Here is a 56286-nt window from a genome sequence, read left to right as displayed (position 1 = left end):
GGCGTTGCGCAGGCGCCGATCAAGCCCGGCCACACCGCGCGCATCTTCACGGGCGCGCCGATGCCGCCGGGGGCCGAGACCGTCTTCATGCAGGAAGATATCCGTATCGATGTATCAGGAAAGATCGTGCTGCCGCCCGGGCTGAAGTCGGGTGCCAATGTCCGGCCGGCAGGGGAGGACATCCCCATTGGCCATGTCGCGCTGCGGGCAGGCCAGCGACTGCGGCCGCAGCATGTTGCCCTTGCCGCCGCGTTTGGCCTTGTCAGGCTTGATGTCGTCAGGCGCATTCGCGTCGCCGTATTCTCGACCGGCAACGAGTTGGCCTCGCCCGGGGAGCCGCGTGCGGCCTCGCAGCTATTCGACTCCAACCGCTTCATGCTGATGGCGATGCTGCGCCGCCTTGGCTGCGAGGTCTCCGATCTCGGCATTCTCCGCGACGAGCGTGCTTCGCTTGCCGGCGGATTGAAGCAGGTTGCGGGCCACCATGATCTGATCCTCACCACCGGCGGCGTCTCGACCGGCGAGGAGGACCACGTCAAGGCGGCGGTCGAGAGCGTCGGCTCACTCGTGCTGTGGCGGATGGCGATCAAGCCCGGCCGGCCTGTGGCGATGGGCATCATCGGCGGCACGCCGCTGATCGGGCTGCCCGGCAACCCCGTCGCAAGTTTCGTCACATTCGTCCACGTGGTGCGGCCGACCGTGCTCGCGCTCGCCGGCAGTCTGCCGGAGCCGCTATTGCCGATCCCGCTACGTGCGGCGTTCACCTACAGGAAGAAGCTGGGCCGCCGCGAATATGTTCGCGCCTCCTTGCGCCGCGCCCAGGATGGTGCGCTTGAGGCGGTCAAGTTCCCGCGCGAAGGGGCGGGCCTGCTGTCGTCATTGGTGGAGACCGATGGCCTCATTGAACTCGGCGAAAACATCACCCGCGTCGAACCCGGCGACAGCGTAGGTTTCCTGTCCTACGCCGATCTGCTCTGAGGTCCTCGCGTTGACGCAGTCGATCCCTCCCGCCATGTTGCGCCGATGACCAGAACGACACTTGATCTCACCGGGCTCAAATGCCCGTTGCCAGCCCTAAAGACGCGCAAGGCGCTGAAACCATTGCAGCCGGGCGATCAGCTCGAAGTCCACTGCACCGATCCCTTGTCGGTGATTGACATTCCGAACCTGATCCGCGAGACGGGCGACACGGTGGAGATCACCGAGCGCAATGAGGCGCGCATCGTGTTCTTGATAGAAAAGACGAATGGCTCGATAGCAAGTGCCAATGGTGCGCTGCGTTCTTAGGCGCGTTACCGCGCCGATACCGACCTTTTATCTATCGACATCGATCACGGCTTCTGCCCCAATTGACTTTGTCCGCGCGGGCGCGGAGGTTGAGTCTCGTCCGCGATGCGCGGAGCAGCGGGCCACGCACGAAGCCTGCAAACCGTATCGGGCATAGGGCCCCGGTCGAGGGGTTAACTTTTCAGACACGCGTGACGATCCTGGCGCGCGTCGGGTGATTGTGCGGAGCAGCAGGGACAACAGCTGCGCCGCAATGGGCTGAGGAACAGGATCGTAGCGGCAGTCTCGCTCAGAAGGGCGGCTGCAGGGGAGGTACGCATGACGACAATCGAGAGCGCTGGGAGGATTTCAGGCGCTGGCGCGGGAATTCTCGATCGCGAGCGAACGATCGCGACCGCGGGCTTCAATCGCTGGCTGGTGCCGCCGGCAGCGCTGTGCATCCATCTGTGCATCGGCATGGCCTATGGCTTCTCGGTGTTTTGGTTGCCGCTCTCGCGCGCGATCGGATTGACTGCGCCCAAGGCCTGCCCGGACATGTCGCTGTGGTCGGAGCTGTTCACCACCACCTGCGACTGGAAGGTCGCCAGTCTGGGCTGGATGTTCACGCTGTTCTTCGTCCTGCTTGGCGTCTCCGCCGCAATCTGGGGCGGTTGGCTTGAGCGGGCCGGTCCGCGCAAGGCCGGCTTCGTTGCCGCGCTTTGCTGGGGCGGCGGGCTCCTGGTCGGCGCGCTCGGCATCTACGTCCATCAACTCTGGATCATGTGGCTCGGGGCCGGCGTTATCGGCGGCGTCGGACTTGGCCTCGGCTACATCTCGCCGGTGTCGACGCTGATCAAGTGGTTCCCCGATCGCCGCGGCATGGCGACTGGCATGGCCATTATGGGCTTTGGCGGTGGTGCGATGATCGGCGCGCCGTTCGCCAATCTGCTGATCAACTACTTCAAATCGTCGACCGACGTCGGTGTGTGGCAGACCTTCGTCGTCATGGGCATCGTCTATTTCATCTTCATGACCATCGGTGCCTTCGCTTATCGCGTGACGCCGGCTGGCTGGCAGCCCGAGGGCTGGACGCCGCCGAGCGAAAAGAAGTCGATGATCACCGAGCATCACGTCCACCTCGACAACGCGCACAAGACGCCGCAGTTCTGGCTGATCTGGTGGGTGCTGTGCTTGAACGTGTCGGCCGGTATCGGCGTGATCGGCATGGCTTCGCCGATGCTTCAGGAAATCTTCGCCGGCAAGCTGATCGGGCATCCCGAACTCACCTTCAGCCAGCTCTCGGCCGATCAGAAGACCGTCATCGCCGGCATCGCGGCGGGCTTCGCCGGCCTGCTGTCGCTGTTCAACATTGGCGGTCGTTTCGTCTGGGCGTCGCTGTCGGACTATATCGGCCGCAAGAACACTTACTATACGTTCTTCATCCTCGGCATCGTGCTCTACGCACTGGCGCCGACCTTCGCGGCGATGGGCTCGAAGCTGCTCTTCGTGCTCGGCTTCGGCATCATCCTCTCGATGTATGGCGGCGGCTTCGCCACCGTGCCGGCCTATCTCGCCGACATGTTCGGAACGCAATTCGTTGGCGCCATCCATGGCCGGCTGCTGACGGCATGGTCGACCGCGGGCATCATCGGTCCCGTCGTGGTCAACTACCTCCGCGAGTTCCAGCTCGCGGCGGGCGTGCCGCGTGATCAGTTGTACAACACGACGATGTACATTCTCTGTGCGATGCTGATCGCGGGCATCATCTGCAACTACCTCGTCAAGCCGGTCAATTCGAGGTGGTATATGAGCGAGGCGGAGCTCGCGAAGTTGCACGCGGCAAAGGCCGGCGCAGGTGCGGTCCAGACCGGCTCGTTCGGAATCGGCACCGGCGGCCTCGACGTCAAGGCCGCGCTGTTCTGGCTCTTCGTCGGCATCCCGCTGGCATGGGGCGTGTACAAGACGCTCGAGAGCGCGGTGAAGATCCTCTGATCGCAACCCACGACCGCGGGAGGCTGACGCCAGCCGCCCGCGGTGCTCACCTGACAAGCAATCGAGAATGGGACCTAGGGGGATTCTTATGCTTCGCACCCGTATCTGCCTTGCCGCCATGCTGCTGGCAGCAAGCTTTCATACCGCGTCGGCGCAGACTGCAGCGACACCGGCGCCTGCCGCGGCGACGACCGACGCAAAGCCGCCGGGCAAGATCAAGCTCACCATGCAGAAACTGAAAGAGATGAAGGCCAAGTGGTCGGCCAACAAGCCGAAGCTGAAGGCGTGCCGCTCCGAGGTGAAGGCCAAAGGACTGATCGGCGACGATCGCTGGTTCTACATCCAGGACTGCATGGAGAAGACCTGACGAGGTTCCGCGATCGACTTGCTTAGGGGGGCGTGGCAGGGCGGCTGCCCGCCCCCTAAATGATTATAGAGTCGTTCTAAATTTACTTGGCGTCTGGTATACCAGAGGCTAGAGTCGCCTGGAATGAGGCCTGATCTGCCGGGGTGCCGACGATGCGGTTCCCGATTGTCGGGCCTGGTAATAACGGCGGATCGCGATGGTTATCCAGCCTGAGATCATCGCGCTTTTGAGGAGAACGCGACGTTTCCATGAGCAGCAACGACGACGTTCACAAGGTCAGGGAATTCGAGCATCCGGGCGAAGGGCGCCGGCGCGCCAAGGCTACGCCCAAGGGCAGGCAGGTCGATCCGACCGCCTCGCATGAGATCGAGCAATTGCTCGGCGATCGCCCGCGGCGGCGCGATCTCCTGATTGAATATCTGCACCTGATCCAGGACACATTTCGCCAGATCTCGGCTGCGCATCTTGCAGCCCTTGCCGACGAGATGAAGCTCGCTTTCGCCGAAGTGTTCGAGACCGCGACCTTCTACGCGCATTTCGACGTCGTGAAGGAAGGCGAGCCTGACGTCGCTCCGCTGACGATCCGCGTCTGCGATTCGCTGACCTGCGCGATGCTCGGCGGAGAGAAGCTGCTTGAGGATTTGCAGAGCGCATCTGGCCCCGGCATTCGCGTCGTGCGCGCGCCCTGCGTCGGCCGCTGCGACACCGCGCCTGCCGCCGAAGTCGGGCACAATTTCGTGGATCATGCCACCGTTGCCAATGTAATGGCTGCGGCGAAGTCCGGCGACACGCATGCGCATCTGCCAAAGTATGTCGACTACGATGCCTATGTCGCGGGCGGCGGCTACAAGCTCCTCGGCCGCGTGCGCTCGGGCGAGATGTCGACGGACGATCTTCTGAAGGCGCTCGATGATGCCTCGCTGCGCGGCCTCGGCGGCGCCGGTTTCCCGACAGGGCGCAAATGGCGCGCCGTGTTGGGAGAGCCCGGACCGCGGCTGATGGCGATCAACGGCGACGAGGGCGAGCCCGGGACGTTCAAGGATCGCTATTATCTCGAAACCGATCCGCACCGCTTCATCGAGGGCATGCTGATCGGCGCGCATGTGGTGCAGGCCTCCGACGTTTACATTTATCTGCGCGACGAATATCCGGCCTCGCGCGAGATTCTTGAACGAGAAATCGCCAAGCTCCCCGCAGGCGGCCCGACGCTGCACATGCGCCGCGGTGCTGGTGCTTACATCTGCGGCGAAGAGTCTTCTCTGCTCGAGAGCATCGAGGGCAAGCGCGGCCTGCCCCGGCACAAGCCGCCTTATCCGTTCCAGGTTGGTCTGTTCGGCTTGCCGACGCTGATCAACAACATCGAGACGCTGTGGTGGGTACGCGACATTGTCGAGAAGGGCGCCGACTGGTGGAAGGGTAATGGTCGCCATGAGCGCCATGGCCTGCGCAGCTTCTCGGTCTCCGGCCGCGTCAAGAACCCGGGCATGAAGCTTGCACCCGCGGGCATCACCGTGCGCGAGCTGATCGACGAATATTGCGGCGGCATGGCCGACGGCCATCAGTTCTATGCGTATCTGCCGGGCGGCGCGTCCGGCGGCATCCTGCCGGCGTCGATGGACGACATCCCGCTCGATTTCGGCACGCTGGAGAAATACGGCTGTTTCATTGGCTCGGCCGCGATCGTGATCCTGTCGCAGAAGGACAGCGTGCGCGCAGCGGCACTCAACCTGATGAAGTTCTTTGAGGACGAGAGCTGCGGCCAGTGCACGCCGTGCCGGGTCGGAACCCAGAAGGCAGCGCAGCTGATGCAGAAGCCGGTCTGGAACCGCGCATTGCTGGAAGAATTGAGCCAGGCGATGCGCGATGCCTCGATCTGCGGGCTCGGACAGGCGGCATCGAATCCGCTGTCCTCCGTGATCAAATATTTCCCTGACGAGTTCAAGGAAGCGGCCGAATGACGAAGATTACGTTCGAGCTCGACGGCAAGCAGGTCGAGGCCAAGCCCGGCGAGACGATCTGGCAGGTTGCCAAACGGCAGGGCCGCGAGATTCCGCATCTCTGTTATTCGCCCGCGCCCGACTATCGCCCCGACGGCAATTGCCGCGTCTGCATGGTCGAGATCGAGGGCGAGCGCGTGCTCGCCGCGTCCTGCAAACGCACGCCGTCGGTCGGCATGAAGGTGAAGACGGAATCTTCGCGCGCGACTGCCGCGCAGAAAATGGTGATGGAGCTCTTGGTCGCCGACCAGCCGGCGCGCGAGACCTCGCACGATCCGGATTCCAAATTCTGGCACTGGGCCGAGACGACCGGCGTCACCGAGAGCCGCTTCCCTGCCGCCGAGCGTTGGGAGACCGATGCCAGCCATCCGGCGATGCGCGTCAATCTCGATGCCTGCATCCAGTGTGGCCTCTGCGTGCGCGCTTGCCGCGAGGTCCAGGTCAACGATGTCATCGGCATGGCTTATCGTAATCACGATTCCAAAATCGTGTTCGATTTCGACGATCCCATGGGCGAGTCGACCTGCGTTGCCTGCGGTGAATGCGTGCAGGCCTGCCCGACCGGCGCCTTGATGCCGGCTGTGATGCTCGACGACAAGCAGACCCGCGTGACCTACGCTGACAAGAAGGTGGATTCGCTCTGCCCGTTCTGCGGCGTCGGCTGCCAGGTCACCTATGAGGTCAAGGACGAGAAGGTGATCTACGCCGAGGGCCGCGATGGTCCGGCCAATCACAATCGTCTCTGCGTCAAGGGCCGCTTTGGGTTCGACTACATCCACCATCCGCATCGCCTGACCAAGCCGCTGGTGCGGCTGCCGAATGCGAAGAAGGATTCCAACGATCAGGTCGATCCTGCCAATCCGTTCACGCATTTCCGTGAAGCGAGCTGGGACGAGGCGCTCGACATCGCCGCCAAGGGTCTCCTCAAGATCCGCGATGAGAAGGGCGTGAAGGCGCTCGCCGGTTTCGGTTCGGCCAAGGGTTCGAACGAAGAGGCCTATCTTTTCCAGAAGCTGGTCCGCACCGGCTTCGGGTCAAACAATGTCGACCACTGCACGCGCCTTTGCCACGCCTCGTCGGTCGCCGCGCTGTTCGAAGGCCTGAGCTCGGGCGCGGTGTCGGCGCCGTTCTCCGCGGCGATGGACGCGGAAGTGATCTGGGTGATCGGCGCCAATCCGACGGTCAACCACCCGGTCGCGGCCACCTTCATCAAGAACGCGGTCAAGCAGAACGGCGCAAAGCTGTTCGTGATGGATCCGCGCCGGCAGTCGCTGTCGCGTCACGCCACCAAGCACCTGCAGTTCAAGCCCGGCTCCGACGTCGCCATGCTGAACGCGATGATCAATACGATCATCACCGAAGGCCTGACCGACGATCAGTACATCGCCGGCTACACCGAGGGGTTCGAGGACCTCAAGGAGAAGATCAAGGAGTTCACGCCGGAGAAGATGGAGCCGATCTGCGGCATCCCGGCGCAGACGCTGCGCGAGGTCGCGCGCACCTACGCGCGCGCGAAATCCTCGATCATCTTCTGGGGCATGGGCATCAGCCAGCACGTCCACGGCACCGACAATGCGCGCTGCCTCATTGCGCTGGCGCTGATCACCGGCCAGGTCGGCCGCCCGGGCACCGGCCTGCATCCGCTGCGCGGCCAGAACAACGTGCAGGGCGCCTCCGACGCCGGCCTGATCCCGATGTTCCTGCCGGACTACCAGCCGGTCGGTCGCGACGATCTGCGCGGCAGCTTCGAAAAGCTCTGGCAGCAGGATCTCGATCCCGTGCGCGGCCTGACCGTGGTCGAGATCATGAATGCGATCCACGCCGGCGAGATCAAGGGCATGTATATCGAGGGCGAGAACCCCGCGATGTCCGATCCTGATCTGCAGCATGCGCGCCAGGCGCTCGCGATGCTCGACCATCTCGTGGTGCAGGATCTCTTCGTCACCGAGACCGCGTTCCACGCGGACGTCATCCTGCCGGCCTCGGCCTTTGCCGAGAAGGACGGCTCCTTCACCAACACCGATCGCCGCGTGCAGCTCGCGCGCCAGGTGATCAAGCCGCCCGGCGATGCACGGCAGGATCTCTGGATCATCCAGGAGATCGGCAAGCGCATGGGCCTGCCGTGGAATTATTCCGGTCCGGGCGAGGTCTACACCGAGATGGCGGAGCTGATGCCGTCGCTCAAGAACATCAGCTGGGAGCGGCTGGTGCGCGAAGGCGCCGTCACCTATCCGGCCGATGATCCCAACAAGCCCGGCAACGAGATCATCTTCACCACGGGCTTCCCGACCGCGAGCGGCCGCGGCAAGATCGTGCCGGCCAAGGTCATTCCGCCGGATGAACTGCCGGACGACGAATATCCGATGGTGCTTTCGACCGGCCGCGTGCTGGAGCACTGGCACACCGGCTCAATGACCCGCCGCGCCCAGGTGCTCGACCAGATCGAACCCGAGGCGGTCGCGTTCATGTCGCCAAAGGACATGCGCAAGAAGAAGCTCGTGCCCGGCGACTTCATCCGTCTGGAGACCCGCCGCGGCGCGGTCGAGGTCAAGGTGCGGTCGGACCGCGACGTGCCTGAAAACATGGTGTTCATGCCGTTCTGCTACGCCGAAGCGGCTGCGAACCTTTTGACCAACCCGGCACTCGATCCATTCGGCAAGATCCCGGAGTTCAAGTTCTGCGCGGCGAGGGCCGAACGGGCGGAGATGCGGGACGCGGCGGAGTAGGAAGGCCTCGCGGTTGCTGCCGCAGGGTTGCCACACAACGCGCTGTCATGCCCCGCGAAGGCGGGGCATCCAGTACGCCGCGGCCCATCGATTCAGCCACACCGCCTCGGCGTACTGGATCGCCCGGTCAAGCCGGGCGATGACAGTGAGGGTGTGGTGCGAGCCTACCCCATAATGCTACATGTGTTCCCATGTCCAAAGTCACCCCGGCCACCCGCGCGCTCACAGCCGCCGGTGTCGCTTTCACCGTCCACGCCTACGACTACGACTACGACTACGATCCTGACGCCGAGAGCATTGGCCTGCAGGCGGCCGCCGCGCTCGGTGAAGACCCGGCACGCGTGCTGAAGACGCTGATGGCGCTGGTGGACGGCAAGCCGGTCTGCGTCATCGTCCCGTCCGACCAGGAAGTCTCGATGAAGAAGCTCGCCGCGGCCGCTGGCGGCAGATCGGCGCAGATGATGAAGCCGCCGGAGGCCGAGCGCGTCACTGGCTACAAGGTCGGCGGCATCAGCCCGTTCGGGCAGCGCAAGCAGGTCGGCACGGTGCTCGAGCAGAGCGCGCTCGCACATGACCTCGTCTATCTCAATGGCGGTCAACGCGGGCTGCAAGTGCGGATGAAGCCGACCGATGTGCGGGATGTCGTGAAGGCAGTCGTGGCCGACGTGCTCGCCTGAGGTGATCGCCACACCAGCGCGACTCGCAAGGCTGGTTTACGCGCCGTCGCTGGCTGCCGGACCTTGCGGCGGCTAATGCTTGCCCAAACACATGAGCGACGCGTGACGTCGGGGAGGGCGCCTGAATGACTGACGCAATCGGATTTATCGGTCTCGGTGTCATGGGCGAGCCCATCTGCCGGAATTTGCTGCGCAAGAGCGGGCGCAAGCTGCTGGCCTTCGACCTCGCCGTGGAGCCGCTGGCGCGGATCGCGGCTGACGGGGCGGTCGCGGCAAATTCCGTGGCCGACGTCGTCGGTGGCAGCGATGTCACCTTCCTCTGCCTGCCCAGTGCCAAGCATGTGTTGTCGGCCTTCGAGGGCGGCATTCTGCCGGCCGTCCGGCGCGGCCAGATCGTTGTCGATCTCGGAACGTCCGAGGTCGGGATGACGCGTGAATTTGCCCGCCAACTCGCAGAAAAGGGAGCGCTCTGGATCGACGCACCGATCGCCCGCACGCGTCAGGCCGCGCAGGACGGCACGCTCAGCGTGATGGTCGGCGCCACGTCCGCGCAGTTTTCGCAAGTCGAGCCGCTGATCCGGCATTTCGCCACCGATGTCACCCTGTGCGGCGGCACCGGCGCCGGCCAGATCACAAAAATCCTCAACAACATGGTGCTGTTCGAGACCGTGAATGCGCTGGCGGAGGCCGTCGCGGTCGCAAAGCGTAGCGGTGTCGAACCAAAATTGTTGCTGGAAACGTTGTCGAAAGGCTCGGCCGACAGCTTTGCGCTGCGTAACCATGGCATGAAAGCCATTGTTCCGAACGAGTATCCCCTGCGCGCGTTCTCGACCGAATATGCGATGAAGGATCTGACCTACGCGCTTGAACTCGGCAGACAGACCGGCGTCAACATGCGCGGGGCCGCGCTGATCCGTACGATCTTCGAGGAGGCGATCGAGGGCGGGATGGGCGATGCTTACTTCCCCGTCATCGCAAGGCTGCTTGAACCCGGAAAATAACCGGCGCTATTGCTTCTGCAGCAGCTTAAGTCGGCAGCGCAGCGCCTCGCGGATGTGGCCGCGGGCGAGCTGTTCGGCCTTGTCGCCGTCGCGCGCTGCGATGGCCTCGATGATGGCGAGGTGCTCGCTGTGGCTGGTCGAGGGCCGCCCCGTCACGATGAAGGTGGTCGGGCCGAGCAGGGCGATCCAGTCCTGCAATTCGCGGGAGGCGTTGTCGAGATAGCGGTTGCGAGCGGCGCGGCAGATCGCCTCGTGGAAGGCGCGGTTAAGCCTTGCCATTTCGCCGGCGTCGGTCTCGGAGGCTTCGACAAAGGCCTGCTCGATATCCCGGAGCGCATCCACCTCCGGTGCAGAGGCGTGCTCGGCGGCAAGGCGCGCGGCGGCCCCCTCCATGATCTCGCGCATGGCGTAGAGCTCGAGCACCTCGGAGATGTCGAGGTTACGCACGATCAGGCCGCGCCCGCCGGCGGGCTCGACGAAGCCGCGCGCCGCAAGCCGGCCAAGCGCTTCACGCACGGGCGTACGGCTGACCTTCAGCCGTTGCGCGACTTCCTCCTCGCGCAGGCGGTCACCGGCGCGGTAGCTGCCGGCCTGGAGTGCCTCGCACAACGAGCGGAATACGGCTTCGCCCAGCGCCACACCACCGCCACGAGCGATCGATCCGCCTGTCTTTGCCGGGCGTCTGGCCATGAATCCCCGGGTCTGCGATCCGCATCCTGCCCATGCAGAGATGCTGCTTGCCTCCCATCTGTATATCTTTGTATACAAAAGTACGCAATGGCTGCCAGGATTGACCGCAGCCGTCGGCGGGCAGAATGTCTCCAACTTCGTCGCATCGGGCAGACGGCATGAGCAGCAAATACGACGTGCTGGTGATCGGCGGCGGCAACGCGGCGCTGTGCGCGGCGATCTCGGCGCGCCGCGGCGGTGCCTCGGTGCTCGTGCTCGAGGGCGCGCCAAAGTTCTATCGCGGTGGCAACACCCGCCACACCCGCAACATGCGCTGCGCCCATGACGCGGCGACCGAGATCCTGACCGGCCCCTATACCGAGGATGAGTTCTGGGAGGACCTGCTGCGCGTCACCGGCGGGCAGACCGACGAAGTGCTCGCCCGTCACATGATCCGGGAGTCCAAGGACATCCTGAACTGGATCGTGGAGCAGGGCGTACGCTGGCAGCCCTCGCTCGGCGGCACGCTGAGCCTCGGTCGCACCAACTCCTTCTTCCTCGGCGGTGGCCGCGCCATGCTGAACGCGCTGTATCTGACCGCGGAGCGGCTCGGCGTCGACGTTGAATATGACGCCGAGGTCACCGACCTCGTCATCGAAGACGGCATGTTCCTCGCCGCCCGCCTCAAGCGGCCGATCAACGGCGAGACCGCGATCCGCGCGATCTCGTTGGTCGCTGCCGCCGGCGGGTTCGAGGCCAACATTGAATGGCTGAAGCAATATTGGGGCGAGGCCGCCGACAATTTCCTGATCCGCGGCACCCCCTATAATCGTGGCTCGATCCTGAAGATGCTGCTCGACAAGGGCGTGCAGGAGGTCGGCGACCCCACCCAGTGCCACGCGGTCGCGATCGACGCCCGCGCGCCGAAATTCGATGGCGGCATCATTACGCGCCATGACTCGGTGGTGTTCGGCATCGTCGTCAACAAGCACGCGCAGCGCTTCTATGACGAGGGCGAGGACATCTGGCCGAAGCGCTACGCGATCTGGGGCCGGCTGGTCGCGGCCCAGCCCGACCAGATTGCCTACATCATCTTCGATTCGACCGTCGTGACCAGCTTCATGCCGACCCTGTTCCCGCCGATCGCCGGGCAGACGGTGGCCGAGCTTGCCCGCAAGCTCGAGCTCGATCCGGCCGCGCTGGAAAAGACCGTCACCGAATTCAACGCGGCGGTGCTATCAGGCACGTTCGATCACACCATTCTGGATGACTGCCGCACCGAAGGTATCACGCCGCCCAAGACCCATTGGGCGCGTAAGATCGAGACGCCGCCCTATCTCGCCTATCCCGTGCGGCCCGGCATCACCTTCACCTATCTCGGCACGCGCGTGAACAAGGAGGCGCGGATGCTGATGGCTGATGGCAAGCCGTCCGGCAACATGTTCGCAGCCGGCGAGATCATGGCCGGCAATGTGCTCGGCAAGGGATATGCGGCCGGCATGGGCATGACCATCGGCAGCGTGTTCGGGCGGATCGCAGGACGGGAAGCGGCGAAACATGCACGGAACTAGAATCCTTGATGAAGCCGACCGTCTGATGACGGTCTGCAATTCCTGCCGTTATTGCGAGGGCCTGTGCGCGGTGTTTCCGGCCATGGAGATGCGACGCGCCTTCTCCGACGGCGACCTCAACTATCTCGCCAACCTCTGCCATTCCTGCGGCGCCTGCTATGTCGACTGCCAGTTCTCGCCGCCGCACGAGTTCAACGTCAACGTCCCAAAGACGCTGGCGGTCGCGCGCGCGGAGTCCTACGCCACCTATGCCTGGCCACAGGCCCTGTCCGGTGCATTCGCCCGTAACGGCCTCGTCATCGCCATCATCGCTGCGCTCAGCATGGCGGCCTTCATTCTTGGCTTCGTGGCCCTGAATGATGCTAGGGGGCTGTTCGGGGTGCACACCGGTCCCGGCGCGTTCTACAAGCTGATGCCGCACAACGCGATGGCCGCCTTGTTTGGCGCTGCGTTCCTTTATGCCATCCTCGCGCTGGTCATGAGCGTGCGCGCGTTCTGGCGCGACATCGGCCCGCCGATTGACGGCCGCGCCGATGGCGGCTCGATCTTTCAGGCGATCCGTGATGCCGGCGAGCTGCGCTATCTCCACGGGGGCGGCGTCGGCTGCTACAACGAGGATGACAAGCCGACCGACCGGCGCAAGCTCTACCATCACCTGACGTTCTACGGCTTCCTGCTGTGCTTTGCCGCAACTTCGGTGGCGACGCTCTATCACTATCTGCTCGGCCGCGAGGCGCCGTATCCGTGGTGGGACCTGCCGGTCGTGCTCGGTACGCTCGGCGGCATCGGCCTCATCGTTGGCTCGATCGGCCTGTTCGTGGCCAAGATGCGGCGCGATCCGGCGCTGCTCGACGAGAACAGCTACGGCATGGATGTCGGCTTCATCGCCATGCTGTTGCTGACCGGGTTCACCGGCATTCTGCTTCTGATCCTGCGCGAGACTGCGGCCATGGGGCCGCTGCTGGCGCTGCATCTCGGCGCGGTGTTCGCACTGTTCATCACCATGCCCTATGGCAAGTTCGTGCACGGCATCTACCGCTTCGTGGCGCTGGTGCGCTATGCGCAGGAACGGCGGACCGCGGCCTAGCCTTCACGCCAGGCTGAATCGGCCGTCCTGAAGAAATGCAATGGTCTGCGCGATCGCAACGCCGTGACGCGGCAGTCCGGTATGGGAAGCGTTCACGACGATATGGTCGGCCATGCCGGCCAGCATCGCGCTTTGCACCGACACGCGTCCGTCATTCGGTTTCGGCAGGACGAAGAGGCCGGCGACGGGATCAATGAAACGGTTTCCTGCGATGACGCCGACGGGATAGTCCACAACGGGCAGGACGTTAGACCGGTTCGCTGTCGTGAGCTCAAGCCCGGCCGGCCCGTAGAATGCGCGGTAAAGCCGAGACCCGCTCAGGAGATCGGCGACCTCGCTGCCGCCGTTCGGCGTGCCCAGCATCACGACGCCGCCAAGCCGGTTCGGCCGGTGTTTCGCGAGATAGGCGCGCGTCACGAGACCGCCCATCGAATGCGCGACGAAGTGGAGCGGAGCCTCGCGTTCGGCAAAGCGGGCGATTGCCGGGTGGATATCGTCAGCGAGCGCTGCGATTGGCTTCCCGCGGCTCGCATAGTCGATGTTGAGCGTAGCGAATCCGGCTGCCTGGAGTGACCGCTCAAGCCTCCTCAGCGATGAGGAGCCGCGCGCGATGCCATGAAGCAGAACCACTCCAGGACATCGCGCGCTGCGCATTTCAGGCGCCCCGCGCATCTCTCTTACGCCACCTCCCGCTCCGGCGCGGACGCCTGCTCGCGGGCCATCGTCGTTGCCGTGACGTAGTCGGTCTTGCCGGTGCCAAGCAACGGCACTTTGTCGACCACCATGATCGTCGCGGGCACGGTCAGCTCGGAGGCGCCGACTGCCTTGGCCTGGGCCTGCATGGCGCTGCGCTCGGCATTCTTCTCCGTGGTCAGCAAGACGATGCGCTCGCCCTTGCGCTGGTCGGGGATCGACACGGCGACCGAAGCGGCCTGCGGCCACAGCGTGGTCGCGATGCTCTCGACCGCCGACAGCGAGACCATTTCGCCGGCGATCTTGGCAAAGCGCTTGGCGCGGCCCTTGATGGTGATGAAGCCGGCAGCATCGATCGCCACGATATCGCCGGTGTCGTGCCAGCCCTCGGGCAGCACTTCGAGCACACCAGGGTTTTCAGCCCTGAGGTAACCGAGCATCACGTTCGGTCCGCGCACCGACAGGCGGCCGCCTTCCTCAATGCCGGGAACCGGATCGAGGCGGCTTTCCATCAGTGGCGAGAGACGGCCGACAGTGCCGGGACGGTTGGCCATCGGCGTGTTCATCGCCAGCACCGGCGCCGTCTCGGTGACGCCATAGCCTTCGAGGATGCGGATGCCGTAGCGCTCCATGAACACCTGGCGCGTGCGGTCCTTGACCGCCTCGGCGCCGGCGATCACCAAGCGCAGGGTGCGGAAGTCGTAGGCATGCGCAGAGCGCGCATAGCCGGTGAGGAAGGTGTCGGTGCCGAACAGGATGGTAGCACCGGTTTGGTAGATCAGCTCGGGCACGATGCGGTAGTGCAGCGGCGAGGGATACATGTAGATCGGAATGCCCGCGAGAACAGGCATCATCATTCCGCCCGTGAGTCCGAATGAGTGGAACACCGGCAGCACGTTGAACACCTTGTCATTGGCGTTGGCATCGACACGCGCCAGCGCCTGCGCCGCGTTGGCGAGGATGTTGCGATGGGACAGTACCACGCCCTTGGGGGTGCCTTCCGAGCCCGACGTGAAGAGCACGACGGCGGGATCGTTGGCCTGACGCGTGACGCGTGGTGCAGTGCCGGCGAGCAGTCCCTTGATCTTGTCAGCCGTGCCTATCGAGGCGCGGACGTCCTCGAGATAGACGACGCGCGCCTCGTCGGAGATCGCGGCCATCAGCCTGTCGAGCTTACCCTTCTCGATGAAGGCTTTTGAGGTCAGCACGGTCTTGACCTGCGCAGCTTTCATGGCGGCGAGGACGTTGACCGGGCCGGCCGAGAAATTCAGCATCGCCGGAACGCGACCGATGCTCTGCAGCGCCATGAAGACCACGGCGACGCCCGCGGAGTTCGGCAGCAGCACGCCGACGTTCTCGCCGGCCGTGGTGCCGGTCTCGAGCTTGCGGCTCAGGACCTGCGCGCCGAGGATCAGCTTGCGATAGGTGAGCTTGGTGCCGAGGGCGTCCTCGATGATCACCTTGCCCGTGTCGCGGTCGCGATAGGCGTGTCCGAGCGCCTCGAACAGCGAGTGATCGAGCATGGCGTTCTTGACCAGCGCGTCGATCATGACGTCCTGCAGCGCGGCGCCGGCGGCATTGCGGCGCGCCTTGCCCTTGAGCTGTTCATCGACCGGCAGCTTGACCGGTGGCAGGATCGTCACCGTCACCCGCGGGAACCAGGAGCGCTTGATCTGGCTGGAGTTGAGGTAACTGAGATGCGAGCGCTGCGCACCTTCGATGCGAACCGGCACGACCACGGCGTCGGCCTTGTCCGCGATCATCGCGGTGCCGTCATAGACCTTCATCAGCGACCCGGAGACAGTGATGCGTCCCTCCGGGAAGATCACCACCGGTTCGCCCGCGGCGACGAGCTTGATCAGGTCGCGCGCGGCCAGCGGCTTGGTCGGGTCCATGGTGTAGTGCTTGACCACGCGCAGGAACGGCTTGGCCCACCAGGCCTTGGAGATGCCGGTGTCGACCGCGAAGCTCGCATCGATCGGCAGCACGGCGTGCAGCAGCGGGCCGTCGATCAGGCTGACATGGTTCGGCGCGATCAGCATGCGGGTGCCGGGAGGCGGCAGATTTTCGAGGCCACGGATCTCGGTACGGAATAGCGCGCGGAACAGCAGTCCGCCGAAATCGCGCACGCCTTCCTTGCCCCACTTCGTCAGGACGAACCACACTGCGCCAAAGCTGGCGACGCCGAGGCCGAAGAAGATCCAGCCGACATGCACGCCGCCGGCCTGCAGCAGCGCGACGAACAGCGAGCCGACCACCATGAAGGCAGCCTGCAACACGTTGCCGGCGGCGATGATGCGGGCGCGTTCGTTCGGCGCCGACCAGGCCTGCACCGCGGCGAAGGAGGGAACGACGAACAGGCCGCCGCCGAAGGCGAAGGCGACGAAGTCGACCAGCATGCGTAGGCCCGCGAACGAGGTCGCAAAGTCGATCGCCGCGATGTCCTGGCCCTTGGTCGCCACAGCGATGGCCCAGGCGAGATCGAGGCCGGCGCAGCCCATGATGATGGCGCCGATCGGCACCAGCGCGAGGTTCGGACGAACATGGCTCAGGCTGGCCGCAAACAGAGAACCGATGGCGATGCCGATCGCGAAGATCGCAAGGCACAGCGTCACCACGCCTTCGCTACCACCGACGACGTCCTTCACCAGTGCCGGCAAGAGCGACAGCACGATGGCGCCGACCAGCCAGAACCAGGAGACGATCACGGTGCCATCCCACAGACGGTGGTCGGCATGTAGCGTCTTGAGCAGGCTGAGCGTCGAGGTCCAGGGATTGGCATCGACGGGCAGATCGGGCGCGGAGGGCGTTGTCTGCGGAATGCGGGAGGCAAAGGCCCAGGACAGCAGGGCCAGCACGACCACGGCCGATGCGACCCAGGCCATATGCGCGGAGCCTGCGACGAATTGGCCGCCGGCGACAGTGCCGAGCAGGATCGCCATGAAGGTTGCACCTTCAACCAGCGCGTTGCCGGTGGCGAGCTCACCGAGCTCCAGCTGGTCCGGCAGCATGGAGTATTTCACGGGACCAAACAGCGCGGCGATGATGCCGAACAGTGCAAGCGCGGTGAACAGCAGCGGCACCGAGTGCATGAAGAAACCCGCAGCAGCGAAGCCCGCCGCAAAGATTTCGGCGAACTTCAATCGCCTTGCGACGACCGATTTGACGTATTTGTCGGCAAGCTGGCCGCCGAGCCCGGACAGGATGAAGTAGGGGAAGATGAAGACGGCACCTGCCACCGTCACCAGGGCATCACCGTGGCCCGTTGCGGCGCTGTAAAGCAGGATGATGACGAGTGCGTTCTTGAGCACGTTGTCATTGAGCGCCGAGAAAAATTGCGCCCAGAACAGCGGCGCAAAGCGGCGTGACGACATCAATTCCCTGATCATGACGAGTCCTGTTTTGGAAAGGCAGCCTGAGGTTGTTACGTTGCGGGTCGAACGTCACGACCGGAAGGGTGTGGGGAGCGATTGCAGGCGACGACGCTTGCCGGCCTGTCGTGTCCCCTCGGTCCCTCCGATCCAGTTGGTCTCCAGCTTGTCTCGTTAGGTTCGCAAATATCCGGTCGCGACCGCAACTTCGGGCGGAAATGCCGCGATTATGGGGATATCGCCGGGGCCGATAAGAAAAAGCTGAACGGCATCTCTGACTTTCGCCGAGTCGGCCGGCAGTGTCCGGACATAGTAAGTGCTTTGTTGCGATCGGCGTTCGCATTCGAGTGGAGCCGCACGTGCATCGGCTTGTCCACTAGGTGAGGTGAGCGAGATGGCGAAAGGGATTGAGCCGGCCAAGCAGGCTGACGCGGCGGCCCTCATGGCGGGCGCGGGTGCGGCTGGTCCGCCACATCCGGAAGGTCGCGCGGCGCTCAGCGAGCACGCCGGCGATGTCGCAGGCATTTGCAATCCGATCGATCGGCGCCATCGCGAGCCGCAGGACAGCGCGACCGAAGCCGCTGACGAGGGCCGCGGCGTCATCGATGAAGGTGGAGGCAATATCAACAGCAAGGGTTTGCATTTTGCAGGTCTCCGGGCTAAATTGAACAATGTTCACGTGAGTAGCTTGAAAATGAACAATGTTCAAGAAGAATCGCTGCGGGATCGAAAAAAAAGTCGCCGGCGGCTTCAAATCCTGGAGATCGCCCGCAGCATCATCGCCTCTAAAGGATTGAGATCATTAAAGGTTCGGGATATCGCGGACGCCGCCGGCTGCTCCGTCGGCAGCGTCTATAACGAGTTCGACGACTTCGACGGGGTGATCCTGACCGTCAACAGGGAGACGGTTCAGGCGCTCACGGCGCGGCTGGGCGCGGTTCCGACCGAAGATCCGGTTCGCCAGCTCTATGGATTAGCCGAGACCTATCTCGATTTCTTCGCCGAGAACGCCAATCTGCTGCGCTCGCTGTTCGAGCATCGGATGGAGGATGACCGCCCGTATCCCGACGACATCCTTCAGATGGTGATGGACGCCTTCGCGCTGATGCATCAGCCCCTGGTGCGCGTGCTGCCTGATGCGGATGACGTGAAGATCGCGCTATTGTCGCGCACGCTGTTTTCCGCAGTCCACGGCATCATCTCGCTCGGCCTCGAAGAGCGTATGGTTGCGGTGCCGCCGCAGATGCTGCGCCAGCAGGTCACACAGTTCCTCGACGCGCATCTTCTGGGTCTCGGAGTCTTGCCGGCACGATGATTGCGACGGTCGCCGTCACGCGCGGGCGGCTTCACGTGGCCGTGCTGCGACGACGACGATGTCCGCGTTCCCGTTGTCAACCTGAACCCGGTTGCGCCCCTTCTCCTTGGCGCGATAGCAGGCGGCATCGGCCCGACGCATCGCCTCCTCGAGCGTGGTGTCGCGGTCGGTGATGCAGGCGACGCCGATGCTGCCGGTCACCGCAAAGCTGCGGTCCTCCCAGGCGAAGCTGAACAGCTCGAGCGACCGCCGCAGCCGCTCGGCGATATTGACCGCGTCGTAGGGCGGGCATTGCGGGAGGATCAGAGCGAATTCATCGCCGCCGAGCCGGGCGACCAGATCGCGCGGCCGCCGATCCTGCTGCAACAGCTGCGCGACCTGACACAGCAGCCGATCGCCGGCGAGATGGCCACTGCTGTCGTTGACGTTCTTGAACTGGTCGAGGTCGAGCAGGATCAGACTGAGCCAACCCGCCGCATTATTGTCGAGCTCGCTTTGCATGCGGGCCTCGAAGGCGCGGCGGTTGGTGATGCCCGTGAGCCAATCGTGCGACGCCTGAAAGGCCAGGCGTTCCTTCTCCGCGTGCAAGGCATCCTCGAATGCCTGTCGCTGCAGCACCAGTCGCCGGGTGTGCCAGATCATGAGCAGAATCAGTGCCGCGGCGGTGACGATGTTGACGAAGGTCAGCATCACCTTGATGGTGCGAGAGCCTTCGCCGAGAGCGGTCGAGAACCGCTCGGCATGTCCGGTAAACTGCCTGTTCAGTTCCGAAAGCCGCGACGACAGGAATTGCAGGCGATCGACATTGCGGATGGGGCCGTCCTTCAGCTCGCTCCGGATCACTTCACCGAAGATGCTAAGCTCGAGCAGCATCGGATCGGTGGCAGCCCACTCCCGGATCGCCTCCTTAAAGAAGTTGATGCCGCTGAAATAGCGGAACAGCCAGATCATGCCAGGAATATCGTCGGGATGGTTCCCGCCTTGCAGAAGTCCGATACGGGCGGTCTCGACATCTACCGGATCGCGTTCGAGGGCCCACCTTGCATACTCGTCGCCGATCGGGACAGCGATCGAGGACCGATATCGCGCGAACTGGCTGGTTTCGCCCGAATGCAGATAAAGATTGAGGAAATAGACGGCGTTCTTTTGCGAACGCGACCACATCGCCTCGCCGGCGACATAAGCGCGAACCGACGACATCACTTCCAGACTGAACCCGGCAATCGTCGCCTGGAGCACGACGACCATGACGAATGGCGAGACGAGCTTGATGACGTGAAGGAAGCTGCGTTCCTTCGCCGACGTTGCTGTTCTGCGAAACACTGCGTTCCCCAAATCGCTCAACGACCCCAGCGGAGCGTTCCGCTGACAACGCCGATTACGCGAGAACGCTGCTTGGTTCGACCCGAAAAAGTCCCAAGACCATCTCGCAGGGTGAAGGCGTTGTGAAGCCGATGTTGAAAATGCGACCGAGCCGGAACCTCGCGGCATCGGCGCGCCGATGCCGCCGAATCCGGCCTTTGCGACTCACGCGATCGAGAGGATTTGGCCGATTGCTAGACCAGCACCGGCTGGCGCACACGTCCGGCATCGCCGAACACGCGCAAATAGCGATCGATCTCGGAGGGCATCCCGGTCGCCTTCTCGGGATTGTCGGAGAGCTTGACGGCCGGACGCCCGTCGACCGACGACACCTTGCAGACCAGCGAGATCGGATCGAGATTGAAAGACCCGTCCGGCGCACAGCCGACAAAGTCGTTGGTGAGGTTGGTGCCCCAGCCGAAGGAGAGCCGCACGCGGCCGGCGAAATGGTGATAAGTCTCCTCGATCGAGCCGACGTCCATCGCGTCGGAGAAGACGAGCAGCTTGTCCTTGGGGTTGCGGCCCTTCTTCTGCCACCATGCGACGATCTCTTCGCCGGCCTGGATCGGCGGCGCACTGTCGGGGCGGAAGCCGGTCCAGTCGGCAACCCATTCCGGCGCATCACGCAGGAAGGCCTTGGTGCCGAAAGCGTCCGGTAGTGCGATCAAGAGATTGCCGCCATAGGTCTGGCGCCACTGATCGAGAATGCGATAGGGCGCCCAGCGCAATTCCTCGTCGTCCTTGGCGAGCGCGGCCGCGACCATCGGCAGCTCGTGTGCATTGGTGCCGATCGCTTCGAGATCGTTGTCCATGGCGAGCAGTACATTGGACGTTCCGATGAAGGACGGGCCCAGCCCTTCCTTCACCGCCTCCACGCACCAGCGTTGCCAGAGAAAACCGTGGCGGCGGCGGGTGCCGAAGTCGGACAGCCGCAAATTCTCCAGCTTGCGCAGCCGCTCCACCTTGGTCCACAGCTTGGCCTTGGCGCGGGCATAGAGCACATCGAGCTCGAAGCGGCCGCGGCCCTTGAATGCCGCGCGGGAACGCAACTCGTTGAGGATGGCGAGCGCCGGAATCTCCCACATCGAGGTGTGGGTCCACGGGCCGTGGAAGTGCAGCTCGTACTGGCCCTCGACCTTGCGCAGCTCGTATTCGGGAAGGCGGAATTCGGCGAGCCAGCGGATGAAGTCCGCCGAGAACATGTGGGTCTTGCCGTAGAAGGTGTTACCGGCAAGCCAGATCAGCTCCTTCTTGGAAAAGCGGATGGTGCGGGCATGATCGAGCTGGGCGCGCAGCTCGCCTTCGTCGATGGTCTCGGCTAGCCGCACATGGCGCGACCGGTTGATGACTGAGAACGTGACTTGCTGATCCGGATACGATTCCCGAATCATCTGCAGCATCAATAGCTTATAGAAATCGGTATCCAGCAGGCTGCGGATGATGGGATCCAGCCGCCAGCTGTGATTGTAGGTTCGGCTCGCAATGTCGGTCACTGTCATGACCGAATTCTAGCGTGGCCGCCCGCGCGCAACCAGTGGGTTTGGCGAGGGGCGGGCCATCGCTTAGGCAGCCGGCGGGCAACGACCAGTTCAGGCAGAAACCGTCGCCGCCATGAATTCCAGTTGTGTCCTGATCCAGCGGTGCGCCGGGTCCTTCTGATAGCGCTGATGCCAGACCATGAACATCGGCAGTTCGGCCAGCATGCGCGTGCGCGAGGCCAGCGGAATCCGCGTATGCGCGAAGCCACCCATCACGCCGGAGGCGAGCAGGCTCGGCATGCTCGCCAGCATTTGCGAGCCGCGCAGGAACGACGGCACGCCGGAGAAGCTCGGCACCGAGATGGCGATGTCGCGGTGGAAGCCGTTCGCGGCGAGCCGGCGGTCGAAGTCGAGGCGTTCATTGTCAGTGTAAACGACAGTGATGTGACGCGCGGCGAGATAGCCGTCGCGGCTGGCCGGAGCCGCGCGCGTCGTGGCATCGTAATAGCAGACGTAATGATCGCTCAGCAGCCGCTTCTGCACGATGTCGACGCCGGATGGTGGCAGCGGCGTGATCATGAGATCGCAGCGATTTTCGCGCAGCATCGCGGGCGAGGGCGATTGCGACGGGATCACGCGCAGGTTCAGGCTCTTCACCTGCGCGGCGACGTGTCCGAAGAAGCCCGGCAGCAGCAGGTCTCGCTGGAAATCATTGGCGGCGATCGTCAGGGAAAGCTGCGCGCTCGCGGGTTCGAAGGTAACGCCGCCGGCAAAGCTGCGCATCTCGTCGATCAGCGTGCGGGCCTTCGTGGCCAGTGCCTGGGCATGGGCGGTCGCGACAATGCCGCGACCGGATTTTGCGAACAGCGGATCGCCGACGATCCGCCGCAGCTTGTTCAGCCCGTGACTGACGGCGGATTGGGTCAGGCCGAGACGCGTCGCGGCTGCTGTCACCGAACCCTCCTCCAGCACCGCGAGGAACAATTCGAGGGCGTGGCCGTCGAGGGCCAAATGATCGATTTTGTTCATGAGACTCATTATAATCGATCTATTTATCTTGAGAATAGGGGGCGGCATTATCGTTCAATAAGCCGCGCACCCGGGCTCCGGGGCGCCCAAGGGAGAGACAACGCCGATGAATGTCCAGGCGCCAGCCTTGCAGGATCCCCGCCTCAACCGCCCCGAGCCGTTCACGCCGCGCGACGGCGGCTTCTTCCAGCGCGACCGTTCGATCCATCCGCCCGCCTATGCGCCCGGCTACAAATCCTCGGTGCTGCGTTCGCCGCGCCAGTCGCTGCTGTCGATCGAGAATTCGGTCTCGGAGATCACGGGGCCGGTGTTCGGCCACAACGATCTCGGGCCGCTCGATAACGATCTGATCCGCAATTACGCAAAGGACGGCGATCCCGTCGGCGAGCGCATCGTCGTCCACGGTCGCGTGCTGGACGAGACCGGTCGCGGCGTGCCGAACACGCTGGTGGAGTTCTGGCAGGCCAATGCCGGCGGTCGCTACCGGCACAAGAAGGATACCTACCTGGCGCCGATCGATCCGAACTTCGGCGGCTGCGGCCGCGCACTGACCGACGACAACGGCTACTATTATTTCCGCACGGTGAAGCCCGGGCCGTATCCTTGGCGCAACTTCGTCAACAGCTGGCGTCCCGCCCACATCCACTTCTCGGTGTTCGGCTCCGGCTTTGCGCAGCGGCTGATCACGCAGATGTACTTTGAGGGCGATCCGCTGATCCCGATCTGCCCGATCCTTACGACGATCCCGGACAAGGACGCGCTCGACCGTCTGGTCGCACCGCTCGACCTCAATGCCTCAACACCGTTCGACTCGCTCGCCTACCGCTTCGACATCGTGCTGCGCGGCCAGCGCTCCACCTATTTCGAAAATCGTCCCGAAGGGAACTGAGCAAATGCCGCAGCCGCTCAACTATCTCAAGGAAACCGCCTCGCAGACCGCCGGGCCCTACGTCCATATTGGCCTGATCCCGGCCATGGCCGGCTTCGACATCTTCGAGAATAACTTCTCCAACGTATTGGTGACGCCGAACACACAAGGCGAGCGCATCACGCTGGAAGGCAAGGTGCTCGACGGCAGCGGCTCGCCGCTGCGCGACGTGCTGCTCGAGATCTGGCAGGCCAACGCGGCCGGCCGTTACAACCATCCGGCCGACCGCTCGGCCGGCGCTCTGGACGCAGACTTCCGCGGCTGGGGCCGCGGCGGCTCCGATTTCGAGAGCGGCCTCGTGACGTTCGAGACCATCAAGCCGGGCGCCATCACCGACAAGGCCGGGCGCAAGTGCGCGCCGCATGTCAACGTCTGGATCGTCGCGCGTGGCATCAATATCGGGCTCAACACGCGACTCTATTTCTCCGACGAGGAAGCCGCCAACGCCGCCGATCCCGTGCTCAATCTGGTCGAGCCGCAGGTGCGTCGCAAGACGCTGATCGCCACGCGCGGCGAACGCGCCGGCAAGGTCGTGTATTCCTTCACGATCAATCTGCAGGGGCCGGACGAGACCGTCTTCTTCGACGTCTGATCGATCTCATCAATGCAGTGGAGCGGCCCCATCCGACGATGGGGCCGCTTCTGTCGCTGTCCGCGAAGCCGCCGCTTCGGCTCCTGAGTGCGACAAAAGTCTAGGCCACGGGCTGCTGCCGGTCGGGAACCAAACCGCCTCCCGATCTTTGCTTCGACAGGTCCCTCGCGGAGGCTTTGCCATGAGCAAGCTGCAAGAGCGCGAAACTGTCCCCGACGTCTACAATCTTTTTCTCGCGGCCGTTCTGTTCATCTCACCATGGCTGTTCAAGCTGACCAACAGCCAGGGTAAGATTGATCTCTGGGTCACCAGCGCGATCATTGTCGTGCTCTCGCTGGCTGCCATCATTGCTTACCGGGACTGGGAGGAATGGATCAACGTGCTGATGGGCGTCTGGCTCATCGCATCGCCCTGGCTGCTCGGATTCCCGCACACGCGGGCGATGCATCTGAGCATCGGCTTCGGTATCGTCATCGTGCTTCTGGCGCTGCTCGATCTCTTCCTGCATTACGAGAAGAGGCACCCTGAGGATGCGCCGGCAGATCAGGCGCACCGATAGCGCGTGGATCAACCCTCATCGCCATGGAGCTGTGCGCGAAAGGCGCGCGGGGACAGTCCGGTGGCCGCTGCATAGACCCGGCTGAAATAGGCGGGGTCTTCGAAGCCGAGGGCGTAGGCGATCGTCGAGATCGGCAGGTTGGTATAGACGAGGTTGCGCCGCGCCTCGCGGATCAACCGGTTCAGGATCAGGTGCGAAGCGGTGTCACCGGTCGCCGCGCGCGTGACGCGGTTGAGATGGGTCGGCGTGATCGCCAGCGACTTCGCATAGTCCGCAACGGTCCAGCGCTCCAGATGATGTTGTTCGAGCAAGGCCTCGAAGCGGCGAAACAGATTTGTCTCGGCATTGCCGCTGCCGCCGCTTTCGCCCGTGAGTGCGCGTGCGACGAGCCCGATCATGGCCGCCGACAGCGCGCGCAGCACATGGGCGCGGCCGAAATCGCGCGCAGCATGCTCGGCAAAGATCTGCTTCATGGTGGCGCGGATCTGCGGCGTGCCGCGCACAACGGCCGATCGCGACAGCACGCCGCGCAAACCCTCGGCGGCAAGCAGCGCCTCGTCCATGATCTCCGCTGCGATGGTCAGCACCCAACCCTGTGTTCCCGGAATGAAGCGGAAGCCGTGGACATGGCCGACCGGCACGTTGACGATCTGCATCGGCTTCAAGGGCACCACGCGACCGTCGAGCGTCGCTTCGCCGCCGCCACGCTCGATCAGCAGCACCTGGTGCAGCCGGGCATGCCGGTGCACGGCGAGGGTCCAGTCGTGCAGCACCGAGCGGGACGCAATCGTCTCGCAATGGACGACATCCGGCAAGTCGCCGGCTTCGCCGAACAGGTTGTAGACCCGGATCGCCGGGGCGGGGGCTGCGGTCTTCATGTTCGAATTGTACAAGACAATGGCGAAACCCTCCATCGGTCCGGCCTGCGAAATCTGCAAAAAAGTGCCGACGGGAGGACGCAAAAATGAATGTTCAGGTCTGCATTATCGGCGGTGGGCCGTCCGGGTTGTTGCTGTCCCAACTCCTGCACCTGAAGGGCATCGACACCATCGTGCTGGAGAAATATAGCCGCGACCACGTGCTGGCCCGCATCCGCGCCGGCGTGCTCGAGCACGGTTTCGCCAGGCTGATGCGCGAGGCGCAATGCGGCGAGCGGATGGACCGCGAGGGCGAGATCCACAACGGATTCGAGATCGCTCATGATGGCGTGCTCTCCCATATCGATCTGCACAAGCACTCCGGCGGCAATTCGGTGCTGGTCTATGGCCAGACCGAGCTGACGCGCGATCTCTACGAGGCGCGCGACCGGCTCAGTGGCAAGGTCGTGCACAATGCCGAGGACGTGACGCCGCACGATCTGACTTCGGACCAGCCATACGTGACCTATCGGTCGAACGGCGAGACCGTGCGCGTCGATTGCGACTACATCGTCGGCGCCGACGGATTTCACGGCGTCAGCCGCAAATCGATCCCGAAGGATGTGCTGCGCGAATATGAGAAGGTCTACCCGTTCGGCTGGCTGGGGGTGCTGTCACGCACCAAGCCGGTGTCGCCGGAGCTGATCTATGTGAAGCACGAACGCGGTTTCGCGCTGTGCTCGCTGCGCTCTCAGGTGCTGAGCCGCTATTACGTCCAGGTGCCGCTGACCGACAAGGTCGAGGATTGGTCGGACGACGCTTTCTGGGCGGAGCTGAAGCGTCGCCTGCCGGACCATGTCGCCGCACGATTGATCACCGGTCCCTCGATCGAGAAGAGCATCGCGCCGCTCCGCAGCTTCGTCGCCGAGCCGATGAGCTATGGCCGCCTGTTCCTCGCCGGCGACGCCGCGCACATCGTGCCACCGACCGGCGCGCGCGGGCTGAACAGCGCGGCGTCCGACATCTATTATCTCTACCACGCGATGCTCGCGCATTATCAGGGCGGTGACGATTCCGGGTTGAAAGGCTATTCCGCCAAGGCGCTGGCGCGGATCTGGAGGGCGCAGCGCTTCTCGTGGTGGATGACGATGATGCTGCATCGTTTCCCCGATCGCTCCGAGTATGAAGACCGGCTCCAGCAGACCGAGCTGGAGTACCTGTTCTCGTCCGAGACGGCACAGCGATTGCTCGCGGAGAACTATGTGGGGCTGCCGTTCTAGCTTTTTCCTTTGGGAGAAGCCACGGCAAGGTGTCCCACCTTACCCGCCAGTGCCTCCGTCGGCTCCTGCGGTCGGCTTTATCAAGTTGGCTCAGATCGCGTGCGACGCTCTCCTCCAACTGGGTGCGCCGCCGCTCCATCGTTCACCCGTGTGAAGTTCTTGTCTCGGTTGTTCACCGCTTTGAACTTGCTGCCGTCGATGGTGACGCTCGACGTGGCGAGCCGGCTCCATCGATGGATCGACCAGCCTCGGCTGTCCGCGTCGTCGTGGCAATAACACCTGATCTTGTGCTTCCAATCCGCTCGCTCCCCAAGCCGCATTAAAGTCAGTGCTCCTTTGAATCTTGGTCACGCAGAGGGCGCGTGATCTGATGACCTCCTGGACCTAGGACACTGGTCGGGTGAACATTCCGCTCAAAATCGGATTGCCTACAATTGGGATCTCGGTCGTCCGGCGTTGATATCGCGCGCCATGGAAAACTGCCCTTTCAGCGTCACGAGGAACTGCCCCCTCACGGATAGGTCAGGAGAGACCGAAGGAAGCAGAAACGCAGCACTGAAGGTTGGCCGTGGAGTGATCCACGGGCAGGTGATGAAGACGCCGCACGAGGTGGCGGAGATGTTGCGCCTGAGGGTGTGCGGGGGGTGCGAAGCGGCAGCTGGAGCTATACGCGGAGCGGTCACTTCGGCTATGAGGGTGCAGAACCGGCCCTCAATCCGCAAGGACTAAGGGACGCCATTGGCGCGCCTCTCAAGTGCCGCGCACCGTTCCAGCAGCACATCGAATTCTTCCGGATCGTCCAGCAATAACCCGTCCTTGATCATATGCTGATAGTCTTGTTCGAGGACGAGCCGTGCCGCTCCTTCAGGAACCAGTCTCAACGAGCCGTTGACGGCCTTTTGATAGTCAATGACCTCGCCGCGACTGTCCTTCGCTGCGAAGAACCATGTTTTGTGTTCGGCCACCGCTTTGGCGAGGTCACGATCAGCAAGGGCAGCGTCTGCAATCTTGGCCTGGTCCAATCTCATTAGATCGTACCAATGGCGTGCGAATCGTTCGCCCCTTAGCTTGCCTTGCGCGCAGAAGACATGGATTGCGGTCGCCTTTTCCCAGAAAGTACGTTCTGCCTTCATAGTTTTCGGCCGCGCAGTCGGAAATTCCAGTCCTGGCAGGTATTCAGCCGCATCGCAGACCACGTTGTGAACGTCACTTGGCTCACCAGTGGACCTGGCACCGAATTCTAGCATTACCTTGGGGCCGACGTATCCGCTGCCTTGCTCGACGGGATCATAGGCGACAAAGAGCTTCTCGCCCTCGACTTTTAGGATTGCACTTAGTCGATCCTCGGCCAAACGCTGCTCGATTGTTGGCAAGGCATGCTCGTTGACCCAGACCGGGAGGCGCTCGTAGACGCGTTCTGTCCAGCGTTTGCCTTGGCTGCGATTTTGCGGCACCGGGTTGCTGTCAGTTGGATTCACGAGGTCGGGGGCCAGCGCGCGAATGTCATAGGTAAGATCGACGTCTTCGGAGAAGCGTCGAATCGCGCCATAGACCTTTGAGAGCGAGGTTCCTCCCTTAAATACGAGATGCTCGCCTAATGGGGAAGTAGAGAGTGCATTCAAGCACCAGACGACCCAGACATCCTTTTCGAGCAGATGCGCGGGGCGTCCCGAGTTTGATGATGCGACGCCAAGCGCATCTTGGCGCTCGGCGTCGCTGAGCTTCAAGAATTGATCAGGCATGGAGGACCAACTCACTCACCGGCTTGGCAAGCCAGGTCGGAAGCGATCCCGCCGCTGACTTAAGTTCGCGAATTTCCTCTGAAGTCAGCTTTTGGCTTACAGAACGCAAGGCTTGCTTCGCCGCGTTTGGACCGACCCAAGCAAGCGCCCGAACGACGGTCCCTGCAGGCCGATAGGCCAAGGTGAGCTGCCACCGCGGCGCATGTCGGAACTCGACAACCTGCTTTCCCAGGCGAAACTCGCGTGAGGGACCAGAGGTCAGATACACCTGACGAACTGGCACCTGCGTTGTCAAACCGAGCTGGTTTGCAGCCGCCGCACCACTGGAGACGATGATTTCGCCACTTCGAGCCTGAGCTTCCTCCACGACTTTTTTCACCGCTGGAGCTCTCTCCCCAAAACGGCTTTCGACCGGACGCAGATAGGTACCTCGCCTGGCACGCAACAGCTTTCCTCGTCTGGCAAGACGTGACAGGGCCTGATCGACAGCGGCTCGATTTCCAAGGTGCAAAAGCGCCTTGGCTGAGATCGGAACGCCTTCGGATAGCCCGTTGGTTTCTTCCAAAATCTGAATACTGAGGCTCTTCATGCCATCCTCCTGTCAGAAACATAATATAATATCTGACACTTCGCAAGACCGGATGCAAAAGCGCTCGCCTCAAATAGGACCGATTCGTACCTATGTAGTCTGTGCAGGAACCGCCGTATTCTGGCGCTCATCTCGGGGGCAAATTTCCGCCCACTTGGACGAGGCCAGTAAGTCCTACCCCCGAGGTGACCGACTCCTGGGGAGGACAGCGCCCGTTCGTAGCGACACCTGTAGCGATACGGGGTTTACGATATGGCTAGTAAGATAGGTTGCGAATTACGCGGTTTCAGCATCCGGCGATTCATCGGGATTGACTCCGCCGTTCAGGCGTTCGATCTGGACGATATCGCTATAATACCCGTACTCAGCCTCGTCCTCCGGGGGATCTCCATCCCCCCAGCAGCCCCGAATCGCCTGCTCCGTTGCAAACGGCTTCTTTTCACTCATGAAATCCTCGTGCTCCTCTAAATGCTATCCGGCCCATTCGGCCCTCGATCCCAGCTAGAGCAGATTCTGATCAGACACGATCATAACCTGCCGCGGCGAAGAAGTTCAGGCACTCTTGGGCGGTGAAGGCGGCCAGGGCGAGGGCGATCGCGTTGTCCAAAGCCTCGATCGATCTGGCTGCGGCCTTTCGAAGGGCAGCTTTGAGCTTTGCGAATGCCATTTCGATCGGATTGAGGTCGGGCGAATAAGGCGGCAGATAGCGGAGCTGGGCGCCCGCCGCGTCGATTGCGATGCCGACCGCGGCCCGCTTGTGTGCTGCGAGATTGTCCATCACCACGATGTCGCCAGGCCTGAGTGTCGGCACGAGGACTTGCGTCACGTAGGCCTCGAACGCCGGACCATCCATGGGGCCGTCAAGGACCATCGGTGCGGTCATCCCGGTCGCTCTGAGAGCGCCGACGAAGGTCGTCGTCTTCCAATGCCCATGCGGCAGCGCTGCAACACAGCGCTGGCCGTACGGCGAACGGCCATAGCGACGGGCCATCTTGGTCGAGGCTCCCGTCTCGTCGATGAACACCAACCGATGGATGCCGATCTCAGGCTGAGATGCCTTCCACGCCGCGCGTTCAGCGGCCACGTCCGGCCGATCCTGCTCGCTGGCGTGCGACGTTTTTTTTGAACGTGATGTTGCGACGATCGAAGAATCGCCAGACCACGCTCGGGACGAAACGCTCGCCGTGGACTTTGAGGAGATGGTCTGCGATCTCGGCCAGCGTCATGTCAGGCGTAGCCTTGACCAGGGAGAGGATCTCCGCAGCGTGCCCCTCGATCCGAGCTGAACGCCGGTCTCCGCCCTGCGCTCCCGCCTCACAGGCGCCGGTGCTTCGCCACTCGCTAACCAGTTCAATCGCTGTCGATGGCGCTACGCCGAACCGGCCGGCGGCGCCCCGACAGCTCATGCCTTCATCCTCCACAGCCCGAATAATGCGAAGGCGAAGGTCCGGCGAGAGCGGTTTAGCCATGGGGGCTGGCCTCCATCACCAGCCCTCAGGGTGAATCACAATTTGCTTCCGAAGGGAATCCCTTCCGATTCCGTCAGGTTGGAAAATGCTCTAGATGCAACGCAGAGAGGCAAAAAATTAACATATTTTTTCTGCCCCTTATTCCCACCTTGCGGGAGAAGGGTGGCGCCTGGTTCGCGGCCCTACTTCCCTTCAAGCGTATTCACCGGGGTCCAGTCGGCCGGCGGCGGATGGGCCGCTAGGGTCGCCGCGCGCTTGGCAAAATACCGGCATGGCGGATCATCGCCAGCGGCGCTTTCGAACAGCTTGGCCGCTTTGGCGAAATCACGCGCACGCCAGCACGCAAGCGCCTTCGCATAAGTCGCCGTGCGTACGCCTTGCTCCTGCGTCTCCTTGCTCTTCTCGGCGAGCGGCTCGTACACCCTGATCGGCTCGTCGCGTCCCTGCACCCGGACCAGGTCCAGCTCACGCCAAGTATAGGCGCTGCGGCTCTGGTTCACGGTAGCCTCGGACGCCATGATCACGGTGCCATAATATTTGTTGGCGCCTTCGAGCCGCGAAGCCAGGTTCACCGTGTCGCTCATGACGGTGTAGTTGAAGCGCCGGCGAGAGCCGATGTTGCCGACTACGGCTTCGCCGCTGTTCAGCCCCATGCGGTGAGCAAGGCCGCGTCCCCGGAACGCGGGATGGCTGGCGTTGAGCTCCTGGAGGCGATCGCGACATCGCAGCGCGGCCGCGACAGCGTGCCGGGCATGGTCGGGATCGTCGGCCGGCGCGCCAAATATCGCGACGATGGAATCGCCGATATATTTGTCGACATAGCCGCCATGGCTTTCGATGATGTCGGTCATCGCCGACAGATAGTCGTTCATCAATGCGACCAGCTCGCCCGGCGTCATCTTCTCGGCAATCGAAGAGAAGCCTGCCAGGTCCGAGAAAAACATGGTGACGTCACGCATTTCGCCGCCGAGCGCAGGCATCTTGCCGGACGTAACCATGCTGTCGATCACCTCGGGCGCAAGGTAGAAGGCAAAGCTCTTGCGCAGGAAGCGCTCCTCACGGTCGGCGATCACGAAGCGGTAGCCGATCATCATCGCGATGGCGGTCAGGCCTGCGAGCACCGGCTCGGTCAGGGGGAGCGCAAATGCGTGGACGAAGGCGCCGACGGCGACGGCCGTGTAGGCGGCGGACAGCGCCAGCCAGGCGATCAGGGCGCGGCCCGGCGCCAGCATGCAGGCGGCGCAAGCCAGGATCGCTGCGAAGATGATCGCCAGGAGCGAGCGCTGCGCGAAGCCGAGCTCGGTGACGGCATCATGCTCGATCAGGTTTCGCACGACCGTGGCATGGACGAAGACGCCGGCGATCCCGCTGCGGGCCATTTGCTCGGCATTCGCAGGCGCTGGCAAGGCACATCGCGATCCCCGTGTTCCGTCATAATCGCGGGCCAGGCGCATCGAGGTGAGCTTGCGGTCATCGAAGGTGAGGATGCTGCCCAGCAGCACGACCTTGCCGTCGAAGGCGCGGCGGAAGAAGTCCATGTCTCCCTTCTCGACGCAGGCGCGCAAATCGGCGAAGGAATAGGCCGGAATGTCGCGGCCCATGCCGCGAAAGTTGAGCGTCATCGTATTGGGAATTGCGCTCGGAATCGCGTAGCCCGACAAATTCGTCGCGCCACTTGCCCCGGTCTCCGGCTTTGCACCCAGCGCGCGCGAGGCGAGTTCGACGGCCATGGCAGGCACTTGCTGGCCGGCGATGGAAAAGCTCAGCGGCATCCGACGGATCACGTCATCGGGGTCGGTGTAGACATTGAGGGCGCGAACATTGTTCTTCACCGCAAGCCGCTGGGCCGGGAAGGGCGACTCGGGATGGTCGTTGCTGAGGACCTCCCCGAGCACCAGCTTGCCGCTGTCGGACAGCTTGCGCAGCGCGATCAGATAGTCGCGGTCAAATCCTTTCAGGCGCGCACCGACCGGAGCGTCGCCAAAGGGAATGTCCGATTGCTCGATCGAATTCTTGAAGATCACATCGTAGCCGATGACTTTGGCGCCGCCCTCGGTGATGCTGCCGAGCACCCGGCCGACCTCACGCGTCCAGGTCTGCGTCGGGGATCCCTTGAAAGGCGGGGTGTCGTAGGTCTCCCCGTCAATGGCCACGACGACGACCGGCGATGCCGCGGGATCGCGGCTGTCGCCGACCAGCGTCCAGCGCAACGCCGTGAGAATGTCGAGTGAGAGCCCCTTCAGCGCCTGGAGCGGTGGCGAGGTGAACGCCGCGCCCGTGACGAGCGCGATCACGATCGCTGCAACGATGTCCCGCCTGCCGATCCGCCGCATCGTTGCTGTCGCTATCGGTCTATTCGAGCCTCAGCAGACGCCCGATGATCGGCGTCGGTGACGCGGTGGCGCTGGCATCGACCTGGAAAGTGTAGCGCTTGTTGCCGAGTTTCGCGAGATAGCTGCCGCCCGGCGTCAGCGACTTTCCGGCCTTCGAGAGGTCGAAGAATTTTCCGGCGACCATGATGTTGCCCTTGAGCGGCAGGCTGATCTCGGGCTCCTTGCCGTCGGTGCGTTCGATCACCAGCGTGCTGCCGCTCTTGGCCTGGATCATCGGCGCGGTGCCGTAGATGGTCGGCAGCTTCGCCGGCGCGCGATTGGCGTCCGCTCGCATGGTGCGAAACGTGGTCGCCGCGCTCTGGTTCGCCTCGCGCTCGGAGAGCTGCACGGCGTTGGCATCGCACGGCACCTTGACGCGTTGGACATTGCCGAGTTGCACCGTGCTCTGCTCGGCGCCGACCAGCACTACGCCTTCGGTGATGGTCTCGCGCAGGCAGGATTTCAGATAGCTGAGCGTGACGCCGGCCTTGGGGCCGAGCTTGATGATCTTGCCCGGCGCCACGTAGTCCATGAATTCGATGCCGTCGACCTTGCCCTGGACGTCCTCGACGATCGCGGCCGGCGTCTCGGCGACAGCAGGGGCGGCGAGGCAAAATGCGCCGAAGAGCGCGCCGATCAGGGTTCTCATGACTGTCTCTTCCAGTTCGAACGGTGTGTGCTGACCCACGTCCCGGCGCGACCCTAGCAGGGGATGGCCCCGAGCCAAGTGTGATCAGAATCACACTTGGTTGGTGCAGCCTAGCAGGAACGGGTTCAAGCCTGTGATGACAGAAAACGGCGCCGCCGCAAACCGTGACCTGTGGACGGGATATCAGACCGCCGTAGCGGCGTCGGCCGCGCGGTCCTGCGCCGGATGGCTCCCGGTCACTCCTAATACAAAGGGTGAGAGGGCGGTCTCGGATTTCTGCAACGGCAGCGTCGTCTGCCCGGTGGCAATCCCAACCACTCCATCCCAGCGCGACAGGAAAGCCTCGACACAGGCCGGGTCGAACTGCCGCCCCGAGTTCTGGACCAGATAGTCGCGCGCGACGTCCAGCGGCATTGGCTCTTTATAGGGGCGCCGCGTGGTCAGGGCGTCAAAAACGTCGGCGACCGCAACCACGCGCGCCGGGACCGGGATCTCATCTTCCTTCAGGCCGTTTGGATAGCCGGCGCCGTCCCAGCGCTCGTGATGGCCTGCGGCAATTTGTGCGCCGAGCTGGATCAACTCGCAGCTGGAGTCGGCCAGGATCTTCTCGCCGATCGTGGCATGGGTGCGGATGACCGCCATCTCCTCGTCGGTCAGCCTGCCGGGCTTGAGCAGGATGTTGTCGGGAATCGCGACCTTGCCGACGTCGTGCAGGGGAGCCGCGAGATAGATGTCCCGGCAGAGCCGGGCCGGGAGGCCCAGCTGCTCGGCGATGATGCGGCTGTAGCGGGCGACCCGCAGCGCGTGCTCGCCGGTATCGTTGTCGCGATACTCGACTGCGAGCGCGAGCCGCAGGATGATCTCTTCCTCGCGCTCGCCGAGCTTGCGCGTTGCGGCCGCGACTTCGCTCGCCAGATGTGCAGCGCGATCGTTGAGCTTGCGTACGGCTGCACCAAGCTGAATCAAATTCCGCAGACGCACGGTCATCTCGACGCTTTGCGGTGCCTTCGGCAGGAAATCGGTTGCACCCGCCTGCAGCGCTTCCATCTTGACGTCGTCGGTCTGCCGCGACGTAATCATCGCGATCGGGATGTCGGCGCAGCCCGGCAGCGTGCGAAGCGCGCGGATGAAGCTGATGCCGTCCATGTGCGGCATCTCGTAGTCGACCAGCACGAGATCGAATGCGCGTTCGCGCGCGCAAGCCAGCGCTTCGACGGGATCGAGGAAGGTTGTGGCCTCGACGAGGCCTTCCGCTTCGATATGACGTTTCAGAAAATTGAGGACAGAGCGGCTGTCATCAACCAGAAGCGCTTGGGTCAGCATCGGCGGCCGGACTCGTTCGCATGGCGAAGCACGGCCTCAACGAATAGCCCCCGCGATTTAACGTGAAGCAAACATACGAGCTGCCTCGCCCCTGCGCGCAACGCATGAAATTTGTGCGGTGATGCACGCTTGCATGCATACGCGAGATTCTCCGGATTGTGACCCGTAGTTGTACGGGTCACTCTGTTAGGGGTTTGCATACTCTCCGACGCAGATATTCACCATGCGGGATTCGCGCCATGCGTGCAGTGAATCCTGAGGAAATTGGGGGACGAATGTCGTCTGATGCGACCGAGTCGAAGTGGTCCCTGCGGCTGCCCGCCGATTGCAGCATTGCTGCCATCCGCAGCGTTTATGACTTGATCCGCGAAGCGTTCGGTCGGCAGGACCGGCTCGAGATCGACTGCTCCAGCGTCGACAAGGCTGACGTGACCTCGATCCAGCTTCTGCTGTCGGCCGCCAAGACCGGCGATGCTCAAGGCCGCCCGGTGGTCCTGACTTCCTTTTCCCAATCTCTGCGCAACACCCTTCGCCGCGCCGGCTTCGCCAGTGAAGCGATGATCGATCAGCACTTCCCGCAAAAGAAAGATGGCGTCTAATGGCCACGATTCTCACGGTCGACGACTCTCCCAGCATCCGGCAGATGATCAAGGTCGTGCTCGAGCCGGCGGGTCACAACGTGATCGAGGCCGGTGACGGCGCGCAAGGCCTCGCCAAGGCACAGGCCGGCAAGCTCGACCTCGTCATCACCGACCTCAACATGCCCGTCATGAACGGGCTGGAGCTGATCAAGGCGCTACGCAAGCTGCCGAGCGCGGTGGGCATGCCCATCGTGTTCCTGACCACCGAATCCAATGACACGGTGAAGCAGGAGGCCAAGAGCGCCGGCGCGACGGGATGGATCACCAAGCCGTTCAAGCCTGAGCAGCTGCTCGCCGTCGTCGCAAAACTGGTGCGCGCATGAGCGCGGTGGACCCGACCGAGGTCTTCCGCCAGGAAGCCAGCGAGCTGTTCGAGGTCCTGGAAGGGGCCCTGCTCGACCTTGGCCAGCGTCCCGACGACCGCGAGCTGGTCGATTCCGCCTTCCGCGCCCTGCACACGATCAAGGGGTCGGGTGCGATGTTCGGCTTCGACAAGGTCGCTTCCTTCACCCACGAATTCGAGACCGCATTCGATCGCGTCCGCAAGGGCGAGATTAAGCCGACCCAGGAGCTGATCTCGGTCGCGCTCGCCGCGAAGGATTATATCCGCGCGCTGATCGAGGATCCGCAGTCGACCGACGACATCATCGGCGAAGCCATCCTCGACGATCTCAAGCGCTTCGTGTCGTCGGATCAGCCTGCCGCTGCGGTCGCCGAGATCGTTGAAGCGCCGCCGCTCGCGCCCGTCGAGAGCAAGCAGGCCGGCTGGCATCTCTATCTGGAATTCGAATCCCACATCCTGCGTAACGGATCGAATCCGCTCGATCTCTTGGAAGATCTCTGCAAGCTCGGTCCCTGCTTTGTGGTTCCCGTGACCGACGGCATTCCTTTCCTCGACGAGATGGAGCCGGAAGACTGCTATCTCAAATGGGACGTCAAGCTGCACGCGGCTTGCGACAAGGCTGCGATCGACGACGTCTTCATGTTCGTCTCTGACGAGATGAAGCTGACGCTCTTGCCGCTGGAGCACGTCGAAGCGCCCGCGCCAGCGCCGCTGTTCCAGCTGCTCGACGACGAGCCCGCTCCGGCCGTCGAGATGCCCGCACCGGTGGTTGAGGCTGTCGCCGCGCAGGTCGCCGTTGAGCCTGCCGCAAAGGCGGGGCCGAAACCGGTGGCAAAGCCTGAAGCGAAACTCGAATCCAAGCCGGAACCGAAGGCTGAAGCCAAGCGCGACGATCGCGGCATCGCCACGGTCCGCGTCCAGGCCGAGCGCCTCGACGAACTGATGGATCGCGTCGGCGAGCTCGTCATCGCCCAGGCGCGGCTGACCCAGCTCGCGGCCTCCGGTTCCGATCTCTCGATCAAGATGATCGCCGAGGAGATCGAGCGTCTTGCCTCGTCGCTGCGCGATACCACGATGGGCGCGCGCATGGTGCCGATCGGCTCGCTGTTCGGCCGCTTCCGCCGCCTCATCCACGATCTTTCGCGCGATCTGTCGAAGCCGGTCGAGTTCGTCACGACGGGCGAGGACACCGAGCTCGACAAGACCATGATCGAGTGCCTGGCCGATCCGCTGGTGCACCTGATCCGCAACGCCATCGACCACGGTATCGAGGACACTGCGACGCGCGCTGCCAACGGCAAGACCGAGCAGGGCCGCATCGAGCTCGCGGCCGTGCATTCCGGTGCACAGGTCCTTGTCACGGTGAAGGACAACGGCGGCGGCCTCAACACCGCGCGCATCCGCGCCAAGGCCGAAGAGCAGGGCCTGATCGCCGCCGGCGCCGTGCTCTCCGATCACGAGATCCACCAGTTCCTGTTCCATCCGGGCTTCTCGACCGCGCAGACCATCTCGGCGCTGTCAGGTCGCGGCGTCGGCATGGACGTCGTCAAGCGCACCATCGAGAACATGCGCGGCTCGATCGACCTGTCGACGCGGCCGGGCCAGGGCACCACGGTGACGCTCCGCCTGCCGCTGACGCTCGCGATCATCGAAGGCCTTTTGATCCGTGTCGGCGAAGGTCGCTACATCATTCCGCTGTCGGCGGTGGAGGAATGCATCGAGCTGACAACCGAGGACGAGCGCTCGCGCGGTCGCAACTTCCTCAATGTGCGCGGCAATCTGGTGCCCTTCCTGCGCCTGCGCGAGATCATGTCGTCGACTGGTACGCCCGATCGACACCAGAAGACGATCATCATCTCGACCGGTGAGACTCATGTCGGCCTCGTCGCCGACCAGATCATCGGCAACCACCAGACCGTCATCAAGTCGCTCTCCAAGCTGCATTCTGACGTCACCATCTTCTCCGGTGCGACCATCCTGGGTGACGGCACGGCGGCGCTGATCCTCGATGTCGCGCAGCTCGTCACGCTGGCGCAGTCGAAGGTCGAGAAGCAGCATATCAGCGAGGCGGCGTGATGACCGACGGACAGGCAGCCGAACACCAGTCAGGCGCGATGCAGGTCGTCATGATCGGCCTCGGCGAGGAGAAATTCGCGCTCGACGCCGGCCTTGTGCGCGAGATCATCGACCCCGTGCCCGTGACCAAGGTGGCCGGCGCGCGGGCTTTCGTTCCCAGCGTGATCAACGTGCGCGGCAACGTCATTCCGCTTGCGGATTTGCGCATCCGTTTTGGCATGCCCCAGCTCGACGATTCCGCTGATACGCGCATCGTCGTCATCGAGCTCGATCTCGACGGTGAGCCTGTTCTCGTCGGCGTCACCGCCGACAAGGTCTACGAAGTCACGGAGATCTCGCAGACCGACGTGCAGCAGACGCCGCGCGTCGGCATGCACTGGAAGCCTGAGTTCATTCGCTTCATTGCGAAATGGCGTGAAGAGTTCGTCATCGTTCCGAACATGGAACGCATTCTGAATTGAAAGGGTCTCGGGGCGAGACCGGGTTTAAGGGGCTGATATGAGATTTACGGTCAAGGCAAAGCTTGCCAGCGCGTTCGGCCTGGTTATCGTCCTGTCAATGGTTGCCGGCAGCGTGGCCTACAAGAAGCTCGGCGACATGATGGCGACCGCCGACAGTATGGTCCTGCGCGCCAAGCGAATGGAGAAGGCGACCGAAGTCGAGAAGAATATTCTCATTCAGCTTCGCGCGGAAAAGAACGCCATTATCGGCGACGAGAAAGAGGTCGAGATGGCCGCTGCCGACGCGGCAAAGCGTCGCGAGGTCGCCTTGAAGACCAAGGACGAAGTCTACGCGCTGGCGAGCGAGGCCGGCAAGAAGCTGCTCGACGCCTTTGCCGTGACTTACGCCAAGATGAATGCCTATCAGGAAGAGACGATCCGGATCGCTAAGACCGACAAGGCCCAGGCCGCCGAGCGCTCCACCAATGAGGGCCGCAAGATCGTGAACGAAGCGCTCGAGTCGATGGGCGCCTATGTCGAGAACACCAAGAAGCAGATGGCCGAACAGGCCGTCGATTCGAAGGAGGAGGGATATCGGGCGCAGTTGATGCTGATGACTCTTCTGGGCGTCTCGCTGTTGGTAGCGATCGGTGCCGCCTTGTGGATTTCGATCTCGATCAGCCGGTCGCTTGGCCGCGCGGTCGGCCTTGCCGGCGCCGTGGCTCAGGGGGATCTCAACCAGACGATTCCGTCGGCGAGCAACGACGAGATCGGCGATCTTGTCAGATCGCTGAACGCCATGGTCGGAAAGCTCCGGCAGATCGTCCAGGAGGCGCTCACCGCCGCCCAGAACGTCTCCGCCGGCAGCCAGGAGCTTTCCGCAAGCGCCGAGCAGCTCTCGCAGGGCGCGACCGAGCAGGCCTCGTCTGCCGAGGAGGCGTCCTCCTCGATGGAGGAGATGGCTTCGAATGTGAAGCAGAACGCCGACAACGCCAACCAGACCGAGAAGATCGCTGCGCAGTCGGCCAAGGACGCCGAGGCCAGCGGCGTTGCCGTCGGCCGAGCCGTCGAAGCGATGCAGACCATCGCCGAGAAGATCACCATCGTGCAGGAGATTGCGCGCCAGACCGATCTGCTCGCCCTCAACGCCGCGGTCGAGGCCGCGCGCGCCGGCGAGCATGGCAAGGGCTTTGCGGTGGTCGCCTCCGAAGTGCGCAAGCTTGCCGAGCGTAGCCAGGCCGCCGCGGCCGATATCGGCACGTTGTCAAGTGAGACCGTGAAGGTCGCGCAGGAAGCCGGCTCCATGCTGTCGAAGCTCGTGCCCGACATCAAGAAGACCGCCGAGCTGGTGCAGGAAATCACCGCCGCCTGCCGCGAGCAGGACGTCGGCTCCTCCCAGATCAACCAGGCGATCCAGCAGCTCGACAAGGTCGGCCAGCAGAACGCCAGCGCTTCCGAGCAGGTCTCATCCACCTCGGAAGAGCTGGCCTCGCAGGCCGAGCAGCTGCAATCGACCATCTCGTTCTTCCGCATCGAGCAGGCCGGACGTGGCGAGAGCGCCGCGGCCGCGCCGATCGACCGTGCCGTCACCCAGCTCCGCAGCAAGGCAGGGCAGATGCGGGCGGCCGAACGCGGTGCCAAGAAGCCTGTGCCCGCTCGCAAGCCGGCGCGCGCGATGAAGGTCGCCGGTGGTGGCGGTTTCGCTTTCGACATGAACGACGGCGAAGACGATCGCGACGCCGAGTTCCAGCGCTGACAACAACAACCATCTGACCCGGACTTAAGCATGGCCGCAACCTCGCAATATCTGACGCTCGGGCTCGCCGGCGAGACGTTCGGCATCAGCATCCGCAACGTGCGGGAAATCCTGGACATGCGGCCGATCTCGCGTCTGCCGCATGCGCCGAACTTCCTGCTCGGCATGATCGACGTGCGCGGCGCTGGTTATCCGATCGTCGATCTCCGGACCAAGCTCGGGCTGCCGGCCGTGGCGGCCACCGAGGCGACCCGCATCATCATCCTCGACGTGCCGATGAAAGACCGCCTCGTCGGCGTCGGCTTCGTGGCCGACTGCGTGTTCGAGGTCACCGATATCGACGAGCAGGCGATCGAGCCGATCCCCGAGGTGGGGGGCAAATGGCAGTCGGATTACGCCGCCGGCATCGGCCGCAAGGGCGAGAAATTCGTCGTGATCTTCGATCTGGCCAGGTTGATGGCCGCAGACGAGATTCCGGAAGGAAGAGCCACGCAGTTGGATGCATCCTGTGCGGCCTGAATTCGTAATTTGTAGCGCGGGATCGGGCGTAAGCAATTCAATTCAACAATTCGAAGACCGGGGCTAATCATGAGATTTACCGTCAAAGCGAAGCTTGCGAGCGCATTCGGCGTCGTCATTCTGTTGTCGATGATTGCCGGCGGCGTCGCCTATCTGAAGCTCAACGACACCGTTGGGACCACCGAACACCTGTCGGCACGGGCAGCGCGCCTCGCCAAGGTGGCGGAGTTGCAGGAAAATGCGCTGCTTCAGGTGCGCGCCGAGAAGAATGCGATCCTCGCGCCGACCGAAGCGGATCAGGACAAGTTCGTCAGTCTCATCGCCGAGGCGCGCGAGCGCGTGGCGGCGATCAAGAACGAAGCCTATGTCGGTGCGAGCGAAGAGGGCAAGAAGCTGCTCGACAAGTTCGGAGCCGCCTATGTCAGCGCCAATGCGGTGCAGGACCAGACGTTGAAACTGGCCAAGCAGGATAAGGTCAAGGCGGCCGAGAATTCGATGACCGAAGGGCTCAAGGCCATGACGCCCGCGCTCAATGCCGCGAAGGAGTATATCGACTACGTCAAGAAGATGATGGCGGCGGAGAGCGAGCAGGCCAGGGTCGAAGGCAGTCGTGCCGAGATCATGCTGATCAGCCTGATCCTCGCCTCGCTCGTGATCGGCGCGATAGCCGCGACCTGGATCGCGATCGGCATCAGCCGTGCCCTTGCCAGCGCAGTCGGACTGGCTGACGCGGTTGCCATCGGCGATCTCAGCAAGAAGATCGACGTCTCCAGCAACGACGAAATCGGCGATCTCATCGCTTCGCTGAACGCGATGACCAAGAACCTGAACGCGACCGCGGCCGTCGCCAACGAGATCGCGCAGGGCAATCTCACCGTCGAGGCGAAACCTCTGTCGGACAAAGACACCCTCGGCCTCGCGCTCGAACGTATGGTCCAAAAGCTCCGCCAGATCGTGTCGGAAGCTCTCACCGCGGCGCAGAATGTCTCCGCCGGAAGCCAGGAGCTTTCGGCCAGCGCCGAGCAGCTGTCACAAGGCGCAACCGAGCAGGCCTCGTCGGCCGAGGAAGCATCTTCCTCGATGGAGGAGATGGCATCGAACGTGAAGCAGAACGCCGACAACGCCAACCAGACCGAGAAGATTGCAGCGCAGTCGGCCAAGGACGCCGAAGCCAGCGGTGCTGCGGTCGGCCGCGCGGTCAATGCGATGCAGACCATCGCCGAAAAGATCACCATTGTGCAGGAGATCGCGCGCCAGACCGACCTGCTCGCGCTGAACGCCGCGGTCGAAGCCGCGCGCGCCGGCGAGCACGGCAAGGGCTTTGCGGTGGTCGCGTCCGAAGTCCGAAAGCTCGCCGAGCGCAGCCAGGCGGCCGCCGCCGAGATCGGCACGCTGTCGGCCGACACCGTCAAGGTCGCGCAGGAAGCAGGTTCCATGCTGTCCAAGCTCGTTCCTGACATCAAGAAGACGGCGGAGCTGGTCGAGGAAATCACCGCCGCGTGCCGTGAGCAGGACGTCGGCTCGGCGCAAATCAACCAGGCGATCCAGCAGCTCGACAAGGTCGGCCAGCAGAATGCCAGCGCCTCCGAGCAGGTGTCGTCCACCTCGGAAGAGCTGGCTTCGCAGGCCGAGCAGCTGCAGTCGACAATCGCCTATTTCCGCATCGAGCATGGCAGCAAGAGCCAGGCGCTGGCGCCGATCGATCGGGCCGTCACCCAGCTCCGCGCCAAGGCTGCGACCATGGCAGCGGTCGAGCATCCCGCCCGGAAGCCGCAGGCAAGGCCTGCGCGCGCGGTGAAGGCCGCGGGCGGCGGCGGTTTTGCCTTCGACATGCACGACGGTGAGGATGATCGGGACGCTGATTTTCAGCGCTAAGGATTTTGGGGGCGGGTCCACCCTGGAGGTGGGCCTGCCTTCTTTCGTTGTAAACGCGTAGGATTCCAGATGGCCCTGATGGCCCGATATCAATTGCATGCGGGCCTTCGAGGCCGGGGCGGGCGGCCGTGATGCCCGCCTTGCAGGATACGGCTGTGCATCTGTCGGATCGCCATTTCCGCACCATCGCCGAGTTGATCGAGGGCCAGGTCGGCATCAAGCTGCCGCAGGGCAAGCGACTGATGCTGGAGGGGCGCCTGCACAAGCGTGTGCGCGCCCTGAACTTCACCGACCTCAACGAATATGTCGAGAACCTGTTTGAAGCCGATCACTTCGACACCGAGCTCACCCATCTGATCGATGTGGTGACCACCAACAAGACCGACTTCTTTCGCGAGCCGCAGCATTTCACCTTCATGCGGGAGATCGCCATCCCTGCGCTGCTCAAGTCGCACGGCCGCAAGAATGCGAATCTGAAAGTCTGGAGCTCGGCGAGCTCGACCGGCATGGAAGCCTATACGGTCGCCATGGTGCTGGACGACATGACGCGAACCGGATCGCGGTTTCAGTATCGCATCCTGGGAACCGACATCTCGACCGCCGTGCTGCGCCTCGCCAAGACTGCGATCTACACCCGCGACGTGCTGGCGCCGGTGCCCGAACCGTTCGTGAAGCGGTATTTCCTGTCCTCACGCGACAAGTCGCGCGGCGAAGTGCGGGTGGCGCCGGAACTACGACGCATGACGCATTTCATGCGGATGAACCTGATGGATCAGTCCTATCCCGTCGACCGCGACGTCGACATGATTTTCTGCCGCAATGTGCTGATCTATTTCGACAAGCCGACGCAGCGGAAGGTCGTCGAGCAGCTTTGCAGTCATTTGCGGCCCGGCGGGTATTTGCTGGTCGGACATTCCGAGTCGATGGTCCACAGTGCTGTTCCGGGCCTGAAGCAGGTTCAGCCGACCATTTTCCAGGTTTGATCGGGAGCACTTTGCAACATGCCGAGGGAGAAAGTTCGCGTACTGATCGTGGATGATTCGGCGTCGGTGCGCCAAATCCTTCAGACGATCCTCAACGACGACCCCGATATCGAGGTGATGGCGACGGCGTCCGATCCGTTCGTGGCGGCAAAGCGCCTCCAGGACGAAATCCCCGATGTCATGATCCTCGATCTCGAGATGCCGCGCATGGACGGCATGACGTTCCTGCGCAAGATCATGGCGCAGCGTCCGATCCCCGTGATCATCTGCTCCTCGCTGACCGAGGAAGGCTCGCACGTGATCTTCGAGGCGTTCGAGGCCGGCGCCGTCGATATCGTGCCTAAGCCGAAGATCGACACGCGTCAGGCGTTGCTCGAGTGTTCGACGCGCTTGCGGGAGTCGGTGAAGTCGGCGGCGCGTGCGCGCGTGCGGCCGCGCACGGAGCGGCGGGTGATCGAGAAGAAGCTCACGGCTGACGCCATCATCCCTCCGCCGGTGCAGGGCAAGGTTCGGCCGACGACCGAACGCATCGTCTGCATCGGTGCCTCGACGGGCGGAACCGAAGCGCTCAACGACGTGCTTGAGATGTTGCCGGCGAACTGTCCTCCGATTCTTGTCGTCCAGCACATGCCGGCGGGCTTCACTGCCGCGTTCGCCAAGCGCCTCGACAGCATCTGCCAGATCCGCGTCAAGGAGGCGGAGGATCGCGAGCCGGTCTTGCCTGGCTGCGCCTATATTGCTCCGGGCGCCCGCCACATGCTGCTCCAGCGCATCGGCCTGCGCTACCAGGTCGCGATCAAGGACGGGCCGCCGGTGTCGCGGCATCGCCCCTCGGTCGACGTGTTGTTTCGCTCGGCGGCCCAGCATGCCGGCGCCAACGCGCTCGGCGTCATCATGACCGGCATGGGTGACGACGGCGCGCGCGGCATGCTGGAGATGCGCAAGCTCGGCGCCTCGACACGGGCGCAGGATGAAGAAAGCTGCGTGGTGTTCGGCATGCCCAAGGAAGCCATCGCTCACGGCGGTGTCGAGAAAGTGGTCTCACTGAACCATATCCCGCGCGAGATCATGCAGTGGTATCAGGCCGGACACCCAGCGGTGGCGGGTTGATCGCGATGACTGCCATTGCGGCCAGCAATTTGACGGATGCGATTGCCGCGGTCGAAGGCGTCTCGTCGCGTATCGAGGACGTCTTTGCGCGCGTCGGTCACGACCTCGGTCGCGGCCACATCATTTTCAAGGAGCTGAATCAGGGGCTCGCGTCTCTCTCCGGAGAGCTATCCGGCGCCGAGATCGAAGGCGCCGCGACCGCGTTGCGGGAGATCGCGGCGCGATTGAGCGAGCTGTCGCGGGCGCTGCCCGCCGAGAGCGCGCTGCTCGCGATGATCGGCAAGAGCACGACGGAGGCGTCCGCCCTGCTGAAGCCGCTGTTCAAGCATATCCAGATGATCACCATCATCGCACGCAGCGCACGGATCGAGGCGGCATCGCTCGATGGCGATCGCGAGGGCTTTCTGGCCTTCACGCAGGAGGCTTACGATCTGGGCAAGGCCGTGCAGGGTTCGATCGAGGGCTGCGCGCGGGACCAGCAGCGCTTGTCGGAGGCCGTCATCACCGCATCCGGCCGGCAGAAGGAGTTCGAGAAAAGCTACGGTGACCAGCTGGTGGCGGAGAGCGCCGAGCTCGGCGCAGCCTATTCCGGCCTGCGCGACCAGCGCAGCAAGAGTAGCCATCTCGCCGATCTCGCCAGCGGCAGCACGCGGAAGATCGCCGAAGCCGTCGGCAGCGCGATCATATCCTTGCAGGCCGGCGACAGCACGCGGCAGCGCCTCGAACACGTCTGTCACGGCTTGCGCTTGTCGTCCGGCTCAGAGCCGAGCCTTGTTCCCGGGCCTGTCGCCAGCGAAGACGGCGCCCATGCGATCCGCGGGCTGCAGGCGGCTCAGCTCAGGGACGCGCAACGCGAGTTCGGCGGCGATATCAGTCAGATCGTCCGGGCGCTGTCCGCGATCCTGAATGATGCCAGTGGCGTCGTCGGTCACGGCCGCTCGCTGTTCGGCGGCGAGAACGGCTCCTCGTCGTCGTTCCTCGCCCGCATCAAGCAGACGCTGGCCCATGCCTCGACCCTGATTGCGACCTGCGAGAGTGCGGGCCGTTCGGTCGACGAGGCACTGGCGGTCGTCGAGGAGACGCTGGCGAAATTCCGTCAGGCCATCGCAGGTCTCGCCGAAGCCACGGTCGATATCACGCTGATCGGCATGAACGCGGGCCTCAAGGCAAGCCATCTCGGCAGCCGCGGCAGCGCCTTCGTGGTCATTGCCAACGAGCTCAAGGCGACCGCTGACCAGGTCTCGGCAGGCGCCGGACGCTTGCGGCCGGTCCTTGACGGCATCGAGCAGTCGGCGAACGAGCTGAAGGAGCTCCGCGTCCAGGGCGATCCCACCCAGCTCGCCAAGCTCGAGCCGCAGATCCTCCAGGCGCTGCGCGAGGTCGAAGTCGGCAACGAACGGCTCGGCAAGCTGATAACCCGCCTCGTCGACGAAGGCGCCGAGTTCGAAGGCCTGATGAATTCGGCGCAAGGCCTGATGGGCTCGCTCGGCGAGTCCTCTGCAACGCTGCCCGCTGTTGCCGCGCGCCTCGAGACGGCGAGCGCGGGCATGCATCGGCCCGAGCCGCAGGACGAGGCGCTGCTCGACGATCTCTTCGCGCGCTACACGATGGAGCGCGAGCGCGACGTTCATCGGGACTTCTTGCAAGCCCTTGGGCTGTCGTCGAGCGCGGCCACCCGCGGGGTCGACGCAGTCGAGCCTGCGGATGACGGCATAGAACTGTTTTGAGCTTGCTGTCGTTGCGGCGCAGCCCTGCGCCGGCAATTTTAGGAACTGGCTTTGCAGGGCGTTAACCGTGGCGGAACGCGTGCCATATCGGTCATTGTCGCGCCCCAGAGTTACCAGCAAATACGTCTGGATTTTACGACGGATGTTTTCATGCTGAGAGATGGCAAATACGCTGCCTGGTTCAGGACCCCGCGTGGCCAGGGCACGGGCCTAGTCGATTTGACCGAGGGACGAATCTCCGGCAGCGACAGCTTCTTCACCTATGGCGGCTGCTACCAGGTCGATCAGCAACGCTTCACGGCTGTCCTGACCGTGAAGCGCCATACCGAGGGCCCTCCGAGCGTGTTTGGTACGGACGAAGTCGAGGCCAATCTCTGGGGCGATTGCAGCGGCGCGGTAGCGACATGCTGGGGCACGGCAAGGGAGGCGCCTGACGTCAGGTTCGAGTGCACCCTGATCTACAGCCAGCAAGACGTCGTGGCCACCGACGCCAATTGCGCTGTTGTGAAACTCAATGCCGACACGTTGCCAAAGGGGCTGATGAGCAGGTCGCGACCGCGCCGTCCGATCGCACCAGGGGCATTCGGATCAGTACGCGATTAGGCAGCCTATCTCCGCGGATGCGCCTTCTGGTGCCAGGCCCAGGCGGTGCTGATCACGGTTGTCAGGTCGGAATGGCGCGGCACGAAGTCCAGCACCTTTCGCGCAGCCGAGGGATCGGCGACGAGATACGTCGGATCGCCCGCCCGGCGCGGCTTGACGGTGTGAGGCACCTCGCGTCCGGTCTCTTGCCTGATGGCGTTCAGGATCTCGCGCACCGAGAAGCCTGAGCCGGTGCCGAGGTTGAAGCTGCCGCCGGCATGTCCTGCTTCCAGCAGCTTCAGCGCTGCGACGTGAGCTGCAGCGAGGTCTGTGACGTGGATGTAGTCGCGGATTGCGGTGCCGTCGGGTGTGTCGTAATCGTCGCCGAACACGGAAAACTCGACATGGCCCTGCAACGCCATCATGGCGCGCGGAATCAGATGGGTCTCGTTGTCGCGCAATTCGCCGATGCCGCCGGCCGGATCTGCGCCGCTGGCATTGAAATAGCGTAGGCAGAATGCTCCGAAACCGTAAGCCTGGCGATAGTCGGCCAGCATGCGTTCGATCATCCATTTCGAGGCGCCGTAGGGATTGATCGGTGCACAGGGGAAATCCTCGGACAGCGTCTTGGAATCGGCATTGCCATAGACCGCGCCGGTCGAGGAGAAGACGATGCGGTGGCAGCCGGCGTTTCGCATCGCCTGCAGCAGCGACAGCGTGCCCTGGACGTTGTTGATGTAGTATTTCTGCGGGTCGCTCATGGACTCGCCGACGAGGCTCGCTGCCGCAAAATGCATCACGGCCGTCACCTTTTGGTCGGCAAAGGCGCGCGCCAGCGTCGCGCCGTCGAGCAGGTCGCCCGTCACCAGATCTCCGCCGACGAAGCTGCGATGTCCGGTTGTGAGATTGTCATAGACGACGGGCCGATAGCCGGCTGCAGTGAGGGCGCGGCAAGCATGCGAGCCAATATAGCCAGCGCCTCCCGTGACGAGGATAGTCGGTCGGTCAGTCATGTCGTTTACCCAACGCAAATGCAACGGCCCATTCAGGCTGAGGCCGCCGGCAGCAAGTCCACGCAAAGCACAAGTCGCGCCATCGTTATAACCTGTTTGACGATCCTGAAAAGCTGCAAGCCTTGGGCGTTCGCCGTCGCTCCTTTTGGGCACGCGTGCAAATCATGGTTGATTCAGCTTCAATAGACCATCGTGCAGCGAAAATGTCGCCAGATTGCACGCCGGCAGCAACCATAATTTTAGAGCTCGGGTTTAGGGTGAGGTCCATAACAAGGGACGGACAGGGACATGCCTCAAATCTGGATGACATACGACGAACTCGCGACTTTTTGTGAGTGCAGCAGCAGCGAAGCGAGGTTGCGCGCCATCCACCTGTCGCTTGACCGTCGCAGGAGCCGCGATGGGGCAACCCGCGTCAAACTGGATCTGGCGCTGACAGCCAAGTTTTTTGCCTCCGTCCGCGAGTTGGATTTTGACCTCGATAGCGCCATCGAGGCACTCCAGGCCGCCCACCGGCAGATGGCGGAACTGCTGGCGCCGAATGAGGTCAACGGCAGGCGCGGGGTGGCTTTATCGCCTCGTACTGTCCTGAAGAGGTGCTGAGATTCCCGCGATAGTTGTCTCGTATTAGCATTTCGCGTCCGGAATTTTCCGGCTACGGTCGGGTGTTTCAACCGAGTTGGGCGGGAGAGCCCGCAGGAGGGGTGTCATGAGGAAAGCCATTGGGCCTGCGTGAGAGTCTTGGGCGCGGCGCCCCTTGGGGCCGCTGATTATCACAGCTGGCAGCCGCAAGCGCATAGATAGTGAAGCTTCAGGTCGATCCGAAGGGCAGTAACGAGGTGCCTCCGAACACTTCGGCCGGGTCGGGCAAGGCAGAGGCAAGCTGCGATACCGAGACGAAGACGTTGACCTATTCGGTGACCTATAGCCTGTCAGATCCAGCACTGGGCGCTCATTTCTACGGCCACTTCGATGCCGGAAAGAACGGAGGCATCGTGCTTCCGTTCAAGACGGCGTAAAGCCCCATCCAGGGAACCGCGAACGCTAACCGAACTCAGGCAACGGATCTGTTGGCCGGAAAGTGGCACGCGAACAGTCACACGGCCGCGAAGCCCGGTGGTGAGTTGCGCGCTCAGATGATGAAATAGGAGGCGATATCCTGGCGCGTTGACGGCTTCGCCCCGCCAGATTTTCTCGACGTCAGGACGGCGGACGGGGAAGGAAAGCCAGGACCGTCTGGGCAAAGATAACCCCTACGATGCCTCCTGCTGTCTTTTGCAGAACGTCTAGCAGACCGGGATCGCGATCTAGTGTCAGTGCCTGAAGTAGCTCCAGCCCCATCGCGACGGCAACGACAAGTGCGCCCGCCGTGATGAAGCGGCCAGGCAACAAGAAAGAGAGAAGAAATCCCAGCAAGCCATAGGCACTGAAGCGCTCGATGACGACAGCCCAATATGCCTCGTGGTGCCCCATGAGCGCGGGCCGGCCCGCCAGCCGCGCCAAAGTGGCGTAAGCGATGAGGGCAAGGCAGATTGCTGAGGCTGCCATGAGGTGACTTCGGCGCATTGCGGCATCATAGCCGGTCGACCGGCGTCCGCTCCCAAAAGCAGAGAATATCGTTAAAGATTGTAGCTCGCCGATGCAGCGTTCGTGAATGGTGGATCGCGCCGGGACGTATCTGTGCAGACTGCTCGGGGGTCTGTCCGAATTCGAACCAACCGCGCCAGTCGAGCCCCCGGCGCACCTTTACCCTGAGCTTTCGCGGCATCACGCAGCGCCATAAATTCCCTGGACTCGGAAAAGGGTAGCGGCGCGGCGACGAGATATCCCTGTCCGGTCTCGACACCGGACGCGACCAGGGCGCGGATTTGTTCTTCCGTCTCGATTCCTCCGCGACCACCGTCATTCGAAAGTCCTTGGCGAGTGCGACCAGCATCTCGACGATCGTGTGGTCGATGCATCTACATTGATTGTGTCGACGAAGAGCCTGTCGATCGTGATGGTGTTGGCACCAGTCGCGACAGTCCGCTGTGGCCGAGCCCGACGTCGTCGATGACAGTGCGCAAGCCATATTTCGCGCAGCTCGGCGACGACGGCGGCCGCGCCCGAGATCTTTGAGTTCGGTCACCTCGACGATTTCTGTGTTGCAACTTTTTGACGGTACGCCGAAGCCTTTCGACGAAACCGGCGCTGGGCAGATGCTACGGAACGACATCGAGACAGAGCTCGAAAATCCTTATCTGCTTTCAACAGCGGCCCGAGGTCTGACAAGGCTGATTTCAGGATCTGCCAGGTTGCACGGGGTTCAGCGTCGATTGTAGGACCAGCCCTTGTCGATATTGGTCGGGTAGCGGGCCGCGAAAAGCGGATTCTTGAGGCAGTTGCGTGCGGGATCATAGATCCGGTCGGCGCACTCGCGGAAATTCAGGAATCTGCAATCGAAGCCAAACGAACACCAGGGAGCGCCGTTCGGGAACCCGAAACCCACAGGAATCTGCGCTGACGCCACGGAAGGCAGAGCCAGGAGCAAAGCTACGGCGAATGCGCGGCACAACATGGTGCAGTCCTCCAAATGACTACGGATCGGACGCCGAGGCCGCCGAACGATCCATCCTCGGCGAGAAACAACCGACGTTGGATCGGATAGTCTAACATCCGCGTGCGCAGAGATCGAGAGTGTCGAAGCGCACGGAATGCGTCGTTTTGCCGTGCCCCTCGTCAAGCGTTTGCAGGGGCAGGCGCCCACGAATTGTCGCGTAGTCTCGCTAGCTCTTCTTGGCGGCCTTGGATTTCAGTACCAGGCCGAGACGCAAGGCCATGCGCTTGATCGCATTGGGCGAGCGTCCGAGCTGCTTCGCTGCGTCCTCCAGCGACGTCGAAAACTTGGCCAACTCCATGAGCCGGCGGTCTTCCTTGAACGACCAGGGCTTGCGCGCCATATCCGAAACGATCCTCTCACATCGATACAACGACAAAGCCGCCAAGCGGACCCATGTCGCTCGACGGCTTTGCTTGGGTGGGGCCGGGCCTTGGGGCAAGCCCGGTGCGGACATGGATATGCGATCGGTGAGACTTCGCAACAAACAACGCGGGTTAAGCTAACTCCTCAACCTTACCGCGATGAAATAGGCGCGCAGGGCTCCGTATGATTCCGGAGTTTTCTTCAATTCTCGCCAGCCCGCCTATTCCGATCGTCTCTAGCGCCAACGGTTTCGCAGGCACGCTCTCCCGTGGCGGACGTCGTTGGCGGGTGTTGCCGACGTCCCTCTCGAAATCTCCGGCTCTTCGATCGATTTCCTGCCAGAGTTGTAAAAACCCTTGACCCGTTCAAATTTTGCTCGAGCGCTTCCTCGGAAAAATTTTCGTGATCTAATAGGCGTGATGGGTCGATTCAAAAAAAGTATTTAAGCCCGAGTTGGCTATCGCACTTGCATCGGCGGCAACGTCTCTCGCAGTGTTCGTCATGAGATCGTCGAATTCGTGCGGTTATGATTGCGCAAGCGATACGAAGAAGGAAGAAGATCGAGATGCTTCAAAAAATAGTGTCAGTCATGCCTCTTGCGAGATGAGAGAGCGGGCATTCGAAGGAGTATTCTTCGGCATTACGCACGTCGCAATGGCTGTGTGGGTCTATTTCGCCATTCTGTTGTCGGTGGAAGTTATTCTTCCAGCTCACGGGTTGATTTGAACGGTCAGGATGCAGGCGCGCTGCTGCCAAAATTCCCGTCTGTGACAACAAGATCAGCGCCAGCCATCACGATCTCGACACAACTCGAAGGTGACAATGTTCGCTCCCGAAATGAAGGCGGTGGACGCGCAGCAACAGAAAGATCTCCGGATGATATGGGTTTCAATTTCGATCTTCGCCGGCTTCTGCATTGGCTACGCGACGCACGCGTGGCAGGTGTGGAGGGAACGACGGCCGATTGATACTTCTTGGGGCTCTCAGCACGAGCCGGTTGCTAGAGGTCGCCGCGCGTTCTGAGCGGATTTCGGCCGAAAGCCGCGGCGCGAAAGTAACCATGTCGGGTAGGTTCAATTGCGCCGGACATTGTTCCCCGCGCATCGTCTGATTACATTGAGCTCGGTTGCGGGCGTGTCCTGCTGATCCGAGTTGCCCCTGGATCGCAAGCGAGGTGCAGCATGACGAGCGTCAGGAACAATAATGCGCCGCGGCGATATTTTGTCGATGCGATCGGCCGGCGCGTCCTGATCGGCCTAACGCTCGAGGAAACCTTTGAGTTCGAACGGCTCGACAGCGAGCCGGATGCCGGTCGAACCGAAGCGATATTAATCGAGCGCAGCTCTCAGCGTATTCCCAGCGAGCAACGCTGGTTGGAGCTGTACAGCAAGCATGAAAACGCATGGAAGGCCTGGATGGCAAGGAGCCGAATCGATTCGCCTTACGTTTAGTCTTCAAGGCCTCGTTTCTCCGGGCGATCTCTTCAGACAGCTTCGTCGGTGCCGCGCGGCGCGGGAAAGAGCTTCGTGAGTCGATCAAGCCCCATTTCGCGCATTCTTGCGTCCAGAATATGCCGGGCCATGACATGCCTGAATTTCCATTCCGGGCCGAAGAACTGGTCTGCGTGCCAGATCTGCGGCATCGGACGACCATCCAGGCCGCGAATCCAAACGAAGTAATATCCATCCATCCTCGCACGATTTCCTCTTGCAGATCGACGCGGTCAAGCTGCCGTCACCTTCATGCGGGACGGCAGCTGTCGCGATAAAAGGGGGCGATCCGCTAACCGAGGCCGATCCGCTTCTGCTGATAGCCGCGATCGAGAATTGCTTGCCACCATTGGCGGTTTTCGAAGAACCAGCGAACCGTCTTAGCCAAGCCGCTTTCGAAATTCTCGTCAGCACGCCAACCGAGCTCGCGCTCGAGTTTTGAAGCATCGATCGCGTAGCGGCGATCGTGACCGGGACGGTCGGCGACGAACGAAATGAGGCTACGTCGAGATCCGGCCGCGTGCGGCGACAATTCGTCGAGCATGTCGCAAATGGTTTCCACCACGTGCAAATTGGTGCGCTCGTTTCTGCCGCCGACATTGTAAGTCTCGCCGATCGCACCGCGCTCGAGCACGAGCGTGAGCGCCTTGGCATGATCCTCGACGTAGAGCCAGTCGCGGACGTTCTGGCCGTCGCCGTAAACCGGCAGCGGCTCTCCGGCGAGTCCTTTGATGATGATGTGGGGAATGAGCTTCTCGGGAAAGTGATAAGGGCCGTAATTGTTCGAGCAGTTCGTCACCATCGTCGGAAGATCGTAGGTCTCGCGCCAGGCGCGGACCAGATGGTCGGACGACGCTTTGCTCGCCGAGTACGGCGAATTGGGTGAATAGGACGTGGTCTCTGTGAAATAGCCGTCCTTGCCGAGCGACCCGAACACCTCGTCGGTCGAGATGTGAAGAAAGCGGAACTGCGCACGGCGGTCTGGGGACAGATCCCTCCAATATCGCAACGCTTCCTGCAGCAGCGTGAAGGTGCCGACAATATTGGTCTGGATGAATTCGCCGGGGCCGTCGATCGAGCGGTCGACGTGGCTCTCGGCGGCCAGGTTCATCACTGCGGTGGGCTGGTACTTCTCGAACAGCTTCCGAAGCGAGGTGGCTTCGCAAATGCATTGCTTCTCGAAAGCATAGCTGGAATTTGCTTCGGCGCCGGGAAGCGAATCCAGGTTCGCAGCATAAGTTAGCTTGTCGATGTTGACGACGCGCGCATGCGTGTCGTGGAGGAGATGACGGACGACGGCGGACCCAATGAAACCTGCACCGCCCGTGACGAAAATTGTGGAGCCTTCGAAACGCATGGATGATCTGCCTCAGTCGTGAGCGGCGAAGGAACGGGCTACTGATTGCAGATACTCGCCGTAGCTGCTTTTGGCGGTCTTCTCTGCGACCTTCTTGAAGGCTTCAAGAGAAATGTAACCGCGTCGCAACGCGATTTCTTCTGGGCACGCGATGCGCAGGCCCTGGCGCTGCTCCAGGATTTGAACGAAATGACTGGCTTCGACCAGCGAAGCATGCGTGCCGGTGTCGAGCCACGCAAAGCCACGACCAAGCACTTCGACGAACAAGTCGCCACGAGCGAGGTAGGCGTTATTCACATCGGTAATTTCGATCTCGCCGCGCGCCGAGGGTTTGATGCCTGCTGCGATGTCAACCACGCTGTTGTCGTAGAAATAGAGGCCGGTCACGGCCACATTCGATTTTGGCTGCCTGGGCTTCTCCTCGATCGAGCGCGCTAGTCCGTCACTGCCGAGCTCGACCACGCCATATTGTTCAGGCGAGTTCACGACGTAGCCGAAGACGGTCGCGCCGCTCTTGCGGCTGGCGGCCTTGGTGAGCATTTCAGGCAGTCCGTGGCCGTAGAAAATGTTGTCGCCAAGAACCAGCGCGACGGAATCCGAGCCGACGAATTCGCGGCCAACGATGAATGCATCGGCAAGACCGCGCGGTGTCTCCTGGGTGGCATACGAGAAATTGACGCCGATCCCAGATCCATCGCCGAGCAAGCGCTGGAACAGCGGCTTGTCCAGCGGTGTCGAGATGATGAGGATGTCGCGGATACCAGCGAGCATCAATGTCGATAGCGGATAGTAGATCATCGGTTTGTCAAAAACCGGAAGCAGTTGCTTCGATACCACCGTCGTGACGGGAAAAAGGCGCGAGCCAGTTCCGCCAGCGAGTATAATTCCCTTCATGTGTCCCTCTGGTTTACCAATTTGAAAATATCAGATAGTGTGCACCGCACAAGATCGTTCTGGGTGCGGAGTTGAAGTCGTTAGAATGAACGTTATCAAGACGGATCTGCCCGAGGTTATGATCATCGAACCGAAGCTATTCGGCGATCAACGCGGCTTTTTCTTGGAGAGCTACCAATTCGAACGTTATGCGCAGAATGGGATTGCGCGGTCGTTCGTTCAGGACAACCTGTCCCGTTCGCGTTATGGCGTTTTGCGCGGGCTACATCTACAAAATCCATTGACGCAGGGCAAACTGGTCACCGCGCTCCGCGGCCGCGTATTGGATGTCGCCGTCGATGTCCGCGTCGGTAGCCCAAATTTTGGGCGTCATGTTGCTGTCGAACTAAGTGAGGATAATCGGCGGCAGTTGTGGGTGCCTCGCGGCTTCGCGCATGGCTTTGCCGTTCTCTCCGAGACGGCCGATTTCTTCTATAAGTGCGACGCTCTCTATAGCCCGAAGGATGAGATCTCAGTGCGATGGGACGACCCGGCGATCGGCATCGACTGGGGCCTCGCACATCCCTCGCTTTCACCCAAAGACGCCGATGCGCCCTTGCTTGCGGACGTGAAGAATCTCCCACGTTACGGGGAGATCTGACATGAAGATCCTTTTGACGGGCACTGCGGGGCAGGTGGGCGGAGCGCTGCTTCCGCTGCTCCACGGACGGGCCGATATCGTTGCGCCCACGCGCGAAGAGTTCGACTTCTCGCGGCCCGGCGAGCTTGCCAGCAAGCTCGATATGATCAAGCCGGACTTAATCATCAACCCTGCCGCCTATACCGCCGTCGATCGCGCGGAAGACGAGCGTGAGCTCGCGTTTCGTATCAACGCGGAATCTCCCAGAGCGATCGCGCGATGGGCCGCGCCCCGCGGCGTGCCGCTGGTGCACTTTTCGACCGACTACGTCTTCGATGGTTTCGGCGATCGTCCTTGGCGTGAGGACAGCACGCCGGGGCCTCTTTCGGTGTACGGCCAGAGCAAGCTTGCCGGCGACCAAGCCATTGCCGAGGCGGGTGCCCTGTATGTGATCGCGCGAACGTCCTGGGTGTATGCTGCAACCGGTACGAATTTCCTCAAGACCATCGTGCGGCTTGCCGGAGAACGCGAGCAGTTGCGCATCGTCGCCGACCAGATCGGCGCGCCAACGACAGCGAATGCCATCTCACAATCTGTGGTTGCAATGCTGCCAACGAACGGCGACGATCTTCGCAAGACGTTCGAGCGGCGCGGCGGCGTCGTCAATCTGGTTTGCACCGGCGAGACCAGTTGGCACGGCTTTGCGACCGCGATCGTTTCGGGGCTGCAAGCGAGGGGCGCCAAATTCGCCGTGAAGGAAATTATTCCGATCCCTTCGGACCAATTTCCGGTCAAGGCGAAGCGGCCATTCAATTCCCGGCTTGATCTCACGCGGCTGCGGGAGCGGTTCGGCATTACGCCGCCGAGTTGGCAGCAGGCGCTCGATCGCGAGCTGGATGCCCTCAAGGCGACGATTTGAACCTCATCCGCTGGACCAC

The 56286-nt window shown here is 62.8% G+C and carries 53 protein-coding genes and 1 pseudogene (1 of these 54 cut by a window edge); 31 read left to right on the top strand and 23 right to left on the bottom strand.

Annotated elements, in window-relative coordinates:
* From XI06_RS22830 to XI06_RS22795, 8 genes are all read left to right on the top strand, one after another.
* Positions 1-978: the 3' portion of a molybdopterin molybdotransferase MoeA gene (locus XI06_RS22830; RefSeq protein WP_271606556.1), read on the top strand. Its footprint begins 279 nt before the window's first position; only the last 978 of its 1257 coding nucleotides appear in the window; its start codon lies beyond the left edge, outside the window; its stop codon occupies positions 976-978.
* A gap of 45 nt (positions 979-1023) precedes the next feature.
* The gene (locus XI06_RS22825) at positions 1024-1287 is read left to right on the top strand and encodes a sulfurtransferase TusA family protein (protein ID WP_237865354.1); all 264 of its coding nucleotides are present in this window, start codon (positions 1024-1026) and stop codon (positions 1285-1287) included.
* A 318-nt stretch (positions 1288-1605) separates the two neighbouring features.
* Complete coding sequence (locus tag XI06_RS22820) at positions 1606-3258, top strand: OFA family MFS transporter (RefSeq protein ID WP_271606555.1); 1653 nt, start codon at positions 1606-1608, stop codon at positions 3256-3258.
* A gap of 88 nt (positions 3259-3346) precedes the next feature.
* Positions 3347-3625 carry a hypothetical protein gene (locus XI06_RS22815; RefSeq protein ID WP_237865356.1) on the top strand — a complete coding sequence of 93 codons (279 nt, stop codon included), beginning with the start codon at positions 3347-3349 and terminating at the stop codon, positions 3623-3625.
* 248 nt (positions 3626-3873) lie between these two features.
* A complete protein-coding gene (locus XI06_RS22810; protein ID WP_237865360.1) occupies positions 3874-5583 on the top strand; it encodes an NADH-ubiquinone oxidoreductase-F iron-sulfur binding region domain-containing protein in 1710 nt (569 codons plus the stop codon).
* A complete protein-coding gene (gene fdhF, locus XI06_RS22805) occupies positions 5580-8348 on the top strand; it encodes a formate dehydrogenase subunit alpha (RefSeq protein ID WP_271606554.1) in 2769 nt (922 codons plus the stop codon). Before XI06_RS22810 ends, fdhF begins: the two co-directional genes overlap by 4 nt.
* A 191-nt stretch (positions 8349-8539) precedes the next feature.
* Positions 8540-9025, top strand: a complete 486-nt coding sequence (ybaK, locus tag XI06_RS22800; RefSeq protein ID WP_271606553.1) for a Cys-tRNA(Pro) deacylase — start codon at positions 8540-8542, stop codon at positions 9023-9025.
* A gap of 125 nt (positions 9026-9150) precedes the next feature.
* The gene (locus tag XI06_RS22795) at positions 9151-10026 is read left to right on the top strand and encodes an NAD(P)-dependent oxidoreductase (RefSeq protein ID WP_271606552.1); all 876 of its coding nucleotides are present in this window, start codon (positions 9151-9153) and stop codon (positions 10024-10026) included.
* A 6-nt stretch (positions 10027-10032) separates the two neighbouring features.
* Here the strand turns inward: XI06_RS22795 and XI06_RS22790 are convergent, their stop codons facing one another.
* On the bottom strand, positions 10033-10716 hold the full coding sequence (locus XI06_RS22790; RefSeq protein ID WP_271606551.1) for a GntR family transcriptional regulator: 684 nt from the start codon (positions 10714-10716) through the stop codon (positions 10033-10035).
* Positions 10717-10874: 158 nt separating this feature from the next.
* Here XI06_RS22790 and tcuA point away from each other — a divergent pair, with 158 nt between their 5' ends.
* The gene (gene tcuA, locus XI06_RS22785; protein ID WP_271606550.1) at positions 10875-12266 is read left to right on the top strand and encodes an FAD-dependent tricarballylate dehydrogenase TcuA; all 1392 of its coding nucleotides are present in this window, start codon (positions 10875-10877) and stop codon (positions 12264-12266) included.
* Positions 12253-13353 carry a tricarballylate utilization 4Fe-4S protein TcuB gene (tcuB, locus tag XI06_RS22780; protein WP_271606549.1) on the top strand — a complete coding sequence of 367 codons (1101 nt, stop codon included), beginning with the start codon at positions 12253-12255 and terminating at the stop codon, positions 13351-13353. The genes tcuA and tcuB overlap by 14 nt, the downstream gene beginning before the upstream one ends.
* A 3-nt stretch (positions 13354-13356) precedes the next feature.
* Here tcuB and XI06_RS22775 read toward each other — a convergent pair whose 3' ends face one another.
* The 3 genes from XI06_RS22775 to XI06_RS43560 form a co-directional block, all read right to left on the bottom strand.
* The gene (locus XI06_RS22775) at positions 13357-14025 is read right to left on the bottom strand and encodes an esterase/lipase family protein (protein ID WP_237872806.1); all 669 of its coding nucleotides are present in this window, start codon (positions 14023-14025) and stop codon (positions 13357-13359) included.
* A 5-nt stretch (positions 14026-14030) separates the two neighbouring features.
* Positions 14031-17435, bottom strand: coding sequence for an acyl-[ACP]--phospholipid O-acyltransferase (locus XI06_RS22770; protein WP_271606548.1), 3405 nt, complete (start codon positions 17433-17435; stop codon positions 14031-14033).
* A gap of 358 nt (positions 17436-17793) precedes the next feature.
* On the bottom strand, positions 17794-18060 hold the full coding sequence (locus XI06_RS43560) for a hypothetical protein (RefSeq protein WP_333909360.1): 267 nt from the start codon (positions 18058-18060) through the stop codon (positions 17794-17796).
* Positions 18061-18111: 51 nt separating this feature from the next.
* Between XI06_RS43560 and XI06_RS22765 the strand changes: the two genes are divergently transcribed.
* Complete coding sequence (locus XI06_RS22765; RefSeq protein WP_271606572.1) at positions 18112-18732, top strand: TetR/AcrR family transcriptional regulator; 621 nt, start codon at positions 18112-18114, stop codon at positions 18730-18732.
* Positions 18733-18747: 15 nt separating this feature from the next.
* Here XI06_RS22765 and XI06_RS22760 read toward each other — a convergent pair whose 3' ends face one another.
* The 3 genes from XI06_RS22760 to XI06_RS22750 all read right to left on the bottom strand — a co-directional run bounded on the left by XI06_RS22760 (position 18748) and on the right by XI06_RS22750 (position 22610).
* Complete coding sequence (locus XI06_RS22760) at positions 18748-20055, bottom strand: GGDEF domain-containing protein (protein WP_271606547.1); 1308 nt, start codon at positions 20053-20055, stop codon at positions 18748-18750.
* Between the two features lie 233 nt (positions 20056-20288).
* On the bottom strand, positions 20289-21593 hold the full coding sequence (pncB, locus tag XI06_RS22755) for a nicotinate phosphoribosyltransferase (RefSeq protein WP_271606546.1): 1305 nt from the start codon (positions 21591-21593) through the stop codon (positions 20289-20291).
* Positions 21594-21683: 90 nt separating this feature from the next.
* Positions 21684-22610: a LysR family transcriptional regulator gene (locus XI06_RS22750; protein WP_271606545.1), complete on the bottom strand. Its 927-nt coding sequence runs from the start codon at positions 22608-22610 to the stop codon at positions 21684-21686.
* Positions 22611-22707: 97 nt separating this feature from the next.
* Between XI06_RS22750 and pcaH the strand changes: the two genes are divergently transcribed.
* The 3 genes from pcaH to XI06_RS22735 all read left to right on the top strand — a co-directional run bounded on the left by pcaH (position 22708) and on the right by XI06_RS22735 (position 24680).
* On the top strand, positions 22708-23490 hold the full coding sequence (gene pcaH, locus XI06_RS22745) for a protocatechuate 3,4-dioxygenase subunit beta (protein WP_237865379.1): 783 nt from the start codon (positions 22708-22710) through the stop codon (positions 23488-23490).
* A 4-nt stretch (positions 23491-23494) separates the two neighbouring features.
* The gene (gene pcaG, locus XI06_RS22740) at positions 23495-24121 is read left to right on the top strand and encodes a protocatechuate 3,4-dioxygenase subunit alpha (RefSeq protein WP_237872814.1); all 627 of its coding nucleotides are present in this window, start codon (positions 23495-23497) and stop codon (positions 24119-24121) included.
* Between the two features lie 181 nt (positions 24122-24302).
* Positions 24303-24680, top strand: coding sequence for an SPW repeat protein (locus tag XI06_RS22735; RefSeq protein WP_237872815.1), 378 nt, complete (start codon positions 24303-24305; stop codon positions 24678-24680).
* An 8-nt stretch (positions 24681-24688) separates the two neighbouring features.
* Here the strand turns inward: XI06_RS22735 and XI06_RS22730 are convergent, their stop codons facing one another.
* Entirely contained in the window at positions 24689-25594 is a 906-nt protein-coding gene (locus XI06_RS22730; RefSeq protein WP_271606544.1) for a helix-turn-helix domain-containing protein, read from the bottom strand.
* Between the two features lie 50 nt (positions 25595-25644).
* Here XI06_RS22730 and pobA point away from each other — a divergent pair, with 50 nt between their 5' ends.
* Entirely contained in the window at positions 25645-26817 is a 1173-nt protein-coding gene (gene pobA, locus XI06_RS22725) for a 4-hydroxybenzoate 3-monooxygenase (protein ID WP_271606543.1), read from the top strand.
* 725 nt (positions 26818-27542) lie between these two features.
* On the opposite strand, the gene XI06_RS22715 is transcribed toward pobA, so the two are convergent.
* The 7 genes from XI06_RS22715 to XI06_RS22685 all read right to left on the bottom strand — a co-directional run bounded on the left by XI06_RS22715 (position 27543) and on the right by XI06_RS22685 (position 34961).
* Positions 27543-28559 (bottom strand): nucleotidyl transferase AbiEii/AbiGii toxin family protein, encoded by a 1017-nt coding sequence (locus XI06_RS22715; protein ID WP_271606542.1) that lies wholly within the window; start codon positions 28557-28559, stop codon positions 27543-27545.
* A complete protein-coding gene (locus XI06_RS22710) occupies positions 28552-29148 on the bottom strand; it encodes a DUF6088 family protein (protein ID WP_237865395.1) in 597 nt (198 codons plus the stop codon). The genes XI06_RS22715 and XI06_RS22710 overlap by 8 nt, the downstream gene beginning before the upstream one ends.
* A 276-nt stretch (positions 29149-29424) precedes the next feature.
* Positions 29425-29595, bottom strand: a complete 171-nt coding sequence (locus XI06_RS22705) for a hypothetical protein (RefSeq protein WP_237872821.1) — start codon at positions 29593-29595, stop codon at positions 29425-29427.
* A gap of 70 nt (positions 29596-29665) precedes the next feature.
* A protein-coding gene (locus XI06_RS22700) for an IS630 family transposase (RefSeq protein WP_442869469.1) occupies positions 29666-30617 on the bottom strand; the annotation gives its coding sequence in 2 pieces (ribosomal slippage) (positions 29666-30281 and positions 30280-30617; 954 coding nt in all).
* 182 nt (positions 30618-30799) lie between these two features.
* Entirely contained in the window at positions 30800-32950 is a 2151-nt protein-coding gene (locus XI06_RS22695) for an adenylate/guanylate cyclase domain-containing protein (RefSeq protein ID WP_237865396.1), read from the bottom strand.
* A 19-nt stretch (positions 32951-32969) separates the two neighbouring features.
* Entirely contained in the window at positions 32970-33638 is a 669-nt protein-coding gene (locus XI06_RS22690; protein WP_237865397.1) for a hypothetical protein, read from the bottom strand.
* A 183-nt stretch (positions 33639-33821) separates the two neighbouring features.
* On the bottom strand, positions 33822-34961 hold the full coding sequence (locus XI06_RS22685) for an HD domain-containing phosphohydrolase (protein WP_237865398.1): 1140 nt from the start codon (positions 34959-34961) through the stop codon (positions 33822-33824).
* Between the two features lie 275 nt (positions 34962-35236).
* Between XI06_RS22685 and XI06_RS22680 the strand changes: the two genes are divergently transcribed.
* From XI06_RS22680 to XI06_RS22630, 11 genes are all read left to right on the top strand, one after another.
* Entirely contained in the window at positions 35237-35560 is a 324-nt protein-coding gene (locus XI06_RS22680; RefSeq protein ID WP_237865513.1) for an STAS domain-containing protein, read from the top strand.
* Positions 35560-35925, top strand: a complete 366-nt coding sequence (locus tag XI06_RS22675; RefSeq protein WP_128953545.1) for a response regulator — start codon at positions 35560-35562, stop codon at positions 35923-35925. The genes XI06_RS22680 and XI06_RS22675 overlap by 1 nt, the downstream gene beginning before the upstream one ends.
* Positions 35922-38021 carry a chemotaxis protein CheA gene (locus XI06_RS22670; RefSeq protein ID WP_237865400.1) on the top strand — a complete coding sequence of 700 codons (2100 nt, stop codon included), beginning with the start codon at positions 35922-35924 and terminating at the stop codon, positions 38019-38021. Before XI06_RS22675 ends, XI06_RS22670 begins: the two co-directional genes overlap by 4 nt.
* Complete coding sequence (locus tag XI06_RS22665; protein ID WP_237865402.1) at positions 38021-38482, top strand: chemotaxis protein CheW; 462 nt, start codon at positions 38021-38023, stop codon at positions 38480-38482. The genes XI06_RS22670 and XI06_RS22665 overlap by 1 nt, the downstream gene beginning before the upstream one ends.
* A gap of 37 nt (positions 38483-38519) precedes the next feature.
* Positions 38520-40217 carry a methyl-accepting chemotaxis protein gene (locus XI06_RS22660; RefSeq protein ID WP_237872822.1) on the top strand — a complete coding sequence of 566 codons (1698 nt, stop codon included), beginning with the start codon at positions 38520-38522 and terminating at the stop codon, positions 40215-40217.
* Positions 40218-40247: 30 nt separating this feature from the next.
* Positions 40248-40736 carry a chemotaxis protein CheW gene (locus XI06_RS22655; protein ID WP_237865406.1) on the top strand — a complete coding sequence of 163 codons (489 nt, stop codon included), beginning with the start codon at positions 40248-40250 and terminating at the stop codon, positions 40734-40736.
* Between the two features lie 69 nt (positions 40737-40805).
* Positions 40806-42611 (top strand): methyl-accepting chemotaxis protein, encoded by a 1806-nt coding sequence (locus tag XI06_RS22650; protein ID WP_237865407.1) that lies wholly within the window; start codon positions 40806-40808, stop codon positions 42609-42611.
* A 128-nt stretch (positions 42612-42739) separates the two neighbouring features.
* Positions 42740-43594, top strand: a complete 855-nt coding sequence (locus XI06_RS22645; RefSeq protein ID WP_237865408.1) for a CheR family methyltransferase — start codon at positions 42740-42742, stop codon at positions 43592-43594.
* Positions 43595-43612: 18 nt separating this feature from the next.
* Positions 43613-44704, top strand: coding sequence for a protein-glutamate methylesterase/protein-glutamine glutaminase (locus tag XI06_RS22640; protein WP_237865409.1), 1092 nt, complete (start codon positions 43613-43615; stop codon positions 44702-44704).
* Between the two features lie 5 nt (positions 44705-44709).
* A complete protein-coding gene (locus XI06_RS22635) occupies positions 44710-46431 on the top strand; it encodes a chemotaxis protein (RefSeq protein WP_237872823.1) in 1722 nt (573 codons plus the stop codon).
* Positions 46432-46581: 150 nt separating this feature from the next.
* Entirely contained in the window at positions 46582-47034 is a 453-nt protein-coding gene (locus tag XI06_RS22630) for a hypothetical protein (protein ID WP_237872824.1), read from the top strand.
* Positions 47035-47039: 5 nt separating this feature from the next.
* Here XI06_RS22630 and galE read toward each other — a convergent pair whose 3' ends face one another.
* Positions 47040-48026 (bottom strand): UDP-glucose 4-epimerase GalE, encoded by a 987-nt coding sequence (galE, locus tag XI06_RS22625; protein ID WP_237891640.1) that lies wholly within the window; start codon positions 48024-48026, stop codon positions 47040-47042.
* Between the two features lie 288 nt (positions 48027-48314).
* Between galE and XI06_RS22620 the strand changes: the two genes are divergently transcribed.
* Both XI06_RS22620 and XI06_RS22615 read left to right on the top strand, forming a co-directional pair.
* On the top strand, positions 48315-48629 hold the full coding sequence (locus XI06_RS22620; protein WP_237872826.1) for a hypothetical protein: 315 nt from the start codon (positions 48315-48317) through the stop codon (positions 48627-48629).
* A 200-nt stretch (positions 48630-48829) separates the two neighbouring features.
* A pseudogene (locus XI06_RS22615) lies at positions 48830-49174 on the top strand (CHRD domain-containing protein).
* A gap of 52 nt (positions 49175-49226) precedes the next feature.
* On the opposite strand, the gene XI06_RS22610 reads toward XI06_RS22615, so the two are convergent.
* The 4 genes from XI06_RS22610 to XI06_RS22595 form a co-directional block, all read right to left on the bottom strand.
* The gene (locus XI06_RS22610) at positions 49227-49592 is read right to left on the bottom strand and encodes a VanZ family protein (protein ID WP_333909359.1); all 366 of its coding nucleotides are present in this window, start codon (positions 49590-49592) and stop codon (positions 49227-49229) included.
* A gap of 7 nt (positions 49593-49599) precedes the next feature.
* Entirely contained in the window at positions 49600-50241 is a 642-nt protein-coding gene (locus XI06_RS22605; RefSeq protein WP_237872829.1) for a hypothetical protein, read from the bottom strand.
* A gap of 90 nt (positions 50242-50331) precedes the next feature.
* Positions 50332-50583 carry a hypothetical protein gene (locus tag XI06_RS22600; protein WP_237872830.1) on the bottom strand — a complete coding sequence of 84 codons (252 nt, stop codon included), beginning with the start codon at positions 50581-50583 and terminating at the stop codon, positions 50332-50334.
* A gap of 208 nt (positions 50584-50791) precedes the next feature.
* Positions 50792-50965, bottom strand: coding sequence for a hypothetical protein (locus XI06_RS22595; protein ID WP_237872831.1), 174 nt, complete (start codon positions 50963-50965; stop codon positions 50792-50794).
* Positions 50966-52169: 1204 nt separating this feature from the next.
* Here XI06_RS22595 and XI06_RS22590 point away from each other — a divergent pair.
* Positions 52170-52439 (top strand): hypothetical protein, encoded by a 270-nt coding sequence (locus XI06_RS22590; RefSeq protein ID WP_237872832.1) that lies wholly within the window; start codon positions 52170-52172, stop codon positions 52437-52439.
* A gap of 32 nt (positions 52440-52471) precedes the next feature.
* Here the strand turns inward: XI06_RS22590 and XI06_RS22585 are convergent, their stop codons facing one another.
* The 3 genes from XI06_RS22585 to rfbA all read right to left on the bottom strand — a co-directional run bounded on the left by XI06_RS22585 (position 52472) and on the right by rfbA (position 54729).
* Positions 52472-52678, bottom strand: coding sequence for a hypothetical protein (locus XI06_RS22585; protein WP_237872833.1), 207 nt, complete (start codon positions 52676-52678; stop codon positions 52472-52474).
* Between the two features lie 92 nt (positions 52679-52770).
* A complete protein-coding gene (rfbB, locus tag XI06_RS22580; protein WP_237872834.1) occupies positions 52771-53835 on the bottom strand; it encodes a dTDP-glucose 4,6-dehydratase in 1065 nt (354 codons plus the stop codon).
* A 12-nt stretch (positions 53836-53847) separates the two neighbouring features.
* Positions 53848-54729 (bottom strand): glucose-1-phosphate thymidylyltransferase RfbA, encoded by an 882-nt coding sequence (rfbA, locus tag XI06_RS22575; RefSeq protein ID WP_237872836.1) that lies wholly within the window; start codon positions 54727-54729, stop codon positions 53848-53850.
* Between the two features lie 85 nt (positions 54730-54814).
* Between rfbA and rfbC the strand changes: the two genes are divergently transcribed.
* Both rfbC and rfbD read left to right on the top strand, forming a co-directional pair.
* A complete protein-coding gene (rfbC, locus tag XI06_RS22570) occupies positions 54815-55369 on the top strand; it encodes a dTDP-4-dehydrorhamnose 3,5-epimerase (protein ID WP_237872837.1) in 555 nt (184 codons plus the stop codon).
* 1 nt (position 55370) lies between these two features.
* Positions 55371-56267: a dTDP-4-dehydrorhamnose reductase gene (gene rfbD / locus XI06_RS22565; RefSeq protein ID WP_237872838.1), complete on the top strand. Its 897-nt coding sequence runs from the start codon at positions 55371-55373 to the stop codon at positions 56265-56267.
* Positions 56268-56286: the final 19 nt, after the last annotated feature.

Origin of the sequence: Bradyrhizobium sp. CCBAU 11434 (assembly GCF_028128895.1) — a bacterium.
Classification (GTDB): domain Bacteria; phylum Pseudomonadota; class Alphaproteobacteria; order Rhizobiales; family Xanthobacteraceae; genus Bradyrhizobium; species Bradyrhizobium zhengyangense.
The sequence above is the reverse complement of the archived record's forward strand: the minus strand, read 5'-3'. Positions and strand labels throughout refer to the sequence as shown.

Bases quoted from the DNA above. Each gene is read 5' to 3' on its own strand.
- XI06_RS22825 (WP_237865354.1), top strand. From the start codon at position 1,024: ATGACCAGAACGACACTTGATCTCACCGGGCTCAAATGCCCGTTGCCA.
- XI06_RS22820 (WP_271606555.1), top strand. From the start codon at position 1,606: ATGACGACAATCGAGAGCGCTGGGAGGATTTCAGGCGCTGGCGCGGGA.
- XI06_RS22815 (WP_237865356.1), top strand. From the start codon at position 3,347: ATGCTTCGCACCCGTATCTGCCTTGCCGCCATGCTGCTGGCAGCAAGC.
- XI06_RS22810 (WP_237865360.1), top strand. From the start codon at position 3,874: ATGAGCAGCAACGACGACGTTCACAAGGTCAGGGAATTCGAGCATCCG.
- fdhF (WP_271606554.1), top strand. From the start codon at position 5,580: ATGACGAAGATTACGTTCGAGCTCGACGGCAAGCAGGTCGAGGCCAAG.
- ybaK (WP_271606553.1), top strand. From the start codon at position 8,540: ATGTCCAAAGTCACCCCGGCCACCCGCGCGCTCACAGCCGCCGGTGTC.
- XI06_RS22795 (WP_271606552.1), top strand. From the start codon at position 9,151: ATGACTGACGCAATCGGATTTATCGGTCTCGGTGTCATGGGCGAGCCC.
- XI06_RS22790 (WP_271606551.1), bottom strand. From the start codon at position 10,716: ATGGCCAGACGCCCGGCAAAGACAGGCGGATCGATCGCTCGTGGCGGT.
- tcuA (WP_271606550.1), top strand. From the start codon at position 10,875: ATGAGCAGCAAATACGACGTGCTGGTGATCGGCGGCGGCAACGCGGCG.
- tcuB (WP_271606549.1), top strand. From the start codon at position 12,253: ATGCACGGAACTAGAATCCTTGATGAAGCCGACCGTCTGATGACGGTC.
- XI06_RS22775 (WP_237872806.1), bottom strand. From the start codon at position 14,025: ATGCGCGGGGCGCCTGAAATGCGCAGCGCGCGATGTCCTGGAGTGGTT.
- XI06_RS22770 (WP_271606548.1), bottom strand. From the start codon at position 17,435: ATGATCAGGGAATTGATGTCGTCACGCCGCTTTGCGCCGCTGTTCTGG.
- XI06_RS43560 (WP_333909360.1), bottom strand. From the start codon at position 18,060: ATGCAAACCCTTGCTGTTGATATTGCCTCCACCTTCATCGATGACGCC.
- XI06_RS22765 (WP_271606572.1), top strand. From the start codon at position 18,112: ATGAACAATGTTCAAGAAGAATCGCTGCGGGATCGAAAAAAAAGTCGC.
- pncB (WP_271606546.1), bottom strand. From the start codon at position 21,593: ATGACAGTGACCGACATTGCGAGCCGAACCTACAATCACAGCTGGCGG.
- XI06_RS22750 (WP_271606545.1), bottom strand. From the start codon at position 22,610: ATGAGTCTCATGAACAAAATCGATCATTTGGCCCTCGACGGCCACGCC.
- pcaH (WP_237865379.1), top strand. From the start codon at position 22,708: ATGAATGTCCAGGCGCCAGCCTTGCAGGATCCCCGCCTCAACCGCCCC.
- pcaG (WP_237872814.1), top strand. From the start codon at position 23,495: ATGCCGCAGCCGCTCAACTATCTCAAGGAAACCGCCTCGCAGACCGCC.
- XI06_RS22735 (WP_237872815.1), top strand. From the start codon at position 24,303: ATGAGCAAGCTGCAAGAGCGCGAAACTGTCCCCGACGTCTACAATCTT.
- XI06_RS22730 (WP_271606544.1), bottom strand. From the start codon at position 25,594: ATGGAGGGTTTCGCCATTGTCTTGTACAATTCGAACATGAAGACCGCA.
- pobA (WP_271606543.1), top strand. From the start codon at position 25,645: ATGAATGTTCAGGTCTGCATTATCGGCGGTGGGCCGTCCGGGTTGTTG.
- XI06_RS22715 (WP_271606542.1), bottom strand. From the start codon at position 28,559: ATGCCTGATCAATTCTTGAAGCTCAGCGACGCCGAGCGCCAAGATGCG.
- XI06_RS22710 (WP_237865395.1), bottom strand. From the start codon at position 29,148: ATGAAGAGCCTCAGTATTCAGATTTTGGAAGAAACCAACGGGCTATCC.
- XI06_RS22705 (WP_237872821.1), bottom strand. From the start codon at position 29,595: ATGAGTGAAAAGAAGCCGTTTGCAACGGAGCAGGCGATTCGGGGCTGC.
- XI06_RS22695 (WP_237865396.1), bottom strand. From the start codon at position 32,950: ATGCGGCGGATCGGCAGGCGGGACATCGTTGCAGCGATCGTGATCGCG.
- XI06_RS22690 (WP_237865397.1), bottom strand. From the start codon at position 33,638: ATGAGAACCCTGATCGGCGCGCTCTTCGGCGCATTTTGCCTCGCCGCC.
- XI06_RS22685 (WP_237865398.1), bottom strand. From the start codon at position 34,961: ATGCTGACCCAAGCGCTTCTGGTTGATGACAGCCGCTCTGTCCTCAAT.
- XI06_RS22680 (WP_237865513.1), top strand. From the start codon at position 35,237: ATGTCGTCTGATGCGACCGAGTCGAAGTGGTCCCTGCGGCTGCCCGCC.
- XI06_RS22675 (WP_128953545.1), top strand. From the start codon at position 35,560: ATGGCCACGATTCTCACGGTCGACGACTCTCCCAGCATCCGGCAGATG.
- XI06_RS22670 (WP_237865400.1), top strand. From the start codon at position 35,922: ATGAGCGCGGTGGACCCGACCGAGGTCTTCCGCCAGGAAGCCAGCGAG.
- XI06_RS22665 (WP_237865402.1), top strand. From the start codon at position 38,021: ATGACCGACGGACAGGCAGCCGAACACCAGTCAGGCGCGATGCAGGTC.
- XI06_RS22660 (WP_237872822.1), top strand. From the start codon at position 38,520: ATGAGATTTACGGTCAAGGCAAAGCTTGCCAGCGCGTTCGGCCTGGTT.
- XI06_RS22655 (WP_237865406.1), top strand. From the start codon at position 40,248: ATGGCCGCAACCTCGCAATATCTGACGCTCGGGCTCGCCGGCGAGACG.
- XI06_RS22650 (WP_237865407.1), top strand. From the start codon at position 40,806: ATGAGATTTACCGTCAAAGCGAAGCTTGCGAGCGCATTCGGCGTCGTC.
- XI06_RS22640 (WP_237865409.1), top strand. From the start codon at position 43,613: ATGCCGAGGGAGAAAGTTCGCGTACTGATCGTGGATGATTCGGCGTCG.
- XI06_RS22635 (WP_237872823.1), top strand. From the start codon at position 44,710: ATGACTGCCATTGCGGCCAGCAATTTGACGGATGCGATTGCCGCGGTC.
- XI06_RS22630 (WP_237872824.1), top strand. From the start codon at position 46,582: ATGCTGAGAGATGGCAAATACGCTGCCTGGTTCAGGACCCCGCGTGGC.
- galE (WP_237891640.1), bottom strand. From the start codon at position 48,026: ATGACTGACCGACCGACTATCCTCGTCACGGGAGGCGCTGGCTATATT.
- XI06_RS22620 (WP_237872826.1), top strand. From the start codon at position 48,315: ATGCCTCAAATCTGGATGACATACGACGAACTCGCGACTTTTTGTGAG.
- XI06_RS22610 (WP_333909359.1), bottom strand. From the start codon at position 49,592: ATGCGCCGAAGTCACCTCATGGCAGCCTCAGCAATCTGCCTTGCCCTC.
- XI06_RS22605 (WP_237872829.1), bottom strand. From the start codon at position 50,241: ATGTCGTTCCGTAGCATCTGCCCAGCGCCGGTTTCGTCGAAAGGCTTC.
- XI06_RS22600 (WP_237872830.1), bottom strand. From the start codon at position 50,583: ATGTTGTGCCGCGCATTCGCCGTAGCTTTGCTCCTGGCTCTGCCTTCC.
- XI06_RS22595 (WP_237872831.1), bottom strand. From the start codon at position 50,965: ATGGCGCGCAAGCCCTGGTCGTTCAAGGAAGACCGCCGGCTCATGGAG.
- XI06_RS22590 (WP_237872832.1), top strand. From the start codon at position 52,170: ATGACGAGCGTCAGGAACAATAATGCGCCGCGGCGATATTTTGTCGAT.
- XI06_RS22585 (WP_237872833.1), bottom strand. From the start codon at position 52,678: ATGGATGGATATTACTTCGTTTGGATTCGCGGCCTGGATGGTCGTCCG.
- rfbB (WP_237872834.1), bottom strand. From the start codon at position 53,835: ATGCGTTTCGAAGGCTCCACAATTTTCGTCACGGGCGGTGCAGGTTTC.
- rfbA (WP_237872836.1), bottom strand. From the start codon at position 54,729: ATGAAGGGAATTATACTCGCTGGCGGAACTGGCTCGCGCCTTTTTCCC.
- rfbC (WP_237872837.1), top strand. From the start codon at position 54,815: ATGAACGTTATCAAGACGGATCTGCCCGAGGTTATGATCATCGAACCG.
- rfbD (WP_237872838.1), top strand. From the start codon at position 55,371: ATGAAGATCCTTTTGACGGGCACTGCGGGGCAGGTGGGCGGAGCGCTG.